The sequence below is a fragment of the Shewanella oncorhynchi genome (assembly GCF_030848765.1).
Lineage (GTDB): Bacteria > Pseudomonadota > Gammaproteobacteria > Enterobacterales > Shewanellaceae > Shewanella > Shewanella oncorhynchi.
This window is the reverse complement of record NZ_CP132914.1, coordinates 115,343-173,013: the sequence shown is the minus strand read 5'-3', so window position 1 is coordinate 173,013 and position 57,671 is coordinate 115,343. Positions and strand designations below refer to the sequence as shown.

Annotated in this window: 50 protein-coding genes, 1 tRNA gene and 1 riboswitch (1 of these 52 cut by a window edge); of the genes, 27 read left to right on the top strand and 24 right to left on the bottom strand. The window is 46.6% G+C overall.

The annotated features are described in order from the left end of the window. Positions 1 to 618 carry the 5' portion of a type II secretion system protein GspC gene (gspC, locus tag RA178_RS00785; RefSeq protein WP_113941579.1) on the bottom strand. It extends 312 nt beyond the left edge of the window, so the window shows 618 of its 930 coding nt (coding positions 1-618); the start codon lies at positions 616 to 618; its stop codon lies beyond the left edge, outside the window. Between the two features lie 253 nt (positions 619 to 871). Between gspC and hslR the strand changes: the two genes are divergently transcribed. The 4 genes from hslR (at position 872) to RA178_RS00765 (ending at position 5,700) form a co-directional block, all read left to right on the top strand. Next, complete coding sequence (gene hslR / locus RA178_RS00780; protein ID WP_011848177.1) at positions 872 to 1,270, top strand: ribosome-associated heat shock protein Hsp15; 399 nt, start codon at positions 872 to 874, stop codon at positions 1,268 to 1,270. 14 nt (positions 1,271 to 1,284) lie between these two features. Further along, a complete protein-coding gene (gene hslO / locus RA178_RS00775; protein WP_306684122.1) occupies positions 1,285 to 2,145 on the top strand; it encodes an Hsp33 family molecular chaperone HslO in 861 nt (286 codons plus the stop codon). A 197-nt stretch (positions 2,146 to 2,342) separates the two neighbouring features. Next, positions 2,343 to 3,884, top strand: a complete 1,542-nt coding sequence (locus tag RA178_RS00770; protein WP_173242580.1) for a phosphoenolpyruvate carboxykinase — start codon at positions 2,343 to 2,345, stop codon at positions 3,882 to 3,884. 256 nt (positions 3,885 to 4,140) lie between these two features. Continuing rightward, positions 4,141 to 5,700 (top strand): AbgT family transporter, encoded by a 1,560-nt coding sequence (locus RA178_RS00765; protein ID WP_306684120.1) that lies wholly within the window; start codon positions 4,141 to 4,143, stop codon positions 5,698 to 5,700. Positions 5,701 to 5,896: 196 nt separating this feature from the next. Here RA178_RS00765 and RA178_RS00760 read toward each other — a convergent pair whose 3' ends face one another. Further along, on the bottom strand, positions 5,897 to 6,253 hold the full coding sequence (locus RA178_RS00760; protein ID WP_219251738.1) for a DUF7716 domain-containing protein: 357 nt from the start codon (positions 6,251 to 6,253) through the stop codon (positions 5,897 to 5,899). A gap of 499 nt (positions 6,254 to 6,752) precedes the next feature. On the opposite strand from RA178_RS00760, the gene RA178_RS00755 reads away from it, so the two are divergent. The 3 genes from RA178_RS00755 to RA178_RS00745 all read left to right on the top strand — a co-directional run bounded on the left by RA178_RS00755 (position 6,753) and on the right by RA178_RS00745 (position 11,584). Beyond that, positions 6,753 to 8,003, top strand: a complete 1,251-nt coding sequence (locus RA178_RS00755) for a dicarboxylate/amino acid:cation symporter (protein WP_105250986.1) — start codon at positions 6,753 to 6,755, stop codon at positions 8,001 to 8,003. A gap of 274 nt (positions 8,004 to 8,277) precedes the next feature. Beyond that, complete coding sequence (locus RA178_RS00750; RefSeq protein WP_306684119.1) at positions 8,278 to 9,414, top strand: FUSC family protein; 1,137 nt, start codon at positions 8,278 to 8,280, stop codon at positions 9,412 to 9,414. Between the two features lie 133 nt (positions 9,415 to 9,547). Beyond that, a complete protein-coding gene (locus RA178_RS00745) occupies positions 9,548 to 11,584 on the top strand; it encodes a M14 family metallopeptidase (protein WP_306684118.1) in 2,037 nt (678 codons plus the stop codon). A gap of 25 nt (positions 11,585 to 11,609) precedes the next feature. Here RA178_RS00745 and RA178_RS00740 read toward each other — a convergent pair whose 3' ends face one another. Beyond that, positions 11,610 to 12,377 carry a class I SAM-dependent methyltransferase gene (locus RA178_RS00740; protein ID WP_306684116.1) on the bottom strand — a complete coding sequence of 256 codons (768 nt, stop codon included), beginning with the start codon at positions 12,375 to 12,377 and terminating at the stop codon, positions 11,610 to 11,612. Positions 12,378 to 12,646: 269 nt separating this feature from the next. Between RA178_RS00740 and RA178_RS00735 the strand changes: the two genes are divergently transcribed. The 4 genes from RA178_RS00735 (at position 12,647) to RA178_RS00720 (ending at position 15,796) form a co-directional block, all read left to right on the top strand. Then, positions 12,647 to 13,432 (top strand): DUF4097 family beta strand repeat-containing protein, encoded by a 786-nt coding sequence (locus RA178_RS00735; protein ID WP_263266588.1) that lies wholly within the window; start codon positions 12,647 to 12,649, stop codon positions 13,430 to 13,432. A 533-nt stretch (positions 13,433 to 13,965) separates the two neighbouring features. Further along, positions 13,966 to 15,234 (top strand): antiviral reverse transcriptase Drt4, encoded by a 1,269-nt coding sequence (drt4, locus tag RA178_RS00730; RefSeq protein ID WP_306684115.1) that lies wholly within the window; start codon positions 13,966 to 13,968, stop codon positions 15,232 to 15,234. A gap of 52 nt (positions 15,235 to 15,286) precedes the next feature. Continuing rightward, the gene (locus tag RA178_RS00725) at positions 15,287 to 15,574 is read left to right on the top strand and encodes a hypothetical protein (RefSeq protein ID WP_306684114.1); all 288 of its coding nucleotides are present in this window, start codon (positions 15,287 to 15,289) and stop codon (positions 15,572 to 15,574) included. Between the two features lie 90 nt (positions 15,575 to 15,664). Continuing rightward, positions 15,665 to 15,796 carry a hypothetical protein gene (locus RA178_RS00720; RefSeq protein ID WP_306684113.1) on the top strand — a complete coding sequence of 44 codons (132 nt, stop codon included), beginning with the start codon at positions 15,665 to 15,667 and terminating at the stop codon, positions 15,794 to 15,796. On the opposite strand, the gene RA178_RS00715 is transcribed toward RA178_RS00720, so the two are convergent. Further along, entirely contained in the window at positions 15,785 to 16,231 is a 447-nt protein-coding gene (locus RA178_RS00715) for a GIY-YIG nuclease family protein (protein ID WP_306684112.1), read from the bottom strand. The genes RA178_RS00720 and RA178_RS00715 overlap by 12 nt on opposite strands. A gap of 11 nt (positions 16,232 to 16,242) precedes the next feature. Further along, complete coding sequence (locus RA178_RS00710; protein ID WP_306684110.1) at positions 16,243 to 18,378, bottom strand: S9 family peptidase; 2,136 nt, start codon at positions 18,376 to 18,378, stop codon at positions 16,243 to 16,245. 180 nt (positions 18,379 to 18,558) lie between these two features. Next, a riboswitch (FMN riboswitch) is annotated at positions 18,559 to 18,790 on the top strand. A gap of 190 nt (positions 18,791 to 18,980) precedes the next feature. Between RA178_RS00710 and ribB the strand changes: the two genes are divergently transcribed. Together ribB and RA178_RS00700 are read left to right on the top strand one after the other, a co-directional pair. Continuing rightward, positions 18,981 to 19,634, top strand: coding sequence for a 3,4-dihydroxy-2-butanone-4-phosphate synthase (gene ribB, locus RA178_RS00705; protein WP_105250977.1), 654 nt, complete (start codon positions 18,981 to 18,983; stop codon positions 19,632 to 19,634). A 434-nt stretch (positions 19,635 to 20,068) separates the two neighbouring features. Continuing rightward, entirely contained in the window at positions 20,069 to 23,293 is a 3,225-nt protein-coding gene (locus RA178_RS00700; RefSeq protein ID WP_306684109.1) for an EAL domain-containing protein, read from the top strand. A gap of 72 nt (positions 23,294 to 23,365) precedes the next feature. On the opposite strand, the gene ftnA is transcribed toward RA178_RS00700, so the two are convergent. Further along, positions 23,366 to 23,902: a non-heme ferritin gene (ftnA, locus tag RA178_RS00695; RefSeq protein ID WP_105250975.1), complete on the bottom strand. Its 537-nt coding sequence runs from the start codon at positions 23,900 to 23,902 to the stop codon at positions 23,366 to 23,368. 349 nt (positions 23,903 to 24,251) lie between these two features. Here ftnA and moeA point away from each other — a divergent pair, with 349 nt between their 5' ends. The 4 genes from moeA to RA178_RS00675 all read left to right on the top strand — a co-directional run bounded on the left by moeA (position 24,252) and on the right by RA178_RS00675 (position 27,341). Beyond that, positions 24,252 to 25,505 (top strand): molybdopterin molybdotransferase MoeA, encoded by a 1,254-nt coding sequence (gene moeA, locus RA178_RS00690; RefSeq protein WP_219251723.1) that lies wholly within the window; start codon positions 24,252 to 24,254, stop codon positions 25,503 to 25,505. Between the two features lie 10 nt (positions 25,506 to 25,515). After that, positions 25,516 to 26,286, top strand: a complete 771-nt coding sequence (gene moeB / locus RA178_RS00685) for a molybdopterin-synthase adenylyltransferase MoeB (protein ID WP_219251722.1) — start codon at positions 25,516 to 25,518, stop codon at positions 26,284 to 26,286. 129 nt (positions 26,287 to 26,415) lie between these two features. Next, complete coding sequence (locus RA178_RS00680; protein ID WP_168826929.1) at positions 26,416 to 27,078, top strand: Bax inhibitor-1 family protein; 663 nt, start codon at positions 26,416 to 26,418, stop codon at positions 27,076 to 27,078. Positions 27,079 to 27,095: 17 nt separating this feature from the next. Next, a complete protein-coding gene (locus RA178_RS00675) occupies positions 27,096 to 27,341 on the top strand; it encodes a putative hemolysin (protein ID WP_219251721.1) in 246 nt (81 codons plus the stop codon). Between the two features lie 86 nt (positions 27,342 to 27,427). Here the strand turns inward: RA178_RS00675 and rlmF are convergent, their stop codons facing one another. Then, a complete protein-coding gene (gene rlmF, locus RA178_RS00670) occupies positions 27,428 to 28,528 on the bottom strand; it encodes a 23S rRNA (adenine(1618)-N(6))-methyltransferase RlmF (protein ID WP_219251720.1) in 1,101 nt (366 codons plus the stop codon). Positions 28,529 to 28,586: 58 nt separating this feature from the next. Further along, positions 28,587 to 29,015, bottom strand: a complete 429-nt coding sequence (locus RA178_RS00665; RefSeq protein WP_105250969.1) for a flagellar basal body-associated protein FliL — start codon at positions 29,013 to 29,015, stop codon at positions 28,587 to 28,589. 170 nt (positions 29,016 to 29,185) lie between these two features. On the opposite strand from RA178_RS00665, the gene RA178_RS00660 reads away from it, so the two are divergent. Then, positions 29,186 to 29,749 (top strand): chorismate--pyruvate lyase family protein, encoded by a 564-nt coding sequence (locus RA178_RS00660; RefSeq protein ID WP_219251719.1) that lies wholly within the window; start codon positions 29,186 to 29,188, stop codon positions 29,747 to 29,749. A 101-nt stretch (positions 29,750 to 29,850) separates the two neighbouring features. Here the strand turns inward: RA178_RS00660 and RA178_RS00655 are convergent, their stop codons facing one another. Beyond that, positions 29,851 to 32,442, bottom strand: a complete 2,592-nt coding sequence (locus RA178_RS00655; RefSeq protein ID WP_306684103.1) for an immune inhibitor A domain-containing protein — start codon at positions 32,440 to 32,442, stop codon at positions 29,851 to 29,853. Positions 32,443 to 32,759: 317 nt separating this feature from the next. Next, the gene (locus RA178_RS00650) at positions 32,760 to 33,353 is read right to left on the bottom strand and encodes a YhgN family NAAT transporter (RefSeq protein ID WP_011848195.1); all 594 of its coding nucleotides are present in this window, start codon (positions 33,351 to 33,353) and stop codon (positions 32,760 to 32,762) included. A gap of 482 nt (positions 33,354 to 33,835) precedes the next feature. Here RA178_RS00650 and RA178_RS00645 point away from each other — a divergent pair, with 482 nt between their 5' ends. Together RA178_RS00645 and RA178_RS00640 are read left to right on the top strand one after the other, a co-directional pair. Continuing rightward, positions 33,836 to 35,500 carry a ZIP family metal transporter gene (locus RA178_RS00645; RefSeq protein ID WP_306684101.1) on the top strand — a complete coding sequence of 555 codons (1,665 nt, stop codon included), beginning with the start codon at positions 33,836 to 33,838 and terminating at the stop codon, positions 35,498 to 35,500. Between the two features lie 61 nt (positions 35,501 to 35,561). Continuing rightward, entirely contained in the window at positions 35,562 to 36,365 is an 804-nt protein-coding gene (locus tag RA178_RS00640) for an NRDE family protein (RefSeq protein WP_113941261.1), read from the top strand. 39 nt (positions 36,366 to 36,404) lie between these two features. On the opposite strand, the gene RA178_RS00635 is transcribed toward RA178_RS00640, so the two are convergent. After that, the gene (locus tag RA178_RS00635; protein WP_105250965.1) at positions 36,405 to 36,857 is read right to left on the bottom strand and encodes a YybH family protein; all 453 of its coding nucleotides are present in this window, start codon (positions 36,855 to 36,857) and stop codon (positions 36,405 to 36,407) included. Between the two features lie 405 nt (positions 36,858 to 37,262). Here RA178_RS00635 and RA178_RS00630 point away from each other — a divergent pair, with 405 nt between their 5' ends. Together RA178_RS00630 and RA178_RS00625 are read left to right on the top strand one after the other, a co-directional pair. Continuing rightward, the gene (locus RA178_RS00630; protein WP_113941259.1) at positions 37,263 to 37,826 is read left to right on the top strand and encodes a lysophospholipid acyltransferase family protein; all 564 of its coding nucleotides are present in this window, start codon (positions 37,263 to 37,265) and stop codon (positions 37,824 to 37,826) included. A 26-nt stretch (positions 37,827 to 37,852) separates the two neighbouring features. Next, the gene (locus RA178_RS00625) at positions 37,853 to 38,476 is read left to right on the top strand and encodes a LysE family translocator (RefSeq protein WP_306684100.1); all 624 of its coding nucleotides are present in this window, start codon (positions 37,853 to 37,855) and stop codon (positions 38,474 to 38,476) included. 26 nt (positions 38,477 to 38,502) lie between these two features. Here RA178_RS00625 and RA178_RS00620 read toward each other — a convergent pair whose 3' ends face one another. Next, a complete protein-coding gene (locus tag RA178_RS00620) occupies positions 38,503 to 39,768 on the bottom strand; it encodes a mechanosensitive ion channel family protein (protein ID WP_113941257.1) in 1,266 nt (421 codons plus the stop codon). Between the two features lie 209 nt (positions 39,769 to 39,977). Here RA178_RS00620 and RA178_RS00615 point away from each other — a divergent pair, with 209 nt between their 5' ends. Beyond that, on the top strand, positions 39,978 to 40,556 hold the full coding sequence (locus RA178_RS00615; RefSeq protein WP_173496984.1) for an outer membrane protein: 579 nt from the start codon (positions 39,978 to 39,980) through the stop codon (positions 40,554 to 40,556). A gap of 32 nt (positions 40,557 to 40,588) precedes the next feature. Here RA178_RS00615 and RA178_RS00610 read toward each other — a convergent pair whose 3' ends face one another. Then, positions 40,589 to 40,981: a DUF1090 domain-containing protein gene (locus RA178_RS00610; protein ID WP_105250960.1), complete on the bottom strand. Its 393-nt coding sequence runs from the start codon at positions 40,979 to 40,981 to the stop codon at positions 40,589 to 40,591. A 215-nt stretch (positions 40,982 to 41,196) separates the two neighbouring features. Here RA178_RS00610 and RA178_RS00605 point away from each other — a divergent pair, with 215 nt between their 5' ends. Together RA178_RS00605 and RA178_RS00600 are read left to right on the top strand one after the other, a co-directional pair. After that, positions 41,197 to 41,826, top strand: coding sequence for a DUF3157 family protein (locus tag RA178_RS00605; RefSeq protein ID WP_306684097.1), 630 nt, complete (start codon positions 41,197 to 41,199; stop codon positions 41,824 to 41,826). Between the two features lie 139 nt (positions 41,827 to 41,965). Next, positions 41,966 to 42,961 (top strand): DUF481 domain-containing protein, encoded by a 996-nt coding sequence (locus tag RA178_RS00600; protein WP_306684096.1) that lies wholly within the window; start codon positions 41,966 to 41,968, stop codon positions 42,959 to 42,961. Here RA178_RS00600 and RA178_RS00595 read toward each other — a convergent pair. Together RA178_RS00595 and RA178_RS00590 are read right to left on the bottom strand one after the other, a co-directional pair. Continuing rightward, positions 42,944 to 43,396, bottom strand: coding sequence for a VOC family protein (locus tag RA178_RS00595; RefSeq protein ID WP_306684094.1), 453 nt, complete (start codon positions 43,394 to 43,396; stop codon positions 42,944 to 42,946). The genes RA178_RS00600 and RA178_RS00595 overlap by 18 nt on opposite strands. An 18-nt stretch (positions 43,397 to 43,414) precedes the next feature. Then, positions 43,415 to 44,053 (bottom strand): MliC family protein, encoded by a 639-nt coding sequence (locus RA178_RS00590; RefSeq protein WP_306684092.1) that lies wholly within the window; start codon positions 44,051 to 44,053, stop codon positions 43,415 to 43,417. A gap of 451 nt (positions 44,054 to 44,504) precedes the next feature. Between RA178_RS00590 and RA178_RS00585 the strand changes: the two genes are divergently transcribed. Then, entirely contained in the window at positions 44,505 to 45,833 is a 1,329-nt protein-coding gene (locus RA178_RS00585; protein WP_168826895.1) for a M48 family metallopeptidase, read from the top strand. Positions 45,834 to 45,961: 128 nt separating this feature from the next. Here RA178_RS00585 and yedF read toward each other — a convergent pair whose 3' ends face one another. The 3 genes from yedF to fdhD all read right to left on the bottom strand — a co-directional run bounded on the left by yedF (position 45,962) and on the right by fdhD (position 48,356). Continuing rightward, a complete protein-coding gene (gene yedF / locus RA178_RS00580) occupies positions 45,962 to 46,195 on the bottom strand; it encodes a sulfurtransferase-like selenium metabolism protein YedF (protein WP_107946196.1) in 234 nt (77 codons plus the stop codon). Beyond that, the gene (gene yedE, locus RA178_RS00575; protein WP_306684091.1) at positions 46,195 to 47,409 is read right to left on the bottom strand and encodes a selenium metabolism membrane protein YedE/FdhT; all 1,215 of its coding nucleotides are present in this window, start codon (positions 47,407 to 47,409) and stop codon (positions 46,195 to 46,197) included. Before yedE ends, yedF begins: the two co-directional genes overlap by 1 nt. Positions 47,410 to 47,519: 110 nt before the next feature. After that, complete coding sequence (fdhD, locus tag RA178_RS00570; RefSeq protein WP_113941247.1) at positions 47,520 to 48,356, bottom strand: formate dehydrogenase accessory sulfurtransferase FdhD; 837 nt, start codon at positions 48,354 to 48,356, stop codon at positions 47,520 to 47,522. Positions 48,357 to 48,497: 141 nt separating this feature from the next. Here fdhD and RA178_RS00565 point away from each other — a divergent pair. Continuing rightward, positions 48,498 to 48,592 (top strand) — tRNA-Sec (locus RA178_RS00565). Here the strand turns inward: RA178_RS00565 and selB are convergent. The 6 genes from selB to fdnG all read right to left on the bottom strand — a co-directional run bounded on the left by selB (position 48,577) and on the right by fdnG (position 57,494). Beyond that, positions 48,577 to 50,508 carry a selenocysteine-specific translation elongation factor gene (selB, locus tag RA178_RS00560; RefSeq protein ID WP_306684089.1) on the bottom strand — a complete coding sequence of 644 codons (1,932 nt, stop codon included), beginning with the start codon at positions 50,506 to 50,508 and terminating at the stop codon, positions 48,577 to 48,579. The two genes, RA178_RS00565 and selB, sit on opposite strands and share 16 nt — an antisense overlap. Continuing rightward, the gene (gene selA, locus RA178_RS00555; RefSeq protein ID WP_306685382.1) at positions 50,505 to 51,926 is read right to left on the bottom strand and encodes an L-seryl-tRNA(Sec) selenium transferase; all 1,422 of its coding nucleotides are present in this window, start codon (positions 51,924 to 51,926) and stop codon (positions 50,505 to 50,507) included. The genes selB and selA overlap by 4 nt, the downstream gene beginning before the upstream one ends. A gap of 96 nt (positions 51,927 to 52,022) precedes the next feature. Continuing rightward, the gene (fdhE, locus tag RA178_RS00550) at positions 52,023 to 52,928 is read right to left on the bottom strand and encodes a formate dehydrogenase accessory protein FdhE (protein ID WP_168826884.1); all 906 of its coding nucleotides are present in this window, start codon (positions 52,926 to 52,928) and stop codon (positions 52,023 to 52,025) included. Beyond that, positions 52,928 to 53,569 carry a formate dehydrogenase subunit gamma gene (locus RA178_RS00545; protein WP_011982054.1) on the bottom strand — a complete coding sequence of 214 codons (642 nt, stop codon included), beginning with the start codon at positions 53,567 to 53,569 and terminating at the stop codon, positions 52,928 to 52,930. The genes fdhE and RA178_RS00545 overlap by 1 nt, the downstream gene beginning before the upstream one ends. Beyond that, positions 53,566 to 54,477: a formate dehydrogenase subunit beta gene (fdxH, locus tag RA178_RS00540; protein ID WP_275956790.1), complete on the bottom strand. Its 912-nt coding sequence runs from the start codon at positions 54,475 to 54,477 to the stop codon at positions 53,566 to 53,568. Before fdxH ends, RA178_RS00545 begins: the two co-directional genes overlap by 4 nt. A gap of 2 nt (positions 54,478 to 54,479) precedes the next feature. Continuing rightward, a complete protein-coding gene (gene fdnG / locus RA178_RS00535; RefSeq protein WP_173496974.1) occupies positions 54,480 to 57,494 on the bottom strand; it encodes a formate dehydrogenase-N subunit alpha in 3,015 nt (1,004 codons plus the stop codon). Positions 57,495 to 57,671: the final 177 nt, after the last annotated feature.

Sequence of the window (57,671 nt, the reverse complement as noted above, 5' to 3'; positions counted from 1 at the left end):
GGAGATTTCGGCATTTTTACGTTGATCGACACGGCTCACTGCCGAGCCAGTCTTATTAGTCTTAGCTTGTTGTAACTGTTGATTGGCTGGGCTTTGGCTAGTGTAAACTAAGCCATCGAGCATTAATGTCTCGTAACGGCCAGCGTTAGTGATGATAATACGGTCGGCATAGACTTCTTTCAGTGATGCCGAAGTGCCCTTGATTTTATCGCCTAAGCTGTAGGTCTCTTGGCTGCCGTTTGACTCAATGATCGCTAAGCCTTTCTGATCAGCAGTCGATGCAACAACGCCAGTGAGCTGAATAGAGAGCGTGGTCTTAGGCGCGTCGGTCACAGTCTCAACAACCTCAGTTTTTGGCTTTTCAGATTTAGCATCTGCCTTACCAAAGAGACCAAGCTGCTGTAAACCCGCAAGATCAACCTGCCCAGCACTTTTACCCGTCAGGTTAACGGGCGTTGGTGACCAAGCACTGGGTGATGAGCTAGTAGGCACTAATTTCCATGTAATTTGCGCGGCTAACAACATGATCACAATAAAACCCAACCAGAAGACTATCCGGCTTAAGGGCTTATGGGGCATGCCAATGGCTTTTGCGATAACTTTATCTAATAAATCCATATTTTATGTGGACCCTCGATACAGGTCTCTGTTCTGATTATAATAATTAGGCGATTACCGTCTCATGCTAACCTAGGCAGCATTTGGCAACAAGCCCATAACAGCATTCAAATTGGCGAAAATAGGCCAATTATGCTAACTTTACCCGCCATAAAAGGGTGTGAAGCACGCCACCCTTTAACATAATAGAAATGCTCTTCACGCATTTTCTTGCTCGGCATGTGAACTCATCGATCTTTTAGCTGGAGACACTATGACTCAAGGTCAAAGCGATAAAACAGACATTCGACTCGATAAGTGGCTTTGGGCTGCACGTTTTTATAAAACCCGTGCCATCGCCAAAGAAATGATTAACGGCGGCAAAGTACATTACAACGGCCAGCGTGCCAAATCTAGTAGGAATGCCGAGATAGGCGCCGTCCTTAAGATACGCCAAGGATATGACGATAAAGAGATCGTCATAAAAAAATTATCGCAATTACGCCAAAGTGGTGCGATTGCACAAGAATTGTACGAAGAAACCGCGACAAGTCTGGCTAAACGGGCCATTAATGCTGAGCAACGACGCCTCCACATGCTCAATAACCCGATACCCGATCAGAAACCAGATAAAAAGCAACGACGCCAGCTCATGCGCTTTAAAGACCTTTAACAGTGAGATACACGATGAACCAAGATACTTTACACCGCTACTTGTTCGATAATGCCGATGTGCGCGGTGAACTGGTGCAGTTACAAGACAGCTATCAACAAGTGATAAGCGCCCAAGAATACCCAGCCGTACTGCAAGTGCTACTGGGTGAATTAATGGCAGCCACCTCACTATTAACCGCTACATTGAAATTTAGCGGTGATATCAGCGTACAGTTACAAGGCAACGGCCCTGTTTCTTTAGCGGTGATCAACGGTAACAATTTACAAGAGTTACGCGGTGTGGCTCGCTGGAATGCTGAACTCGCCGATGATGCTAGCCTCACAGAACTCTTCGGCCAAGGCTATATGGTCATCACCTTAACACCCGACGAAGGTGAACGCTACCAAGGTGTCGTTGCACTAGACAAGCCAACGCTTGCTGCCTGTGTTGAAGAATACTTCAATCAATCTGAGCAGTTACCTACGGGAATTTGGTTATTTGCCGACGGCAAACAAGCGGCGGGCATGTTCCTACAAATTCTGCCAAGCCAACAAGATCACAACGCCGACTTCGAACACTTGAGCCAACTGACGTCGACCATCAAGGCCGAAGAGCTATTTACTCTTGATGCAGAAAGCGTGTTACATCGCCTCTATCATCAGGAAGAAGTACGCTTATTTGATCCTATCGATGTGAGCTTTAAATGCACTTGTTCCCATGAGCGCAGTGCCAGCGCGATCAAAACCTTAGATCAAGCAGAAATCGAAGCCATACTGGCCGAAGATGGCAAGATAGAAATGGGTTGCGAATATTGCCACGCTAAATACACCTTTGATGCCATAGACGTAGCAACCTTATTTGCTAACGGTCAGACATCAACAACCCAGCAGTAAAACTACTACAGCTAAAAAATGGGCGCCCTATTTGGCGCCCATTTTTTATTCATACCTATAATCCCCTCACACATTGCACTCGGCTTAGGCTACAATCGCCTCACTTTGTCACCTAGCACGACTCAGGCGATAAATAAAATTAAATCGGCAGACGATCGATATTAAAATAACCTTACAAATCAAATGGAGACCTCACTATGGCGGATGGATTAAACCGCGTTCACTTTAACCCCTCAACAGCACAACTTGTCGAATTTGCCCTCCTACGCGGCGAAGGTGAATTGACAGCCAATGGCGCATTAGTTGCTAAAACAGGCGCTCGCAGCGGTCGCTCACCTGGCGATCGTTTCATTGTAAGAGAACCCAGTTCAGAAGCTGATATCGAATGGGGCCCAGTCAATCAGGCTTTCGATCCAGGTGCTTTTGAAGGTTTATGGGCACGGGTTGAAGCTTACCTAGCCGATAAAGAACTGTTTGTATCTGATCTCGAAGTCGGTGCCGACACTGAACATTACCAACCAGTACGAGTTACTACGCAATACGCTTGGCACCAACTGTTCGCCCGCAATCTATTTATCATTCCTGAAGAATTTAATCGTAAAGACAAACCAGTGTGGCAGATCATCAATGCCCCTGACTTTGTTTGCGTACCAGAACGTGATGGCACTAACTCAGATGCGACCGTGATTTTAAACTTCGCCGAACGTAAAGTGCTGCTCGCTGGCCTGAAATACGCCGGCGAAATGAAAAAGTCTATGTTCTCAGTGCAGAACTTCCTACTGCCAGCCCAAGGCGTGCTACCTATGCACTGCTCGGCCAACGTGGGTAAAGATGGCGACACTACGCTATTTTTCGGTTTATCTGGCACAGGTAAAACCACACTCTCTGCCGATCCAAAACGCTTCCTGATTGGTGACGATGAACACGGCTGGGCACCCGGCGGCGTATTCAATATTGAAGGCGGTTGCTACGCCAAATGTATCGATTTAAGCCAGAAGAATGAGCCCGTGATTTGGGATGCGATTCGTTTCGGCACTGTGCTTGAAAACGTCGTGATGGACGAACACCGCGTACCTAACTACAAAGACAGCAGCCTAACGGAAAATACTCGCGCAGCCTATCCGCTGGAGCACATCGCCCAACGTAAAGAAGACAACTGCGGCGCTGAGCCACATGCGGTTGTATTCTTAACCTGCGATGTATCTGGCGTATTACCACCGGTTTCTATCCTGACCAAAGAACAAGCGGCATACCACTTCTTGTCTGGCTATACCGCCAAAGTAGGTTCGACTGAAATCGGCTCAACCTCGGCGATACAATCCACCTTCTCAACGTGCTTCGGCGCACCTTTCTTCCCACGCCCTGCTGGCGTATACGCAGAACTGTTGATGAAGCGCATTGAGTCCTTCGGCAGCCAAGTGTACTTAGTCAACACAGGTTGGACTGGCGGCCCACACGGTGTAGGTAAACGTTTTGACATCCCAACCACCCGCGCCATCGTCGATGCGATTGTCAGTGGTGAATTAAAAGATGTGGAAACCGTCCACTTAGACACCTTGAACCTCGCCGTTCCTGTGGCAGTAAGTGGCGTAGACAGCAATTTACTCAACCCAATCAACACTTGGGGCGATAAAGCGCTATACGCCGAATACGCCCAGAAACTAGCAGAAGCTTTCACTAAAAACTTCGCTAAGTATCAAGTGTCAGACGCTATCCGTAACGCTGGTCCAAAGGCATAAGCGCGTAGCGGACCTGTTCGGTAAGATTATTGAGTCAAAATATCGTTTCATAAAAAAGCGCGGGTTCAGTCATGAACCCGCGCTTTTTATTTACGGCTAAATTGATTTAGTGACGATGAAATCGGCCCACACGAAAGTCACTGCGATAGATTTTTATGTGTTTTATTTCTTATCGATTAGTTAAACCAAGCTTAAATTAATGCTGCGTTTTTATAATCGCCGATAACAATCATCATTTTTAGGAAGCGGCACCCAAATGGAAAATCATAAACCTGTCACTGGATTCCAGCGATTTCTCAATGGCGTCGAAGTCATCGGCAATAAACTGCCCGACCCCGCAGTATTATTTGCGATGTTTCTAGGCTTAGTCTGGTTGATCTCTTGGGGATTATCGGGTGTCAGTTTTGATGAAATCGACCCTCGTACTGGCAACCCCATTCAAGTCGTCAATATGCTCGAAGGCGGCGCACTGACTGCATTTACCTCGAACATAGTCTCCACCTTTGTGACTTTCCCGCCGCTCGGTGTGGTGCTGGTTGCCATGCTGGGTCTAGGCGTTGCTGAACATACCGGCTTTATTAATGCGGGGCTGCGCTCCATTTTATCTGTCACTCCCAAAATGTTACTCACCCCGGTATTGATAGCCGTAGGTATTCTAAGCCATGTCGCGGTGGATGCGGGTTATGTACTCGTTATCCCGCTCGGCGCGGTGATCTTTTATGCCGCTGGTCGCCATCCCTTAGCCGGTATTGCCGCCGCTTTCGCTGGTGTATCCGGTGGTTTTTCTGCAACCGTTGGCGTGCCATCGAGTCTTGATCCTATGTTAGCGGGCTTAACTCAGGCAGCGGCAAGATTATCAGCCGACCCCGCGGCCGCCACATTAACGATTAACCCACTGAATAACATCTTTTTTACTTCGGCTTCTGCCATTTTAATTATCTTAGTTGGCTGGTTCTTAACGGATAAAGTTATCGAGCCGCGCCTAAAAAACACTGCGGTGAATGGCGATCCCAGCACGCTCCCAACCCTAGATGAACTGCAACCCCATGAGCGCCGCGGACTCAAATTCGCCATGGCCGCCATGTTGTTATGTGCTTTAGGGCTGGTGTTTACCGCCTATGGTGACAACTCTGCCTGGCGTGGTACCGATGGCGCCCTAACCAGTGCCTCGGCCCCCTTAATGCGATCCATTGTGGCGATTATTTTTGTGTTCTTCCTAGTGCCCAGCATAGTCTATGGTTACGTCGCTGGCACGGCAAACAATCACAGAGCCATTATTCAAGGCATGAGCAAATCCATGAGCGGCATGGGTTATTACATCGTCATGGCCTTCTTCTGCGCCCAGTTTATTTATGCCTTTGGTCAATCTAATTTAGGCGCATTAATGGCCATTAAAGGCGCGTTGGCGTTAAAGGAATTAGCCCTTCCTATGGGCGTGACTTTGGTGGGAATTGTGTTTCTCACCGCGTTCGTCAATCTATTAGTGGGTTCCGCTTCAGCCAAATGGGCATTGATTGGTGCCATTATGGTGCCCATGTTAATGGAACTAGGTGTATCACCGGATTTAACTCAAGCCGCTTACCGAGTGGGCGACTCATCCACTAATATCATCACCCCGTTGATGCCTTACTTTCCGTTAATTGTGGTGTTTTGCCAAAAATACGTTAAGGAATCGGGCATCGGCACCTTAGTGGCGCTGATGTTGCCGTTTTCAATCAGTTTTCTTTTACTTTGGAGCGGTTTCTTACTGGCATATTGGGCCTTAGGCTTGCCTCTAGGGATTGGCAGCTCGCTCTCCTTCCCCGCAATGCCTTAGGGCGTTCAAGAGGTATTCAGAGTGCTTGCGAAATTGAATTCATAATAAACAGGCGCTCAATACCTCAATAACCACTAAATGGTGCACAACTTATTACCTCGCCTTAAACGCAAATGCCGACGTTAACCGTCGGTATTTTACCGCTAACAACACGTAATTTTATTTTATATAGAAACAACAAAATAAAAATAAACACTTAAATATCTATAAACGCATCTCGCTCATAGTAAAAGATAATAGCTTCAAGCAGTTCCTGTTCACTTGGCAGGGCTTTTTGCTGCATCAGGTTATCGATCACATCCTCAATCTGATCCGTGTTTAGCAGATAACCATAGTCACTCCGGCCTAAGCTATCCTCAAAGGCATCGATTTCGTCATCCGATAGGTCTCTCATATCATTCACTATCGGGAATAATGGAGTGGCCAGTTGCAGGGATTCACTTTCATCAAGATCTTGATAAACCAGCCAATAACTTAATCCAGGTTGTTCGACGCACTTTCTTATCCAGCACTGTAACGATTCGGGCGGGCCGAAAAATGAGGTGATGTTCATAATGTCCTCGAAATGAAGTTGTCATAGGGAAAACTGAGTGAGTCACAGAGTTGAATGGTCATGGAGGTTTTTTAGCTATTAACCACTCTCATGATTCATACAAGTAAAAGATGGGTGACCAACGACTCAAGCCGCCCAAAGAATACGAGAGGATATCTGCGCCCATCAAAGTAAAAATCACAATTCATTAATTCGGCAGTTAAAATCCCACAATTAAATAAGCTTTATTCATTTTTAAGCACATAAATTTAAGCATTCCTCATTTAACGTTAACGTGATTTAGACTTTGGTTATTTTGAAACCAAGGTTAGTGATGTTTCACAATCCCCTGCTATGCAATTGTGGTACTTTACTCGGTCAAAAATGTCGGGCATTTGCCTTTAACATAGAGTGAACCTTTAGCCTAGAGTAAGCCTTAATCACTAAAGCTTGAGTCATCTAGGTTCAAATCGTCTGTGCATGACACAAAATGCTGCGGCAACTGGGGAGTTTCGCAAGAATGAAGAGCAAGAGTTTATTAGGTAACATTGGTGTGCAAGTGGTTATTGCCATGATTATCGGCGCACTGGTGGGTTTTATCATGGGCGAGAGTGCAAGTGTGTTTGCACCACTCGGAACCATTTTCATCCATTTAATCAAAATGCTAGTGATACCACTGGTATTGGTTTCTATCATCAGCGGCGCGGCGAGCTTAGGTGACAGCCCATCGGCGGGTAAGATTGGCATTGGCACTTTCGGCTTTTTTATTGTCACGTCGGGCTTTGCCGTTGTGCTTGCACTCTTGATGGGTAATCTGTTCCAACCGGGTGCAGGCGTTGATTTTACCGCCCACAGCAGCACAGACTTGATGGAAGTAACCAAGGAACATGGCGCATTACCCGGGGTAATGGATACCTTTATCGGCATGATCCCAACCAATGTATTCGAGTCGCTGAACGGCGGTAACATATTACAAATCTTAGTCTTTAGTATCTTCTTCGGCATCGCACTGACTAAAGTTAAAGGCGATGGCGCTAAGCCTATTTTGGCCGCACTCAACACAGTCGTCGATGCCTTTGTGTGGATGATCAACTGCGTGATGATCATTGCCCCTATCGGTGTATTTGGTTTGATGGCCGATTCTGTCGGCACCTTCGGTTTTGATGCACTAGAAGTCGTGTTTAAGTTATTCGCCGTGTTTGTTGCTGCGATTCTGATCTACGGCTTTATCTTCTTTCCATTAGTGGTACAACTCTTCTCAAGAGTGTCGGCGCGCCAGTTTATTTCGGCAATGAAGAAGCCGCAGGTGATGGCATTATCGACCGCCTCTTCAATGGCGACTCTGCCAGTGAATATGGAAACCTGCGAGGAAGATCTTAAAGTCTCTAAGGCTACCACGGCTTTTGTACTGCCGTTAGGCGCCACCATTAATATGAGCGGCAACGCGATTTATTATGGTTTAGTGGCCATGTTCTTCGCCCAAATGTATAACGTTGATCTGTCGATGACAGCCTATGCGGCCATCATTTTCACCTCAACCTTAGGTGCAATTGGTCAAGCAGGTGTGCCGGGCCCATCCTTCTTAGTAGTGGCAGTGCTGTTAGCTGCGGGAATTCCTATCGATGGTTTACCTTTGCTGTTTGCGTTAGACAGGGTTTTTGACATGATCCGTACCGCACTCAATATCACTGGCGATGCGGCTTGTGCCTTGATTATGGATAAATACACAGAAGTTGACGTTAAAGCGGATAGTGAGCGCAGCTTAAGCTAACTCAAACACTTTGAATATCGGCTTGAATAGGCAACGCTTATTCAAGCCTTTTTTATCTCTGCAGCACGGTATAATGGCCTGCCTCTACACGCATCAGTTAAGCCTATTTAATCTGAGTGTTAATGTGATCTCTCCCGCGCCATCCACTAAGCTCAATTTGCTAGATTTCGCAATTTACATTTCTTTATGGCGCTATGGCCGCAAGTGACACGGTTTTTCTGCGATACTACCACTAGATTAACAGCGCTAAGTTAGCTCAAAGGAATTTTGCCCTATGTCTGTATTTGCCCCAGCCACACCCTTTGCCGACTTTATCTATCGCCATTTCCGCTCAATTCAAGCCCTAAAGCTCGGGCTAGCCTTACTCGTTGCTGTCACTATTAATGCCATTTGGGCGCCACCGCATTTTATTTGGAGCATGGTCACGATAGTGATCATTATGATGAGCTTACCTCAAGTAGGCGGCGCGATTGAAAAGTCGCTACAAAGGGCGATAGGCACTTGTTTAGGCTCAGCTTATGGGGTGATGTTAGTTGCCACTGTGGACAGTTATTGGCTAATCATGAGCCTGCTGATCTTAGCCGTTAGCTTGATTTGTTTTATCTCTGCCGGACGTTATAGCTATGCCTATTTAGTGGCCGGATTTACCATCATAATCGTGGTCGGCGACGCCAACCATGACACCTCTGAGGCACTATGGCGCACGGCCAACATCCTCTCCGGCTGCGTGATTGCTATTTTGGTCTCACTGTTCATTTTCCCGATTAAAGCTAAACAAGATTGGCGCTCCCAACTCACCCATGCCATCGACAATATGGCCGAAGTATTAGCCGAGCATCTTAAGGCACCCGCCAATCATGAGCTCGATTTTCGCGCTAGACTGGAGGCTGCGATGAAGGCCGTACTCACTCAAAAGAAACTGTTTTTCTCCTTGGAATGGGAAAGTCAAACCCTCAAAAAACACAAAGTGCTACTGTCGCAGTTAGCCAATAAACAAGTGCGCTTAATCACCTTACTCGAACTCTTACCCTTAACCCGCTGGCAGGAAGAAGACAAAGACGCCTATCTGCAGATTAATGCGGTTGCCTCTGAGCTTGCCTTCTATTTGCAACAACTTGCAGAATTTGTGGCGGGTAAAGCTCAACAATTGCCGACACTGCCAGAATGCTTAGAACAAGAGTTACAACACAGACTCCAGCTTGCCCTAGTCGCAGCCACTCAAGCATCAACCGCAGACCCAGTGACAACCGTAAACGACCAAGTGCCGCAGGGATTTGCGCTCACAGGTTATAGCTGGCTGATTTATCAGCTCGCGATTGCCGTCGAAGCACTTTATAAAGACATTGCCATTATCGACATTGCCTATAACAAGCGGCCAGCTTCTCAGATAACGCCCAACAAAACGGCTTAGTCGATTTTACCATTCCGCTTAGTGCTTAAATCCATGTCAGAAATGCCGGATAACCCTTAGCCGCCCTTGCGTTAACGGGGCGTTTAATGAAAAGATACCGTCCTAATAAAAATTCGATATATGGACTCTTTTCATGCGCTTGTTTTCTTTCTCCGTTATCGCCATTGCCTGTCTCTCTACGGGCAATCTCTACCCTGAGAATGCTTTTGCCAATGATGCGAAAACCACAACCCAAACAACTCCGGCAGCCACTATGGCGCAAGCCTCTACTACCGAAACATTGGCAGTTGGCTCCCCAGTAATCACAACGTCACAGGATACAAGTCCAGCAGCGAATAGCCAGGCAACTGAAACTGCGACTAATGTACTGACCGATACCACAGTTGCAGCGCCAGAAGCACAACCCGCGCCCATTCCTGAACGAGCCAACACCTTTGTCAACGATGCGATTTTACCGCCGAACATCACTTGGTCTGGCGCCAGCGAATCGCTCATGTTAAGTGTTGATAGCGAGTGGGCGACTCCCTTTGAGCAAAGTGGCGGTATTGAAAGTCCAAACTACGATGCCACTATCACTTGGCTCGACAAACTCGCGGGCGAAACAGATAAATTACAAAAGGTGAGCTTAGGTAAGAGCCCACAAGGGCGCGATATTTGGATGTATATCGCCAGCAGTGAAGGCATTAATGAATCGGCACGCCTCAAACAAAACACTAAGCCAACAGTGCTAGTGCAGGCGGGAATTCATGCGGGAGAAATCGACGGTAAAGATGCCGGCATGATGCTGCTACGTGACATTATCCAAGGCGATAAAAGTGCCCTGCTCGATAAAGCTAACCTCTTGTTTGTGCCTATTTTTAGTGTTGATGCCCATGAGCGCAGCGGCGAATTTAATCGTGTAAATCAACGTGGCCCTGTGAATATGGGCTGGCGCACCACGGCTAATAATCTCAACCTTAACCGCGATTATGCTAAGGCCGACAGCTTAGAAATGCAGCACATGCTGCGCGCAATCAACGTATGGCAACCGGATCTGTATATCGATGTCCATGTTACCGACGGCATCGACTATCAATACGATGTTACCTTTGGTTATAACCTTGCCCAAGGCTTAAGCCCTGCGAGCTACCGCTGGCTCGAAAACAGCTACAGACCTGCGGTTGAAGCCGCATTAACGGAACAAGGCCATATTCCCGGCGCACTGATTTTTGCCGTGGATAACGCCGATATTAACAAAGGTATGTCGCTGTGGAATCCAAGTCCGCGCTTCTCTAACGGTTATGGCGATGCTCGCCATTTGCCCACCATTCTGGTTGAAAACCACAGCCTAAAGCCCTTTAAGCAAAGGGTGCTCGGCACTTATGTGATGTTAGCGCAAACCCTCAAAACCGTGGGTGAACAGGCGACAAAACTTAAGAGTGCGATTCAAGAAGATAAATACCGCGCCTCACCGCTAATCACCCTTACTTGGAAATTAGCACCATTAGAAAAAGGCTGGGATTTTAAAGGCATAAATTATCAACTTGAAAAGAGCCCCATCAGTGGCGCTGAAGTTGTGCGCTGGACAGGTGAACCTAAGCTTTACCCTAACTTGCCTGTGATGGCTGAAACAGTGCCCGACATTAAGGTCACTCGTCCGAGTGCTTACTATATTCCAGCGCAATGGACTCAAGTGATTGATCGTCTTAACGTGCATGGCATTCGCATGACCACGCTCAAAAAGCCAACCGAGTTAAAATTGCAGCAATATACCCTCAGCAATCCCGTGTTTAACACTAAGGATTTTGAGGGCCGCCAAACGGTCAAAGCCGAGTCAGAGTTAACCAAAGTCAGCACCACTCTGCCCGCTGGCACCATTAAAATCAGTACAGATCAACCGCTAGGTGATCTGGCGATTTTACTGCTTGAGCCGCAATCACCAGATTCTTTACTGCAATGGGGTTTCTTCAATCCTATCTTCACTCGCACTGAATACATTGAAGATTATGCGGTAGAGCCACTGGCGGCCAAGATGCTAAAAGATGATCCTAAGCTACAAGCTGAGTTCGACAAAGCACTGACCAATGCCGAGTTTGCCGCCGATCCTGAGGCACGCCTACGCTGGTTCTATGAACGCAGCCCTTACTACGATAACCAATACCTTAAGTATCCGGTTTACCGTAGTCGTTGATCATCGCGATTACAAAAGGTTGTGATTACGCAGGCTTACGCGCACTGATGCTATACACCAAGGGCACCTTCTGCCCTTGGTGTGTTAACACATAACGACCATCTTCTTGCGCTTCGAGCCCTTCAAAGCAGTTATAGGGGCTGAAATCAAACTCGTGGAAGAACTCCAACACTAAGCCCGCCTGCAATAACGCATTGATCACTTCAGATAAACTGTGCGACCAGCACATTAAGGTTTGCTGATCATCACCGGTATTTTCGGTATATGTGCCTTCCTGCTCTATGTCTGGCTCACCCAGATTAAAATAGCTATAGCCATCGAATAGCTGCTGCGCAGGATGGAACTCGGCCATGTAAAACTGTCCGCCGGGTGTTAAACAGGCAGCCACTGTCTGCGCCCACAGAGTTAAATCCGGCAGCCAAACAATGGCACCATAGGACGTAAACACAATATCGTGAGGCTCAACCTTGCTCGCCACACTGTAAACATCGCTACAGATAAACTCAGCGGACAACTGTGTCCGTTCTGCCAGCTTTTGCGCTTCAACAATCGCGACTTCTGACAAATCGACGCCTGTGACTCTCGCCCCTATTCGCGCCCACGACAAGGTGTCTAAGCCGAAATGACATTGCAGATGCAGCAAACTTTTACCTGCAACCTCGAGTTCACCTAGCTCAATTTCCCGCAGCGAAGTCTTACCACTAAGAAAGCCCGCCACATCATAAAAATCAGAAGTTAAATGTACCCGAGTGCGCGCATCCCAAGCCGTTTTGTTTGTTGTTAAATAATCCATCAGCATCCCTTCTTGTCTTTTTTGTATTTTTGATTCCGCGTGACTTACGGAGCTTAAACTAACTTAATAAATGAGCAATTTCACTAATCTATGAGTAAATCACCCATGTAGCGGACATGTCCGCACAGTGAACCTCGGACACTTTCAGCTTAACCAATTGATTATAAATGAAACTTAAAATTGGCATGGGCTGTGCAATGTCTTATTCATCGCAAGACGACTCAGCACTCACCCAAAAAATCGAGTGCCAGATAAACAAGGAAGCTAACATGTCACTACGCCCATTTATATTCACCCTCGCTTTTATAGTGTTTTTTACTGCTGGAGTATCGCTCACTGGCTGCATTCTTAATGTGAACGCTGCAGGCATGCCAGACTTAGACCACCAGCAACGCGAACTCACACTCGATAGCCAAGACTTACAAGGCCTGATTGCAGAAACTGGCGCAGGCAGTCTCGAAATTATCGGTGTCGAAGGCCTAGCCCAAATTAAACTCATCGCCGACATCTATAGCAATAAGGACGGCAACGATGACAGCAAAGTCATTCTCACCCTTGAGAAAAAAGCCAATAAAGCCAAGCTCAAGGCCAACTTTGAGCAAACAGATTCTAATAATGACTCGCCCTATATAGACCTAAAACTGCAAGTCCCTGCGAACTTTACACTGGATATTGATGACAGCTCAGGGGCTATTTTGATCAGCAAGATGACGTCAGACATGAACGTCAAAGACGGTTCGGGTGAACTCACTATCAACGGTGGTAACAATATCAACATAGAGGATGGCTCAGGTGATATTGAAATCAGCCAAATCAACGGCAGCCTAACCATTGAAGATGGCGCTGGTGCCATCAAGCTGACCGATATTCGCGGCAATACCGCAATTGATGACGGCTCGGGCAACATAGAGGTCGCCAATGTGCAAAGTGCTGTGACCATCACAGACGGCTCAGGCAATATTAATGTCTTTAACACCAAGGGATTAACGATTCTTGCGGCAGGTTCTGGCGATGTGACATTTAACAAAATCGACGGCCCAGTGAGCATGCAATAACGCGCCGTTTTACCCCTCAACTCCCAAAGGTTTTACCCACTTCCCGGCGTAGAGGCTGATGTTGCAACGGTTCCCAGCCAAGATGTCAGTCTTCTACCCACCCTTTTAAGCTGTGCCCGACTTATGCATTTATGCCACTAACCCCTTGTAGTGGCATTTTTTTTAGCGCCCTATTCATACTTCTCCCCCAATGCAGACCAGTATTTGGTGACGACCAAAGCTTAACTAATTGATTTATTATAAAAGTTAATCGTTAAACTATTAAGCACTATCATTCCAGTGACTCGCCGTGAATATGTCCCTATAGGCTCGACCGTGGCATCCATGCCACGAACGGTCACTTCCATGACAGTGCTTAATTCCGCGAGCTAAATCGTATTCTGTTAGTAATTCCTAAACCGAACTAACCATCTCAGTAAGTAATACTCTTCAAAGTAAAATGCAGAGATGCACCATCCATGTTTTTCATTTAAAAATAGATAATTAGAGTAATAATATGAGAAAGTAGAATTTTTATAAGCTGTGGTCTGTTTATGTTAATAAGCACTGGTTTGTCACAATTAAATGAAGAATCTAAAAAGTACTATCTTTATCGAGCACTTACTTGTCATAACTACTTTCCAGATCAGAAATCGACTATAGGGGAACTTCCACCACTCCTTAGTACTAGACAGTTTACGCCAGAGGTATGTGAGGCTCTGGCTGCTTTGGGTGAGTCAGACACTCGTGAGGGTAGTGGTTATGATGTGGTTATATATAATGCGACTAGGTATAACAACGCATTTCGTGAACTGTCACTCATTCACCCGAAAGCGTATTCACTGTTAGCTAAGCATCTGCATGATAACTGGGATAAAATCGAGCCATTTACTGTTAGCGAAACAAGTATTATCAAACCGGAACTGCATGATGATGGTAGAATCATGGTAATGAACTATGAAGATCCCATCGAAAAGACTACCCGAGTGTTGACTGAAAGCTTTGGTAAACGATTTCATGTAACTGCCGATATTTCTAATTGCTTTAATAGTGTCTACTCACATGCCATTGCATGGGGACTTGTTGGAATTGATTTTGCAAAAAATAATCGCAAAAAAGGGGAATGGTTCAATCTTGTAGATTCATTTCAAAGGAAATGCAAAAGAAATGAAACACAAGGTATACCTATTGGTTCTGCAACTTCGAATATTAGCCTCGAAATTATTCTCGGTAAGGTTGATAAAGAACTAAGACATGCAGGTTACAACGTTCATCGGTATGTTGACGATTATAGTTGCTACTGTGAGACGAATGAACAAGCTCACGAATTTTTATTATTGCTTGGTAGGGAGCTAGCTAAATATAAATTTTCACTAAACATTCAAAAAACTAAAATTATAGAACAACCTGCCCCTGACCAAGATTCTTGGATAATAGAATTGTTGGGACATTTACCTAGCCGATTGAATAAATCTCATAATGATGAGCCTAAACTTACTGCATCAGAAGCAATTACGTTCATAAATTATGCAATTATTATTAACAGACAAACGCCTGATGGTAGTGTGCTCAAATACGCAATTCAGCTAGTAGTTAATTTTTTGAATGAACAAGCTCCTGAGACAGTATATAAATCTGTTCTAAACCTGTCATGGCATTATCCAATACTTATCCCTTATCTTGATGCTTTAATTAATAAGTCAAGTATGGATAGAGAGAATATTGATAGCCACTTAAATGCTTTAATAATCGAGAACTGTAAGCATCGTCGTTCGGATGGTATTTGCTGGCCTCTCCATATAATGAAAAAAAATAGGCATTAAACCAACTGAAAATACGATTGCGGCGATTGTTAAGAGTAAGGACTGTGTTGGTTTGACTATTCTTAACTCAATGATTAGCGATAAGAGCCTTATAATTAATTTTGCGAATGAAATTATTAAATCACGAGATAACTACTTGATTGATAATTACTGGTTATTGCTCTATCAGCTGTTTAGAGATGGGGCTGTAAGTAATGCCTATTGTAACATCAGAGTTTTCGATGTTCTCTTGGCTTTTGATGTTGATTTTATTCCAGGAGAGACGATAACAGCCTCTGAAAAAGAAAGTGTAAGGAGTGAGGCTCACTTTTATTTTGGAGCAGTAGATGACATAAATTAATGCTGATATCTATGCATTATTTTAATGATTAATTAATACTTGAATTATGATTAACAGAATACTCTGTGGTTAACTGGATTAAGCACTGTCATGGAAGTGACCGTCCGTGACATGGATGTCACGATCGAGCATACAGGGATGTACTTGCTGCGAGTCACTGGAATGACAGTGCTTAATCATTCCTCGTCACAGAACAAGTATGATGCAGCGTTAACGCTCTAGTACTCCACATCCAGACTCAATCAATACCAGCTTTTGACTGCGGCTTAGCTTTTTAACTGCAATCTCACGCTTTAGGGCATCGCTGCGGGTGCCGACTTGTTCTTGATACATCAGCGTTAACGGACCTTTACCGCGCAGATACTTAGCGGATTTAATGCCACCCGACTGATGCTCGCTAAAACGTCGCGCTACGTCGGTGGTGACGCCTGTATATAAATGCCCGTTGGCGCAGCGGACTAGATACAAATACCAGAGGGGTGCTGATTTTATGGGTGTAGGCTTCAGAGGTACAGGATTTAATGGTACGGGATTCAGCGCATCTTCTGTCGTAGCGACAGCGCTAGCCACTGGGGCAAGTGTATCTGCCACCAGTGACTCATGTTGCTGTAAAGCGCCTCTGTCAGTATTGCCTAGGTTGACGGCTGATCCAGTCACTTGCGAATGACCTACTTCGCCATACCTAACAGACTCAAGAAGAAGGCATATTCTTGGGCTGTGTCTTGGTATTGGCGATAGCGACCACTCTTACCGCCGTGGCCAGCTTCCATATCCACATTGAATAACAACACCTTATCATCCATCTTGTACCACTTATTCTGTACATCGCGCAGTTTAGCGACCCACTTGGCGGGTTCAAAATACTGCACTTGGGAATCATGCAAACCAGTCGTCACTAACATGTGTGGGTATTCTTGCTCGGTGACATTGTCGTAGGGCGAGTAACTCAACATGTAATCAAAGTAAGTTTTCTCGTTCGGATTGCCCCACTCGTCGTACTCATTGGTCGTCAACGGAATCGACTCGTCCAGCATAGTGGTCACCACATCAACAAAAGGTACATGGGCTGCAAGGGCGAAATACTTGTCCGGCGCTTGGTTAGCAATCGCGCCCATCAGTAAACCACCCGCGCTGCCGCCAGAGGCAACAACCTTGTTTTTGTCGCCATAACCTTGCGCCGTTAATGCCGTTGTTACGTCAATAAAATCATTGAAGGTATTCTTCTTATTCAACAACTTACCATTATCATACCAAGGGCGACCGAGCATTTCTGAGCCGCGTACATGGGCAATGGCATACACAAAACCGCGGTCAAGTAGACTAATAACGGATGAAGAAAAATCGGGTTCAACTGTGTAACCGTAAGATCCATAACCGTATTGATACAGAGGGTTAGTGCCATCTTTCTTGAATTTATCTTTGCGATACACCAAAGAGACAGGCACTTTCGCACCGTCGCGGGCCGTCACAAATATCCGTTCGGCACGATACTGGCTGGCATCGAAGCCGCCTAAGACTTGATCTTGTTTCAATAAATCACGTCTATCGGGATTCACCAGTGAATATTCGTATACGGCTTCTGGCGTCGTTAGGCTGGAGTAAAATATGCGTAACTTATTACTGTCTTGCTGGGAATTAATCTCTAAACCCATCACATAAGCAGGCTCATCAAAGCTCAACTCGAAGGGCTTTTGACCATTGAGCGGCATCACTTTAATCCGCGTTAGGCCATTTTCACGGGTCTGAATAATCAAATAATCCTTGAGCACTAACTCGTCTTCGATACGGGCATTGGGATTATGCGCAACCACTTCTTGCCACTTAGATTTATCCGCCGCATCTTTGATGGCAACTTTCATCAAACGGAAGTTAGTCGCCTGCCAGTTGGTGAGAATGTAATAAGTATCACCCAGCTTAGACACACTGTATTCGTGACCTTCTTCCCGCGCTAATACTGGCTTGAATAAACCTAAAGGCTCGCTGGCGTCGAGAATAGACACTTCACTCGTCGTGGTGCTTTCTTGGAACAACACAATTTGCGACTCATCTAAGGTTTTACCAAGTGAAATATAAAATGAATCGTCTTGTTCTTCATACACTAAGACATCGCTCGATTGCTTAGTGCCCAGCTCGTGGCGATACACTTGATAGCCCAGCAAGGTTTTTAGATCTTTGGCGATATAGAACACATGCTTGTTGTCGTTCGCCCACACTACGCGACCTTCGGTATTTTCAAGCACGTCGGTGATCATGTCGCCCGAAGCCAAGTCTTTAAAATAGATGTGATATACACGGCGGCTGAGGACGTCTTCGCCAAAGGCCAACATGGTTTCATCTGGGCTGACACTGGCGCCGCCTAAACCATAAAACTCATGGCCCTTAGCTCGCTCGTTAACATCGAGCATCACTTGCTCAACACCATCGGCGCCCTTACGGCTGATCAGCGGATATTCGCTACCCTCTTGGTATCTGTGATAGTAGCTGTGCTGATGCCATTGGTACGGCACGCTCGACTCATCGGCGACTAAACGCTCGGTTAACTCTTTATAAAGACCATCTTGCAATGGCTTTAATGGTTTGAAATAAGCAGCGGTATAACGATTCTCAGCGTTGAGATAGGCCAACACTTTAGGATCTTTGCGCTCATCATCACGCAGCCAATAGTAATCATCGGTACGCGTTACGCCATGTAAAGTCATCACATGGGGAATTTTTTCAGCAACCGGGGCGGGTACTTGCCCTTTGGAGGTCGAACAAGCGGATAACAACATAGCAATACCTAAAGTGAGTAGCAGAGAGCGCATTTATACGTCCTTGTGACGTCCATAACGACCGTCGAAGAATGCGACGGCAAGTCAATTAGCTTATGTGTTCAGTATGATAGTGGTCAGGTGTGCACTAGCGCAAACATTGAACGCGAGAAGTTGCCATTCGCGGTAAATAAGAGCAACATAACCGCGTTTTTGAGCGCAAATGGCTCAAAAGCAAATTCTCAGGGCGGGGTGAAACTCCCCACCGGCGGTAAATGGGTAACGACTAAGTGATTATTTTGCTGAGCGACACCCAAAGCCCGCGAGCGCCCGAAATCACTTTCGGGGTCAGCAGATCTGGTGCCTTAGATTTTGCTTAGTGCAAAACTGACTATTCCAGAGCCGACGGTAATGGACTGTTTGCTTCAATGGCGACAGTGCTGAGTCCGGATGGAAGAGAATGTAAGACAACACCTTGCGGTATTTAAGTGCAACGCGCTTATGTATTACAGTGTTAGCCTCATGTTTTGCAATAACTTCACCCCAAGTGAAGTGATATTGCTACAGCAAAATCGAGCCTTTTGGTTTGATTACGTTGTATTTCTGCACGCCCTGATTCTGGATATTCCAATGTCGTTTATTTAAGGATATTAACCATGAATCAGTCTTTACTTGCTCCTTTTGGTACTGCTATCGAACGCGTTGAAGCGGGTCTTAATGCCCTGCGTCAAGGCCAAGGTGTATTAGTTGTCGATGACGAAGATAGAGAAAACGAAGGCGATTTAATTTTCGCTGCCGAGACGCTGACTAACGCGCAAATGGCCATGCTCATCCGTGAATGTAGCGGTATTGTTTGCCTGTGTTTACCCGATGCAAAAGTCAAAGCCCTCGAATTACCCCCTATGGTGGAAAACAACTCTAGCCAATACGGCACTGCGTTTACTGTGAGTATTGAAGCTAAAGTCGGTGTGACTACAGGGGTTTCTGCCGCCGATCGCGTGACCACCATTAAAGCGGCGATTGCCGATGGCGCTAAGCCAAGTGATCTCGCTCGTCCTGGCCATGTGTATCCACTTCGCGCCCAACCGGGTGGGGTATTGACCCGCCGTGGTCACACTGAAGGCACGATTGATTTAATGCAACTCGCGGGTTTAAAAGCCGCTGGCGTATTGTGTGAAGTCACTAACACCGATGGCACTATGGCGCGTTTGCCCGAAATTATTGCCTTCGGTGCTCAGCACAATATACCCGTGTTAACGATTGAAGATATTGTCGTTTATCGCAAATCATTGCTGGCCAATGTCGGCTAGATGACATGCCAATCGCCTGAATCTAGGGCATTGATTTAAATAGAAGGACGTTTAGCTGCCGCAAACGTCCTTTTTATTTAAGTAGATTTACCGTTAACAATCGCGTTCCACCTAATGCACTAAAAAACCGATAAAAGGTAAAGTTAAACAAGTCATTCTTTCGAATGATGAAATACTGCTTCACATCACAGACAAAGCAAATGCTTGTTTGATAGGTGCAAAATAGGTTAATAAAAATAGTCTCTTAGCATGATATATAACAATTTGCTTAATTTCGTGACCTAGATTAGATATCCATAAACTAAAGGTCGCAGTGGCTGGCCGCCTATGTTAAATATCCTCACCCTGTGCCTAGTCCTATTTGTAACTCGGATTCAACGTTATTACGTTGAATTTTCTTTTTCTGCCTAGGCGAACGAGTGGAGTGATCTTTAATGCCGTCAGCGCTACACCATCTCAGTTTGAAGCAAAAGCTCATTCTGTTTTCGTTAGTCCCATTATTAATGATGAGCTTTTTCATTCTGACGCGCATGCATGACTTGATAAAGGAATCACACTCGGCCAAGCACAATCATCTTGCGGTACAAACGACGGTACAAATCACTGAACTACTCTATCAGTTGCAAAACGAATATGGTCTAAGTACAAATCAGCGACCAACCGATGAAGTGCTATTACAGCAACAAGCGACTAGATCAAAAGCACTCGATGCATTACTGAACAGTGAGCCTTTAGAGCATCTTCTGGAGGCGCTCGACCCTAAAAGTATTGAAGCAAACAAAATGAACGCATTGTTGGATGCGCTCAAACTCACAGGCAACAAACTCGCTAACGTTCACCAAAACCACACAGACGAAACACTGAGTCAGTTTACGGAACTCTATAATCAATTCCACACTCAGCTGTTGCAGCTCATTCAGTTATTACAGTTACAAACCAACGAAATCAGTCAGTCCCGTGCCTATACCGATCTATTGAACCTACTTATGGTGCAGGAGTTGGCCGTAAAAGAACGAAGTGCCATCAATCAATTACTGCTCAGCAAATCACTCAATATTAATGATTACCGCACCATAATCTCCTTCATGTATGAATATGAGCGAGCCGTGATGCACGCAAGTAATGCATCAATTTCCGATAGAAGGTCCTTACTACAAAACCTACAAGATTCGCCAGAAAATCAACGCATTCTGCAAATCAGCAAGCAAATTGAACAACAAACTCGCATTAGCGCTCTGGCACAAAATATTAATGCCTACTTAGGTTACGGTGGCTTAATGGGCAGTTTTCAGGACTATTTGCTTAAGGGCGATGAGATTTCACTGCAAAAATTTAATGCAGCACTTGCGACGATTCAGCTTAATTTGGATGAACTCAGTCACGAGACTCGTTCTCTACCCGAATTTAAGGCAGCGCTGAAAACCATTGAGGACAGCATAAATCAATACCAGTTCAGCATGGTCAAGTTGCAGCAACTGAAGCAGCAAGGTTTGCCGATGACGGAGATCAAAGCCATCGCGCAAGTCCCTGCCAGCGAGGACAAATTAAGCCAAGCGATGAGCCAACTATTAATGCCGCCACATCCAATTGATAGCCAGGAGTGGTGGGATCTCACCACTCAGCGTATCAATCAACTACATTTGCTGGCGCAAAATATCACCAAGAACATGGCGCAGCAGAGCGAATATCAACAAAACCACACCTTAATCTTACTCGGCTTATACTTGTTCTCGGCTTTGTTCACCGCGACCATCACACTTTGGCTTGGACAAAAGATCATCCGCAATTTTATGGATAAGATCACTAAGATTGCCAATGACATGCAGCAAATGGCAGCAGATCCACAGCTCAATATTAATATCCAAGTCTCAGGCACAGATGAACTCGCCCGCATGGCCAGCGCCATGAACCGTATGATTAGCGAACGGCAAAAAGCGAACCACGCCCTAAGCCGCGCTGCAGCTGTGTTTGACTATTCTGCCGAAGGCATAGTGGTGACAGATGCCGACAACCATATTGAACTCGTCAACCCCGCGTTTTGCCACATTACGGGCTATTCATTGGAAGAAGTGAAAGGCCGCAGTCCCTCCCTACTCAGCTCTAGCCGTCATCCTAAGCACTTTTATACCGCCATGTGGGAGTCACTACAAAAAGAAGGGAAATGGGAGGGTGAAGTTTGGAATAAACGCAAAGATGGCCAAGTGTATCCCGAGTATCTAGCGATTACAGTGGTGCGAAATGAGCAAGGTAAAATAATCCAACATATTGGTTTATTTATGGATATCAGTAAGCGAAAGCAATATGAGCAGGATCTTTGGTATCAGGCCAACTTCGATGGATTAACTGGACTGCCTAATCGTAAGTTGTTCAATGAACGACTGCAGCACGAAATCCATGTGGCGCAGCATGACTCTCGCAAGCTGGCTATCTTGCTGATTGATTTGGATCAATTCAAATATATCAATGATGTACAAGGCCATGCCACTGGCGACTTATTACTTAAAGATGTCGCAAAGCGCTTAGAAGGCATTACGGGGAAAACCGATTTTATCGCACGTATCGGTGGCGATGAGTTTGTACTTATTTTGCCGCGACTGACTAACGAACTCGCCATCGAACACATGGCAACCCGAATCATTGAAACCTTAGGTATGCCATTTAACTTAAATGACCGCGAGATCCAGATTTCGGCCAGCTTTGGTATTGGCGTCTATCCCGAAGATGGGTTAGATACCGGCTCACTCACCCGCAATACCGAAACCGCCATGTATCAAGCCAAAGATGCGGGACGGAACAATTTTAAATACTTCACCGCGGGTATGAATCAAGCCATGTTCGCCCGGATGGAGTTAGAACAACGTCTACGCCGTGCCGTGGCACAAAATGAATTTGCCCTGCATTATCAACCTATCGTGGATATGCAAACCGGAAGTGTCTGCAGCGTCGAAGCCCTTATCCGCTGGCAAGACCCCGAGCTTGGGTTGATCCCGCCGGATCAATTTATCCCGTTAGCCGAAGAGACCGGATTGATAGAGCCTATGGGCGAATGGGTGCTCAACCAAGCCATGCATGATCTGAGGCAATGGCAGAAAAGTGGCTTAAATATTAATGTCGCGATTAATGTTTCCAGCCGCCAATGTATCAATACACGCGGCATGGGGTTCGACCAAGTGTTGCAAGAGTGCTTCAACCGCCACCACGTTAACCCACGAAATGTGCATATTGAGATCACTGAAAGCATGCTGATGGGCGATGCCAGCCATTGCTTGAGCACGCTCGAGTCTATTCGCCATTTAGGCTCGCAAATCTATATCGATGACTTTGGTACGGGTTATTCTTCCCTGAGTTATCTGAAAAAATTCCCGATTTCAGTGATTAAAATCGACCGCAGCTTTGTGGAAAATGCCCTCGAAAATAACTCGAACGCCAACTTAGTCAAAGCGATTGTCATGATGGGGCAAAGCCTAGAAATGGAGTTAGTTGCTGAAGGCATAGAAACCGAAGCACAGTGGCACTTCCTACGAGATTTAGGTTGTCACTTCGCTCAAGGGTATTTGATCTCCAAGCCGCTCCCCTTCAATGAAATCACTCCCTTGCTACGCATCAAGCACACAGCACTGTTGAATGATGGCTATCAAGATAAATGCGTGAATATCTAAGCTTATAAAAAATAAAACGATAAAGAGCAAAAAAGCAGCCTAGGCTGCTTTTTTGTGGCAAATAAAACGGGTTTAAGCCTGTGGTTGGCCTTGACCGTTCATTATGCTTTCGCCCCCCTTAGAGGCTAGCTTAGCTAAATCTTTATCTATAAAGAACAGTGCCTTACCATCTTCGCCCACTAAACGTATCTTATCGACAATCGACTTAAACAGCTTTTCTTCTTCATGCTGCTCAGCGACATACCATTGTAAGAAGTTAAAGGTTGAGTAATCTTGATTCGAAAATGCGGCATGGGCCAAGGCATTGATCTGACGGGTAATCAGCTGCTCATGCTCATAGGTTAATTCAAACAACGCCAGTAAAGAATCGAACTGTGACTGCGGCGCCGCAATCGCACCTAACAAAGGTAAGCCACCAGTTTCACTCACATACGTGAACAGACGACGCATATGGCCCATTTCTTCATCCGCGTGCTCACGCATAAACTTAGCTGCGCCTTCAAATCCCTGATCTTCACACCACGCACTCATTTGCAGGTATAAATTTGAGGAGAAGAACTCCATATTAATTTGTTCATTCAACTTTTCGATCATAGTTGCAGACAGCATAGTAAATCCTCTTTTGCATTCGAACTGAATCATGGGGGACATTGTCATCAAGGGGGTCGACAAAAGCAACAAAATTTACCTTTGGATTTCTTGCTAAGTTAATGATTCATTGATAAAAATGATTTTCATTTGTTCATCGACTCGCGTTCAACCCTCGAATTAGCGCAGTAAATTGTGTAACTTCTAGCGAGGTTATCACCCAAAGTGGCAGAAAAAACTGACTGGCCTATCACAGAAACTCACATGCAAATCATAGCCATCCCAGATCACCGTGGCATAATAGCCAGTCATAATCAGGTGGAAATTCATTCAGCGTCATTACGACCCATTGCATATAAGGCAGACCCTAATGTCCGTAACAGCCGATCCTTGTTCGCAACCTAGCTTAATGCATCCAGATCAAGCTATTCCCCTTTTGCTCGAGCAAGTTAGCCCAGTGTCAGACACCGAAGTCGTATTGCTTCCCCATGCCCTTGGCCGCGTCCTAGCAGAAGATTTAGCTTCCTGCATCGACCTGCCGCCCTTTAACAACTCCTCTATGGACGGCTACGCCTTCCGTTTTGTCGACTTAAATACGCAAACCAATCAGACCGCATTGCGCCTTATCGGCAGTTCCTTCGCTGGCCATGGTTTTAAAGGTGAAGCCAAACCTAATACCTGCGTGCGGATCATGACGGGCGCGCCCGTGCCTACAGGTTATGACACAGTGCAAATGCAGGAAGAAACCGAGGTTGAAGGAGAGATTATTCATATCCGCCATCCTAGGGCGCAAGGCGCCAATGTGCGTTGCCGCGGTGAAGAACTCACCCAAGGCACTAAAGTACTCAGTGCTGGCATTCAAATTGGTGCTGCCGAACTCGGGGTGTTGGCCACTATTGGTGTTAGCCAAGTGCGAGTTTATCGTCAGCTTAAAGTGGCATTTTTCTCCACAGGCGATGAACTGCGTCCCGTTGGCAGCGAATTAGCCCTAGGACAAATTTACGATTCAAACCGTTACTCGATCCAAGGATTACTCAGCCGCGCTAACGTGGAATGGCTCGATTTAGGCGTGATTGCCGATGATCCTGAAGCCATACGTCAGGCATTTCGCTATGCTGCCAGCCAAGCCGACATGGTATTGACCTCGGGTGGCGTGTCGGTCGGTGAAGCGGATTTCACTAAACAAATTCTTGATGAGGAAGGCAAAATTACCTTCTGGAAACTCGCCATCAAACCAGGCAAGCCCTTTGCCATGGGCCGAATAGGCAAAGCGATATTCTGTGGTTTACCGGGGAATCCCGTGTCTTCTATGGTGACGTTTTACAAACTCGTTTGGCCAATACTGAACAAGATGCAGGGGTTAACCCCAGTTGCACCTTTGATGTTAGACGCTACGCTCACCACGCCTGTGCGTAAACAACCGGGCCGCGTCGAATATCAACGGGGCATTTTAAGCCGTAATGCACAAGGTAAACTTGAAGTTGCCATTACTGGTAGCCAAGGTTCTGGCATGTTGACTTCGATGAGCTTAGCAAACTGTTTCGTTTTATTGGAGCAATTCCAAGGTGATACTCCCGCTGGCACCCAAGTGACGGTCGAGCCATTTAACAGCGTGCTTTGCTAGGAAAATCCCAATGAATGTGCCAGAAGATATTCTCAGCAACAGCGAACTCTTAAGATACAGCCGCCAAATATCCATCAAGGCTATGGATATCGACGGTCAAGAACGCTTAAAACAAGCCAAAGTGCTGATGATAGGCGCTGGCGGTTTGGGCTGTGCCGCCAGCCAGTACCTCACGGTTGCGGGTATTGGTGAACTGACACTGGTCGATTTTGATACAGTTGAATTATCCAACTTGCAGCGCCAAGTGCTTCATCAAGATGCCAATGTCGGCCAGCCTAAAGTCGAATCGGCTAAACAGAGCCTCATGCAGCTCAATCCCTTTATTAAGTTCAACATTATCAATGCAGTATTAGATGATCATGAGATTGACGCCCTAGTCGCCGATCATGGCCTAGTGCTCGACTGTACCGATAATGTCAGTGTGCGCGAGCAACTTAATCTCAGCTGTTTTAAGCATAAAGTGCCCTTAGTGTCCGCCGCGGCAATTCGGATGGAAGGCATGGTCACTGTGTTCGATTATCACAGCGAAACGCCTTGTTATCATTGCTTTAGCGCCCTATTTGGCGAGCAACAACTGAGCTGTGTTGAATCGGGCATCCTAGCACCAGTGGTTGGTATGATAGGTTGTTTGCAGGCGGTTGAAGCCATCAAAGTGATTACTGGCATGGGTAAAACCTTAGCAGGACGCATTTTGATGATCGATGCAATGACGATGGAGTTTCGCGAGATGAAGTTACCGAAACAAGCCAACTGCAGTGTGTGTGGCACTAAAGGGGCTTAAGGTTGTTCTCGCTTGAAAAACGGCTTTATTTACACTAGCTTAATTGCCACCGCTTAATTTGCCGTCATATAGCTCAACACTGATGACGCTTAATGGCCCGTTAACATAAGGAAATCACAAGGAAAACATATGGATTCGGAAAACAGTGTATTTGACCGCATGACCACAGACGACCCCATAGTTGGCGCAGGTATTTACAACCTCGTTATCGGCCTCACGCTAATTTGGGGTTTTGCCGTTAACTATTGGATGGTCACCAATATAGACCCAGAGGCGATTGCCAGTGTTAATCCTTGGATTTTCTTTATCGGCTATTTCGCCTCCTGTTTCTTTGGGATTTATCTGTTCCAAAAATCGACTAATCCCGTTGTCAGTTTTATTGGCTACAACTTTGTAGTCGTGCCCTTCGGCTTAATTATCAATATGGTGGTCAGTCAATACGATCCCGAATTGGTGACCGAAGCCATTCGTATCACAGGGCTAGTGACCATAGCCATGATGTGTTTAGGCACACTCTTCCCCGCCTTTTTCCAAAAAATTTCCGGCGCACTCACGATTGCTTTATTGCTCGTTATCGTCGTCGAACTGATTGAAGTGTTTATCTTTAATACTCACCACGGCATTTTAGATTGGATCGTCGTGCTGATTTTCTGCGGTTATATTGGTTATGACTGGGGACGAGCGAATCAAATTCCTAAAACCATAGATAATGCTATCGATAGCGCCGCCGCTTTGTATATGGATATCATCAACTTGTTCCTACGGATCCTGCGGATTTTAGGGCGAAAATAACTCACCAAGGAGTGTCTATGAAAATCAAATTCCTACTTGTTACTGCTCCACTTCTGGCGAGTGTGGTATTAGTCGGATGCAGTGATACTGAACAAGTAAAAATAGCCAATCCCGCCTCTGAGTATTGTGTCTCCATTGGTGGCAAATTAACAATTGAGAAAACAGCCGAAGGTGAACATGGGATCTGCACCTTACCCAGCGGTGAAGCCATTGAAGAGTGGGCGTTATTCCGTCGCGAGCATAAGGAAGAAAAGCCGCAGTAACAGTGGCTATTTTTACCTTTAATAAAAACAGGCGCTATTGGCGCCTGTTTTGTTAACAGTACTTAATTGGGTCATACCCAAAAGCCTTAACGGGCTAAGTGTTCACCGCGCCAGATTGTGCGCTTAGCTGCTGACTGGAAGCTCCACGCTAAAACCCGCGTAATTTTATTACCCTGCTGCATCTCAATCGTTTTCACAGTATCGACTTTCAACTGCGCTAAGGCTTGATAACAAGGTTTCAGGTTTTCCTTCTTCGACACTAGACTGGTAAACCATAAGCATTGATCTGCAACCATTTGGCTCTCACGGATCATAGTCGCTAGAAACTGTCGTTCACCACCTTGGCACCAAAGCTCAGCCGCTTGACCGCCGAAATTCAGCTTAGGGGAAGACTTGACCAAGCCACCTCGATTGAGCTGCAGATTATTCACCTTACGCTTTGTACCTTCGCTCGCCTCAGCCATAGAGGCATGAAATGGCGGATTGCACAGGGTTAACTCAAAACGTTCTCCGGCTTGAATGATTCCCTTGAAGACCGCCTTGTCATCTGGCTGTAATCGTAAACTTATCTGCCCTTGCAGCAATGGGTTTTGCTCAATAATACTCTGCACATTACTGAGTGAACCGGCATTAATATCCGAGGCGACAAATTGCCAACCGTATACTTGGCAACCCAATATGGGATAAATACCGTTCGCGCCAGTGCCGATATCTAATACCCTAGTTTTATCCAAAGCAAATACATCATCGCCTTCGGCTAGAAGGTCTGCTAAATAATGTAAATAATCGACTCGACCGGGAATAGGAGGACATAACGCTCCATCAGGAATATCCCAAGACTCAATCCCATAATGATATTTCAGTAGCGCCGCATTAAGGATTTTAACTGCTAACGGATCGGCAAAATCGACCGATAAAGCCCCATAAGGCGTGGGTCGAACAAAGGCTTTTAGCTTAGGGAATGAACTCATCAGCGCCGGAAAATCATAGCCGTTCAAGTGTACATTTCGAGGATGTAAAGCTTTTTTAATCTCAGCACTAGGCCTGTTTTTGACCGACTTGGCTTTGCCTTTCACCTCAGTTCTAGCCTGCTTTGGTGCTTTAGTTTTTGCATGACCAATGTTGGCTGTACTCGTTAGGCGTTTCGCAGTCACTAATTGGACGGGTTTCACGGCAGGTTTTGACATAATAGCTCTTGTAACGCAATGGGCCGACCTGAGTCAGCCCATGGAATGGGGCAGTAAATTAATCGTACAGATAAGAGGTAAACAATAAGTTTACGATCAAGGGTTTGCCAGCTTCTTTGGTGATCAAGTTGTTGACCATTTCAAAGCACTCACGACGAATCTCTTCACGACCCGTGAGCGACTTAATCTTCTCTTCCGATTGATTGCCTAACACTTCAACAATTGCGGCTCGCAATAATGGATTATGGAGCTCAATTGTCACTAGATCATCTGGACTCTTTACCATTAACTCAACGCTAATCTTCACAAAACCCAATTTCTTGCGATTAGAAATATAGTTAGTGACAATTTCGGGTTCGAAACCATAGTAGGCATACTCACCCGTAGGTGGGGTTGCTGCAGCAGGTGCTGCTTCTTTTTCATCGGCCGCATAAACACTGAAAACACTGGTAAACAGGATCAGACAGACTGAGAGTAATTTTTTCATAGCGGCTTACGGCTCCCTAAAACAATAATGGTAATGGAAGAAACTTCCCAATCTATATAGCCAAACAACCTGAAGATGCAGTATCCGTATCTGGAAGTAGCTTGGGTATATATGCTCGCGTCGCGACATGCTAGACTGCCGACGTTTGTTTATATTGTAACGAGTATTTAATGAATGTGACTAGCTTAAGCTTTCCCTATGGTGAATCTATTCAGTGGTTTTCAGCCGATCTAGCCGACAAACTCCCCAAATCGCCCTTGAAAGAATGGTTGCTTGCCACTGGCAGCCTAACGCAAAAACTCAAAACTTGCTGTGCTCAATTTGAAGTAAAGATACTAGGCGAAGGACTGCATGCTCCCTTAGAGGGCGAATATCCCCAGCAAGGTGCTGTATGGATCCGTGAAGTCTTGCTTTGCCTCGACTCGATACCTTGGGTATTTGCCAGAACCTTGATCCCTGAAAAATTAATGGCCGAGCGCAAAATGGATTTCCTTAGTTTGGGTACTCGCCCCTTAGGTGAATTACTGTTTAGCCAAGATAACTTCATCCCCGGTAGAATCGAAGTGGCCAGTTTCGAAACCTGTAGTCGCCTTGGCCACTTAGCTGAAAGTTTAGATCAAAGTGTCGAACATGCACTCTGGGGACGCCGCCGCTATTTCCATCACGGTGAGCATGAAATGATCGTCAGCGAAATCTTTCTGCCAGCGGCCGAGCAAGCTATCCGTCAGTTGTAAACTTTAGATTTCACCCAAAGCTTAGTCAGAATTTAGCCTCAAGACAGATAAAAAATGCCTCTAGATCAGAGGCATTTTTGTTCGGGTTTCAAACAATCAACTTAGTGCACATTTAACTGGCGGCGCCAAGTCAATAAGCTAAGGAAGGTAAGGCTTAACCAACCTAAGCTGCCGCCACCTGAACTCTCACTGGCCGGCGGAGTTACTGGAGGCGTAACAGGTGCAACAACCGTTACCGTCGAACTGCTAATCGCCTTAGTATTTTGCGCATCTGTCACTGTAAGCTTCACAGTATAAGTGCCCGCCTTCGCATAGGTATGGGTTGGCGCCGTGACAGTGCTTGTCGTGCCATCACCAAAATCCCAAGCGTAGGTTAATACTCCCATACCGCCACCAATGTTGCTGGTGAAGCTTACTGCTAATTGGTTGACAGTATTAGTAAAACTGACAGTTAACGGCGCTATAGCATCAGAGTTCGCATTCGCAAGACGAATGACCGCAGTACCATTATTGCTGGCTTGAGATAGTACCTGCATTGTCAACCCCAGCTGCTGCAACACCATACCTGACTGTGGCTGTAGTGGCGCGCTGTAATCTAAGCTGTCATCGAACAGGCTGACAGCATCGCGATGATTGTCCTCCAAATAGAAGGTTTGATTTACTGTACTAAAGGCCGCATCACGAATTTGCACGTCGGTAGAGCGAGTGCCAATCATATTTTGGTCAGCATCAATCACGCCAATCAAGCCATGGCCAGCATGGTCTGAAACGTTATTGTCACTGTAGCTAAAATTTTCTAACCAGAGTAAAACTCCGGGATCAAAGCTTTTTGCTTTCAAACCCGCATCGACACCATTATGGCTACGCAGCTGGATAATATAACGAGACTGAGATTTGGGATCCGGACGAGAATCCTTAATCCGGCTATAGCCGTAAAACGTCATTTTATCCGCGACTTCAGCGTTATCACTATATAACTCAGTGGTATTTTGTTTAACGCTGATGTTATCAATAGCGATCCCTGACTTAGAGGTTAAATCATCGGTGACATAGTTGAACTCAACAGCAACAGATTTTCCAGAATATGCTGATAAATCATATTCTAATGTTACCCAAGCATCACGACCTTCCGCCTGAGCAAGCGCAGACGATTCACCAGTGATGATATGACGAGCGCTATTTATCCCATTGTTCGACTTAGTGTAATTACCCGCAATGGCCGCACCATCCACTTTCACCTGCATGTAGTCAAAGTCAAGTTCAATACTCCAACTGGCCTTCATACTCAGAATCAGTTTATCTGTGGTTACGGCAGGTAATTTAACATTAAAAATCATGCTGTTATTCAGCATATTTCCTTGGCCAGAATAGTACTGATAACTGCCCTGATAAGGTGTTTTAAAAGGAATTAGCGTTGGAGGAAGTGGAATAGAGATCTGATTAACCGCCTGATGATTAACCGCCTCATTCAACGTCACTTCCATGCCTGATTTGGGAATGCTATCTAAGGAAATTTCACGTTCATTTAACCACTTACCTTTGTATCTTTTCTGTAGATAAGATCGAGCATAAGGACTAAAACCACTCGGCTGAGCGCCAGGAATAGCACCAGCCCAACTACCACCAGACATTAAAGACCATAGCCCCACAGGCGAACCGTCTTTCTTATCATTTTCAGAGGTATCGTACTCATCAGGCAGACCTAGATCATGGCCAAACTCGTGGGTACACACGCCCGTTGCCGCATCGATAGGCTGGATTGTATAACCGAACACTTTTTTGTTCGTACCAGGAAGCGCATAACCATTGGTTGCTTGGTCGACATAATATCGATGCGACCATATCGCACTCGATCCTAGTTTTCCGCCGCCGACCTCTTCGCCTACGCTAGAGTGGAAAATCATCACATGGTCGATAATGCCATCGGGCTCATCGTAATTACCGTTATTGTTCAAATCATTTTGGTCTTCAACATCATAACTCGCCAACTCAGCTGCAGACATATTTGCAACAGCTTGAGATACGGCTTCTTTTACCAATTGTTCGACCTGTGAATCACTACGGGTATCTGGATCATTAACACCATAGTATTCAGCATTTTGCGAGGCGGTATACCAGCCCTTCACATCCCCAGTAAAGGAGAAGGTTTGCCCAGAAACCGCTTGATAATATTGATACCCCGAATCTAACGTCTGCCCCTGTGGACCTTTGAAGCCCGTAGGCGAAAAGAGTAATTCCTTGTAGTGGGACGCAGGATAACTCGGGTAATACATGTCTGTATCCCCCGCTTTTAAGCCATTGTTATCATGTTTTAGATCAGCAAAATCCACTAATACTGTGAGCACTTTAACGGTTTTCTTTACATCCGCATCGGCCTGTAAACGCTGTGCGGGTGAGCGCATCATTTGCGATGATTTAGCTCTTTGTAGACGCGCATGTTCAGCTTCAACTTCGATGCGCGGCGCTTTAGGTTGTGCCAAAGTGGCGCGATGAATATAAGCTTCTATCGCCTCCTGCTTTACACTATCACTGGCATCGGCGGCCACTTCGCCACGCTTAATCAACCAATATAAAATTCGATCTTTATTAATCACACCCGCATCTGCAGGCGTATGATTCGGAGCTGCAATACTCGCGCCGCTAATCAATGCCAACATCAGTCCAAACGCTGTTACGCCTTTTGTACTTCGCATTTTTAACATCCTTCTGTAACAGCCAACGCCATTCTATTTATTAAGACTAGTGTCTCTTTGTATTAAGACAAATTACCTTTAATGAGTAACCTACCCAGGGTTTATCCGTCTTCAAGTGATAGAGACAGAGTTTTCGACATTAGCAGCACTGCACCTCAGTAACAACTTGATACACCTGTTCGCAGGTAAGATTTGCACTTTTGTCAGCAAATATTCAGCAAACCTCTGTGCTGACTCAATTCCAAGCCAAATCTCAGCCATAAAAAAACCGCATTAACAACGTTAATACGGTTTCGTTTTGATCAAACTAGATAAAGTTAGCCAGCGGTTTTCAGATAGTTTGAAATACCGTCGAGGAACATTTGCACTGAGATCATGACCAGCACCATACCCATCAAACGCTCGACCGCTGTGAGCCCCTTTTCCCCCAGCACACGGGTGAAAAGTTTATAAAACATTAAGATCACCGCACTCGCCCCCCAAGCTGACACTAACGCTATGGTCCAATCGCCCATACGTGAGCTATCGGTATGCGCCAGTAAAATCAAGGCTGCAAGAATCGATGGGCCAGCCATCAAGGGAATAGCCATAGGCACGATAAAAGGCTCTTCTCCCGCGGCTAATCCAACGACACCGCCGGGTTGAGGGAAAATCATTTTAATCGCGATCAAAAACAGAATAATCCCGCCTGCAATACTCACAGATTCGGAACGAAGATTTAAGAAACTTAAGATAGCCTCACCCGCATAAAGGAAAGACAACATGATCACTAAGGCGAAAAGTAATTCGCGGATCAGTACCTTACGACGTTTCTTGGGATCGATATGCCGCAGAATCGACGCGAAAATCGGCAAATTCCCCAAAGGGTCCATGATCAGAAACAACATTACCGCAGCAGAAAATATATCCATTTAACGTATCAACACCCAAGCCAAATAAGCCCATATTATATACCCAAACAACCTGAAGATGCAGGATTCAGCGGGAATGTAACGCACTTTAGGCAAGGCGGTTATTTGCGGACCTAGTGGGCTAAGTTAAAAATAACCAACACGGCATAAAGTACGTTACAACCCGCCGGAACGGAGCGCCGAGGGAGCTCCACTTCCGTGTTGCAACAATTCAAAAGGTGGCCGACATTCTGTCATTGATGCGCCTTGAATTGAAGCACCCTAGGCGCTCTGAAACTCGTATCTTCAGGTAGCTTGGGTATAGTACCTTTTCTCGAGTTAGATCTGAAAATTTCTCCGCAGAATGGTCAAAGTGAATAAAATTCTCCCCTTCAAAACACAGTATAAAATGTCAGTTGAGTAAATTGCCTGCAAGTCACTGCTCACTTTGCTTTACAGCTGGTATACTATGGCGTTTTTTCAGCAAATTTTCCGTGGAATCCATGCTCTATCTTCTTGCTAGCTGTATCGCACTCTTAATTGGCCCTCTGTTTTATCGCTACTTCTCATCGAGTAGTGGCTTACAAAAGGGGCTCGATGGTTTTATATTCGTCTCATTAGGCGGATTAGTGCTGATCCACATCTTGCCAGAATTACTCGAGCATGGTGGCATGCTTGCGATCGTCTTTGTACTCCTCGGCATCTGGGGGCCTACCGCCAGCGAACGCCTATTTCACCGTTATTCAGAAGTCACCCATAATTTTACGCTTTTCTTGGGTATTGGTGGCTTATTACTGCATACCATCACCGATGGCACCGCTATGGTTTTGGCGCAGCAAGACGATAACTCCATTCTGCTAGCTCTTGGTGTCATACTCCACCAATTACCCGTCGGTTTTGCAGTATGGTGGATACTTAAACCCCATCTCGGAACACGTTGGACACTTATGATCTTTGCAGCCCAGATGCTATTTACAGGCATAGGCTATTTCGCCGGTGAGCAACTACTTCCTTATTTAAATATCGATGACACTGTCTACTTACAAGCCTTTATTACTGGCACAATTCTGCATGTGGTACTACATCAACCCCATGGTCAGCATGAAAGTGATACGCAAGGCAAATATGAATACCAAGCTGGCATAGGTAGTTTGCTCGGCATCGGTTTACTCGTGATATTGCTATTAATGGATTCAGGCGGCCACGAACATGCCCACCATGATCACAGTACAGAGCAATTAATGACTTGGCTATTAAAGCTCGCACCCGTGTTGCTGCTAAGCTATGGTGCGGCTGCGCTACGCTTTAAATTAGGTTTGACGCCGCAGGATAGCAGTTTAGCCCGTCGCTGGTTCCAACGCTTAGCTGGGCCTGAAGCCTTAGTGATCACAGCTCTACTTCTCGGTCCTTGGTTAGCGTTATTCCAATTGCTTGTAGTGTTTATTCTGAGTGCATATTTAAGCCATGCTAACGTCACCATTACCGATCCACACACTAAATTACCCAGCAATTCACTGCGTTTCGGCTTTGCTCATTTAGTCGATCGCAGCGCACCTTGGATTTTACTCAGCCTAGTATTAGTGAATTTAATTGGCCACCCTTCAATGCCCTTAAGCAATCCATTGCTACAGGTTGTTGTGCTATTGCTTGTATTTTTACCTATGCGTTTCTGCAACTTAGGCGCCGCCGTACTCGCTCTTGCACTGGCTTATAGTGGCTGGAATCCTATCGCGATTATGATGCCGCTGATTGCAGCACCTGTGCTCAACATAGCTCAGCTTAAGTTAATGACATGGACGCAAAGGGCGATATTACTGAGTATTATTGCGCTGAGTTTAGCCGCAGCATTACGCTTGCCACTATGGTTCTCCTTATTTACCTTGCCTGAAGTCGTGAACTTAATTGCACTACTGATCCTCTCAGGGTTGTTTGCTGCCAGCTTACTGCGCTTAGGTCCACGTAAATTTTTACGCCGCTTAATGCTCAGCAAACCGGTAGCTCATGCGCATAGTCATTCGCACAGTCACGCCCATAGCCATTCCCACGAGAATACACATACTCATGAATCTAGCGCTTCGCACACAGACGAGCAGAAACCTGTTGTGACACCTAGTGCCGATAAACATGTACATGAACACGCAAAAACAGATAAGCACTCGCACCACTAACGCTGTTCATTTGTGAGCAGACAGGCTAAGTTAATCTACCTTTGGATTAATTTAGCCTGCTATGTGCATACTATTTGTCGCCATTAATGCCCATCCTAAGTATCCCTTAATCATCTGTGCCAACCGCGATGAGTTTCATCATAGACCAACTGCGCCAGCGCATTTTTGGCCACCGGAAGAAAACATACTCGCGGGTAAAGATCTGCAGGCCGGTGGCACTTGGTTTGGCATCAATAAACAAGGACAAATCGCAGGCGTAACCAATCTGCGCGTTCCGCAAAAGAACCCTGAAGCCATGCGTAGTCGTGGCGAGCTGATTACTATGACGCTCAACTCAGGGTCGCTCGTGTGCCCTAATTGGCTCGTTGAACATAGCGACAATTATCAGCCGTTCAATCTCATTTTCGGCCAAGGTACAGACTTATATTGTTTTAACAGTATCAATAAAGACACAGTAAAACTTGCCGATGGATTTCATGCCATTAGCAATGGTGCACTCGATGATATTTGGCCGAAAATGGCGAAGGGACAGCAAGCGTTAGAAGCTGCAATCAGCCAGTCCAGCAGTATAGAAGTGCAAGTACTGTTACAACTAATGAAAGACGATTCCCAGCCGCAAGATAATGAGCTGCCTAATACGGGAGTAGGGATCGAGTGGGAACGGCGTTTAGCTGCGATTTATATTCGTCACCCCGACTATGGCACCCGCTCCACCAGCATTCTGCTTGAAGATGCTGAGGGCGGTATGCATTTCACCGAAGTGAGATACGATGGCAAAGGTAGACAGCTTGGACAGCAGGATTTCCATTTAACTCTGCCCGCCGAGCCGCCCGCCAAACCAGACTGTTTATTATCGCAAATCTAATTTGAACTGCTGCGCAGCACTGAGTGTAAAGGACACGGTTTAATCTGAACTGTGGTCCATAGTGATCACCCAACGATCGTCGATTTTTTCAATCAACAGAGTAAACACGCCCGTTGGGGCATCTTTTATCCGCCGTAAATCCCAGCGCCCAACAACCATAGCGGCGTAATTACTGAGCATTTTGATTTCTTTGATAGTGAACTTCAGTTCACCAAGCGCTTCTTTATTTGGATAATTTTTCTTATAGGCAGCGAGAGTTTCTTCCCAGCCAAAACGAAACTTACCATTAGAGACAAAACGCAGTTGATCACTCTTCCAATAGCCTTGCATATAAGCATCGAGATCGCCGCGATTCCAGGCGTCTTCTTGGCCTTTGAGCATCTGCGTAATTTCATCCGTCGGCACCGCATTAACATGACAAGTCAGCAAGAGTAACAGTGCCGCAAAAACACGCTGCCAGATAACCTTGTTTAATAGTCCATTTTTCAACATAGTATCGTTCCCCCACAATCAATCAGGTTAAACTGTATTATACCCAAGCTACCTCAAGATACGAGTTTCAGAGCGTCTAGGGTACACCAATTCAAGGCGCTTCAATGAAAGAATGTCGACCACCTTTTGAATTGATGCAACACGGAAGTGGGGTGCCCTAGGCGCTCCGTCCCGGCGGCTGATGTTGATCATGTGGCAACGCATTTTAGGCCGTGCTGGCTATTAAGGTCCGTAAATAGCCTTGTCTAAAATGCGTTACCTTACCATGAACATCAACCGCTGAATCCTGCATCTTGAGGTTGTTTGGGTATATCGCGAATTAAGTACAGACTATCTTGTTTAAGCCAGTTTAAAATCTAAAAAAACTGATGATATTATTAATTTTTCGACTCTGGGCACCGAACTATGTTTACACCACTTTGCCGTTGGCTACTTAAAACTTCAGGCTGGCAGATAGAAGGCCAACTGCCCGACTGTGCTAAATACATCATCATAGTTGCGCCGCACACTAGTAACTGGGACTTCATTGTCGGCATTTTAGCCCGTGGCGCCCTAGGTATCCGCATTCACTTTCTCGGCAAACACCAACTCTTTATCCCGCCTTGGGGCTGGTTTTTCCGCGCCATTGGCGGCAGTCCGGTGGATCGGCGCAAGAACAACAACTTAGTCGATGCCGCCGTGCAGCTGTTTGAATCAAAATCCGATTACAAGTTAGCGCTAGCGCCAGAAGGCACCCGCGGCCCAGTGACGCGTTGGAAGTGCGGCTTTTATCATATCGCCAGCAAGGCCCAAGTACCCATCACTCCCGTTGGCTTAGACTTTAGCCGCCGCACTGTCGTTATCCGCACACCACTGCAACCCAGTGACGATATCGTGACCGACATGCAAGAGATTTTGAGCTTCTATCGCACCATTAAAGGCCGTCATCCCAAGGTGATCCCTGATTTTATAGCGAGTGCTAAACATTAACATTTATTCCATTTAGAGCAGCAAATATGCAACCCGAAACTTGGTTACTCTATCTCTTCGCCATTGTATTGATTGGGATTTCACCAGGTCCTATCGCTATGTTGTCTATGTCCCATGGGATCCACTTCGGCAAGATGCGCAGCATAGCCACAGGCCTTGGCAGTGTTAGCGCCGCTTTAATCTTAATGATGGCGTCAGCGGCAGGACTGGGGGCGATTATTAGCGCCTCAGAATACGGTTTTACTCTGCTCAAATGGTGCGGCGCGGCCTATTTAGTATTTTTAGGTATTAAGCTGTTATTGACGAAAAACCAAGGTCAAGCCCTTGAAGTTAGCCCGTCAGAGGGCAAAGGTACGCCTTGGCAGCTTTATAAACAGGCGTTTCTAGTGGGGATCAGTAATCCGAAGGATTTACTGTTTTTTGCCGCCTTGTTTCCGCAATTTATCAATCTTGCCGCGCCGCAATTACCGCAACTGACCATTCTTGCAGTCACTTGGGCCGTGGTGGATTTTAGCTTTGTGATGATTTATGCCTGCATGGCCAATGTACTTGCGCCCAGCCTAAAGGCGAGCAACAAGCTGCATTGGTTTGACAGAACCAGCGGCGGTATTTTTCTTACCTTAGCCGCGATTCTTGTCTCTCGAAACTAAATCGATAATCATCGACAGTCATCAAACTAGTCGACCTTAACCGACTTTAAACTGCGAATATCATTGCCGGTGGGCGCTTGGAACGCCTGCAGACCAAACTCAGGCAATATTGCAAAAACATGGTCGAAGATATCCGCTTGTATCGCTTCATAAAATGCCCAGCGAGTGTCGTTAGTGAAGATATAAATCTCGATCGGTAGACCCTCTGTGGTTGGCGCGAGCTGCCGCACCATTAGGGTCATGTCCTTGTGCACCTTATCGTGACGCTGTAGGTATTCCTGCAGGTAAGCGCGGAAGGTGCCAACGTTAGTCAAATGGCGACCATTCACTTTCATATCAAGGTCAGAGACTCTGGCATTCGCCTCACGAATTTCATTTATTTTTGCGGGGAAATATTCTTTTAAGCAATTGATCTTACTGAGACGTTCGCGCTCTTCCTCGGTCAAAAACTTTATGCTGTTGATATCGATATTGATCGCGCGTTTGATCCTGCGACCGCCCGACTCAGACATACCCCGCCAGTTGCGAAACGCATCCGACACTAAGGCATAAGCAGGGATCATAGTGATGGTTTTGTCCCAGTTACGCACTTTCACTGTGGTCAACGAGACTTCTTCTACCGCACCGTCGGCGCCGTATTTGTCCATCTGGATCCAGTCGCCTTTACTCACCATACGGTTAGCTGCTAACTGAATGCCCGCCACAAAACCTAAGATAGTGTCGCGGAACACTAACATCACAAAACCCGTTGCCACACCTAAGCCGCTGAGGAAGTACACAGGTGATTGATCGGCCAAGATTGAGATAGAAACGATAATCCCAACAAAGAATAAAAATAGCTTAGTTAACTGTACGAAACTCTTAACAGGCAAGCGCCGACTCACCAGATTCACATCTGAAATTTCATCAACCGCATCCATACCTGCATACATAGCGCGGATAATCAGCACCACTAACCAAATACTCAGTAATCGGTCGACTAGCCCGCTTAACAGTGGATGCTCAGTCAGCGCGATTGGCACCAATAGATTAAGTACGATAGCGGGCACAAGCATGGCCAGCTTTTCAAGTACCTTATAACGCATGAATACATCATCCCACGTCGCCTTAGAGCGCAGGATTACCATATTCACCGCACGAATCACCACGCGTCGGACAATAAAATAAGCGATGCTCGCTAACAGTAAGCAAGCAATGACCATAACTGTGGTCGATATTCCATCAGAGGGTTGGCTATCAATCCCAAAGCCCGCTAACCATGCCGAAATTTCGAGCCTTATTTCCTGATCCACAATTTCACTCCAACGTAGGCGCTAGCGCAACAAACCCATACAAAGGTAACTGCCGAGTTGAACTCGGTTAAATATCACCCTAGAAAACACTCAAATCAAAACACAAAATATTTACAAACACTTATTTTAAAAGAGATTTTAGCATTTTGAATTGACCCAGCACACAGGAAAATGAACAATATTTCCCCTATCCCTAAGGAAACCATCCCATGAGTCGTCATTCATATACGCTAGCCTGTCTTAGCTTTGGACTCCTGAGCCTATGCCAACCGCTTCAAGCGGCCGAATATAGCACTTCTAAGCAATTAGTTAGGCCAGATAAATCAGACGAAACTGCCAATGCACCTTATATCGCTCTCATGCTCGATTATATTCCCGCCACAGATAATCTCTATGGCATTACAATCGCCCCCTATCATTTCGATAATAATTACCAACAATGGGGTTATTACCTAGGCTATGCCCGCAGTCGTGAAACCGATATTATCGTGCCAGAACCCGCGCAGTCCTATCGCCAAGAAAGCCTCTTCCGCTTAGGCTTAAGCTACAGCTTAACGGCAGATTTAAGCTTTTATGCCGGAGGCAGCGGCTATATCAGCACAGTGTCTTACACGAATAACATTTCACCCAAAATTGTCGATGGCAAACCCACATGGGAAGAAGATAAAACGACCCGTTGGGGCGCAGAAGCTGGGCTAAGATATCGAATCACTGAGCACTTCATACTGAGTGCCGGTTATAACTCCAGCACAGAATCCACTATTTTAAGCATAGGTTACGCGGGCTAAGCTCCTAGCGATTGGGCTTGAGCTTGAACTATTTATTGCGTTAGCTCGGCTCGCGCCTTAGCAAGATCAGCCTCGACTTCGGCGACTTTATTGCGTTTCTTGTTGATTTTATCCATAGAACGACCTTCTTCTATGGCTTTGGCCAATTCGTTTTGGCGCTCGGTGAGTTTTTCCTCTAAGGCCTCAACTTTAGCGACTCGCTCGGCGTATAAGCTATCATCGTCGCAATGGGTTGAAACTTCGTCATAGGCCTTTTCAAGTCCCGCGACTTTATGCTTATTACCTGCCGCTTTTGCTTGGGCAAGTTCGGCACTAATAGCATCTAATTTCGCCGCGCAGCCCACTTTCGGTGCTTCAGCAGCCAAAGTGACAGTGCTAAATGCCAATCCAATCACTAAGCCATAAATCCCATGTTTCATCTGCATCTTAATCTCCTGTTACTTTATTCATTGAGCATACCGCTCATGTACACCTATCTAATAGTGCCACAGTCAGCTAGCTCAATCTGTACTAGCGTTAAAATCTCGCCATTAATCCACTTTATTCATCAAAACACGACTTAGACAGTGACTAACATGCGGCAAATTGTTTATGTTAGGGCAGAATATTGACTCAGACGGATATCGGAGCCAGAAAATTAATGCACACTTCATTACGCCTTAGCGCACTTAGCTCATTGTTATTGCTAACATCATCGGTTATGGCGGCCGACGTAGCCAATATCACCCTAGAAAATGGCGCCCAAGTCAGACTCAAAGACGACTTTACCTGGGAATACGTGATCACTGAAACCAAAGCCGCGCCCAATGCCCTAGCCGCTGCAGCCGTAGCAAGTGCATCGAGCAATGTTGCCAGTGTCCCAAGTGCCGCAGTTACCACTCAAACTGTTGCTGCGCCAGTCACCACATTGACCGCCACTGCGATTACCCAACCTGAGCAATTAGGCTCAACGGCAAAAGATGGGATCAAAGTCAGCTTTGTCGAAGGTCAATGGAAAGGCGACAAACTCGGACTCAGCTTCGATCTCGCCAGCACCAGCAATGAACACGTTACCTTAGTTGAAGTTGAAGCTAGCTTCTTCGCCGATAATGGTACTTTGCTCAAAACCGAAAAACTCGAAGTGTGGGAAGCCATTTTCCGCATGCCTGAGACCTATCTACGCAAAGGCGAACAGCGTAAAAGCAGCGTCATTTGGGTCGAAGGCATAGATAAAGCCCAATGGCAGAAGCAGCTCATTAACCTCAAAATCACCGAAATTAACTCACGCTAACATGGCAAAGAAGTAAGGGATTGCGAACCCGTTTTCAATCCCTTATCAACACTTTTATCAAATGTTATTGCTTTGTAGAGCCTGTGTTCGAGTAGAATGACAACACTAACTCTCCCCTTATTTTGAGCCCACGAGCAAGATGCATAATCTGATATCCAATCCAGCATTGTACCTTGTTGCTACGCTCTGTAGTGTCAGCCCCTTGTGTTATGCCGACACAGTTTTTTTGCTCAATGGCGATAAAATTAGCGGTGAAATTAAAGAGTTTAACGATCAAAATCTCATCATCAACACCAGTTATACCCCTAAAATTACCATTCAACGCAGTGCCATTCTCAGCCTCGAAGTCACAGATCCTAGACCTTGGAGTGTCAGTCGTTCCATACAGGACATAAGTATTCAAGCCTCTAATGAACATGGCATGGTATTAATTAATAACCAACACACTCCCGTGAGTGAGTTGAGATTTTCGCAGCACTATGCAAACTCAGATTGGAATTTTAACGGTAGTGTAGAAACCACACTCGATGTCACCAAAAACAAGAAAAATAGTCAGAAGCTACATATCAAAGGCGATATCACAGCGGAAACCTTGCAATGGCGACATAATATCAAGACCGAAGTGCGCTACGAAACCGAAGATGACGTGACTAAGCGCAACACCCTCGAAGGACATTATTCATTAGACTATCTGCTCAATGAGCATTGGCTGTTACGTCAGGAAGATTTTTATGAAGAAGATAAACTCGGCATCGATAGCCATAGCTATTATGCAGCGCTCGGTCCTGGTTATCGTTTTTGGGGTGCTGGGCGCGATAAATTAGACTTCGTCGTAACCTACAACCATTTTTGGCTTGAACAACAGTCCTTTAAACTAGAACTAAATGCTTGGGCGGCCTCACTTAACTATAAGCAATATTGGTTTGGTGGCATTTTAGAGTCCTATGCCGATCTGCAAATTGCCTTCCCAGATATGCCTTCGATTGATTACATCTCAAACTCGACAGTAGGACTTAAATATCTGCTAACTCAGCGGATTTATTTGTCATTTAAATATGACTTCAACGACACTAAAACAGTGATAGGCAATACGAGAGATACCAGCTACACCTTAGGATTAGGGGTTAACTTCTAATCCTGATTCCCGATAAGCTAACCTGTGAGCCGTAGGATGTTCATCATTCAATTGCAGTAAATCCCATAAGTTACCGTAGAGATCTTTAAACACAGCGACTGTGCCATAGTCTTGTTCTTGCGGCTCGCGCGCAAACTCCACGCCATCGGCGACCATACGGCGATAATCACGCCAAAAGTCATCGGTATTCAAGAATAAAAACACCCGCCCACCCGCCTGATTACCGATAAAATCGAACTGCTCAGGTTTAGACGCCCGCGCTAACAAGATAGACGCGCCCTTAGAACCCGGTGGGGCAACAACGACCCAGCGCTTATCTTGCTCGGCTTGATAAGTGTCTTCGACTAATTCGAATTTTAATTTATTCACATAAAAATCAATCGCCTCGTCGTAATCTCTTACGACTAAGGCGATATGCACGAGAGCTTGTTTCATGGCGACCTTAAATCAATCCTATTTAGTCACCAGTTTACAGGTCATTTCTGGTGCTTCGTAGCCCCAAACCACTTTAGCTTCGCCTTGATGTTCCCATAGGCTTTCATTGCGGCCTTGATACTTAGCGCCGCTGCCGCTGGGTTGCACAAACATTAATGAAGTACTATCACCATGTTCAGCAATCAGGGTGGCAGGTTCGGTTTTAAAATAAGTCACGACCACTTCGTTAGCTGGATTGCCGTCACAGGCATAAAACACTGGGCCGGTCATATCGACTAAACGATATTGTGCCTGCAGTTCGGCAATGCGGGTTTGATAGCTAGATTCAATACACGCGTGCTTATCGTCGCTCTTCCAGCATTCATTACGGCCTTTCACCCAACCACGTTGCATCGCCTTTAAAGTAGGAGGTTGTTCATTCTTCGCTTTTTCAAGCGCTTGGCTATAAACCTTAGCTAACTGATTATCAAGTTGGTTCAGCCCCGCATCCTTACAGACCATGTCTTCAATACTGCCAGAATTCACTTTCGTGCAGTCAAAAGAAGGTGCGTTAGCCGCCATTACTCCCGCACTTAACGCGCTAACCATCACGCCTGCGGCACAGTACCATTTGAAACCCAATCGATTACTTATCATCTTATTTGTTAACTTAGCCATCTCAATTCCTTTGTATTTCTGTGGTTTGTTTCAACGCTTGCCATAGCTAACCCTATATAGGCTTAACCGAGCCTGACTCAAAGCACTATGCCTTGAAGAACCATGCCTTAAAGTGCACTCATAGTGATGTGATTTACTTTTATCTCGGTTCTAACTTAAGACTTAACCCTCAGCCGATATGCTGCGAAAACACCTAATTCTAGTGCGCTGCGAGGAAAATGCCCAGAGACTAAGAGCCACTTACCAACCTGTGTCCGCCTGCATAATCGGACTCTTTAGCGCTAAAAAGCCACAAAATCTTGACGAAATCGACCTACTACAATTTGTGCATAGCTGATTAAACTAATGACAAAACGGTTAATTTTTTGCTTTGCACGCGATAGTGGTTGAATTTTCGAGTAAAATTGACTACTTTCACGCCGTTTGTCTCTTCACAAGGAAAAGGATCAACATGGAACAAGTTATTACCGCAGGGAACGAGAATCCCATTCAAATGACAGATATTGTCTATTCGAAGGAAAAATCGCTGTTCACTCTGTTAGCTATTATTTCTGGGATCGTCTGGGCGGCATTGATCATAGGCACTTTTGGCATGGCGCTGCTCTATGTGTTGATGTTTTTCATTATTTATCTCTTTAGCCACTCCGCCTTTATCAGCTACTTAAAAGGCACGGCTGTCGAAATCAATGCAGAGCAGTTTCCTGAATTACATAAACAATATTTAGCGTGTTGCGAACGTTTAGAAATGCGCGAGCCACCACGCGCTTACTTATTGGCAGCTGATGGCATGTTAAACGCACTGGCGACACGCTTCCTCGGTCGCAACTATATAGTGCTATTTTCATCGATTGTGGATGCGCTTGAGTCAGATAAAGATGCGCTCAACTTCTATATCGGCCACGAGTTAGGCCATATTCGCCGCAATCATATAGGTAAAGCGCCCTTCTTAGTCTTCGCCACTTGGTTACCTTTAGTCGGTGCGGCTTATTCTCGCGCCTGTGAATATACCTGCGATCTCCACGGATTACGTTGCTGCAACAGCTTACGTTCAGCCACAAATGCCGTTGCTGTGTTAGCCGCTGGTGTCGAGCAATGGAAACGTATGAATGTGGATCAATATATCCGCCAAGCCAGTGAGTCGAGTGGTTTTTGGATGTCGCTGCACGAGCTTAATGGCAGCTATCCTTGGTTGACCAAGCGCATGGCAAGAGTCCAAGCCAAAGCACAAGGAGTGGAATATGCACCGCCATCACGCAGTGCATGGGCCTATGTACTCAGCTTCTTTATGCCACGTTTAGGCACAGCGGGCGGTGGATTGATAATCTTCGCTGCGATTATTGGTATTGCTGCAGCAGTTGCGTTGCCAGCGTATAAGGACTATCAAGAGAAAATGGGTGCCACCACGAGTTATGAGGCACCAACCACGACCGAAGCCACACCAGCAGCATTGAATGTACCCGATGCGGCACTGGCCATTGCCAGTATCGATCAGCAACATCAAGCACTGGCACCGATCACTGACATCTTAGTCGGTTACTATCAAACCAACAAAGCTTGGCCAACCGAATTGGATGTACTTGGACTCACGGACGAGCAGATTGCAACATTTAATCTGTACACAGATGGCATAGTCGGTTTTATAGGAAGCGAAGCACTCGGGGATTATCAAGGCTATGAAGTCTATCTATCGCCTCAAGTTGATGAGCAAAATAATATCACTTGGGTTTGCAGCAGCAACGGTATTCCGGATGAATATCTGCCAGTAGATTGCCAAGGTTAATCCTGAATTTGCCCAATTAGCTGAAAGAAACTTTTACTGAGGAAGCTAATTGTATTTCCTGAGGAAATAGTAAAAAGCACAAACATAAGTTTGTGCTTTTTTGTTTTCATAATCGCGAAAGTCAGTGATTAACGCTGGATCAGATAACGAATAGTCGGACCATTCTGCTCAATTTCCAGCACTTTATAACCATGATTTTTAGCGTCGAGGGGAATGTTGTTAATAGACTGCGGGCAGTCACTAATCACCTCGAGAATTTCACCGGGCTTTAACTTTGGCATAGCCTCAAGGGTAGCCACTGCGGGATAAGGGCAAGGTTCACCCACCATATCGAGTTGATAATCGGGAATATATTGAGCCATTACGCCGCCTCCGCTAGCAATTGTTCATCACGCTTCGCCTTACGGGCAAAGAAACGTTTTTCCCACAGCAACATAGCGCCAAAGGAGAGCCCCAGCAGCACATAGGTCAGCAATAATCCGCCTTTATCGCCAAAGCTGGTCAGTAAATTAACTTTGTCCCAGTTCGTTGCTAATGGCTGAGCGATATCATCCCAGTAATACGCCAGTAAGGTTGAACCCAACACGTTACCTAAGCCCACCCACCAGAAATGTACTTGGCCTTCGACTGCACGATACATCCAACCCGTTTCACAACCACCAGCCAGTACAATACCAAAACCAAACAGTAAGCCGCCGATCACCGCATTAGGGCCAGCCCACATGATCTTAGGTGGCACACCCAGTTGCACATAGCTGTAAATACCTATCGCACTGACCGCCATACCTAAGATAATCGCCTTCGCCATGTGAGTACGACCAGTGATCCACATATCGCGAAACGCTGAGGTAAAACAGATTTGGGCCCGTTCGATTAATAAACCAAAACCAACACCACAGAGCATAGCAATGCCGAGTTTTGGCGCATTGAACATAGTTAACAACCCCCAACCGACGATGCCAATAAACACCAGCATACCGATACGGAAACGACGTCTAGCTTGGTTTTCGTCCTGCTTGATTGAAGTCGCTTTATTTACCTTTTTCAGTTTTATCGGAATACGGAACATAGGTAGTAAGGTAAATCTTGCACCAAAGTAAGAACCTGCCGCAGTCGCCAAAGCAAAGAACCAAGCATGTAAAGAGAACTGCGGAATACCCGTGAAGAAGGCGGCAAGGTTACAACCCATAGCTAAACGGGCACCAAAGCCAGCAATAATGCCGCCGATCAGTGCCTGAGCAATACGGATACGGCTCTGTGGCATACGCAGTTTGACGTTATTGGCCCAAAGCGCAGCAGCAATACAACCACCAAACATACCGATAATCATCATGCCGTCGATACGATCTAGAGGAGAGCCCTGCAGACCTATCACTTTGAAATAGCCCCAAGTTTCTGGTTCTGCACCTAAAAACTGCAGTAAATGACCACCCCAACGAGTGAATTCCCCAGTAACGGCCCAGAAGGTTCCGGTCAAACCAAAATAGTAAGTAGAAAGGATACCCGCAGCGATAACCGCTGGCATAGGTGCCCAAAAACGGACTAAATATTCTTGTTTAAATTGTTGCCATGTCATGTCATTACCCTAATGAACGAGACTATAAAAAATAAGCGCAATGCGCTTATAACCTGTGTGCCAGAGTGATTGAAGTCGTTCGACAACTTCAATCACAAGTGGCCTCACGCTTAAATGGCTTTAGCTAAGCTGACACACTGCTGCCCCAACAGGCGATAACCGTGGGTGTAAAGCGTTGCCCTGCCATTACGGCAAAAACCGATAAGCGTGATATTGCTTTTCTCTGCTAATTCCAACGCCAGTGAAGTCACGGCGGACATAGCAAACAGAATTTGGATATTGGCACTAGCGGCCTTTTGCACCATCTCAAAACTCGCGCGACTGGTGAGCAATACGGCCACTGGACGTTCCACATTGTGAGCGGAAAAGGCGCCAATTAGCTTGTCTAGTGCGATATGCCTGCCTATATCCTCATAGGCGGCGATGATCTGTCCTTGATGGTTAAGCCCCATGGCTGCATGAGTGGCGCCCGTCAGCTTAAAATGTTGTTGATTATCTTGAATTTGCCCAAGTGCAACCTGTAAGTGTTCGATATCGAATCTGGCATCTGAGTCCACCCGCATCACAGGCTTGACGGCCTCTTCGAGCTGGGCGACGCCGCACAATCCACAACCTGTGCGTCCTGCCATATTGCGCCTTTGCTGCTTGAGTTCCATAAAGCATCGTTGGTTGATTTCCACTTGGATCAACACACCTTCACTGGTGAACTCGAGCTCCACCCCTTTGATATCATTGATATGGGAAACGATACGTTCAGATAACGTAAAACCAATAGCGAAGGCTTCTAAATCTTGAGGGCTCGCCAACATCACGGTATGCGCTATGCCGTTATAGACCAGTGCGACCCGCACTTCATTAGCTAAGTAGTCTGTCAGCTCAGATGCGTGCCCATGTTCTAACAAGATCACGTTTCTTTCGGTAACCACTTCATGTGAATGATATTCCATAGCGCCCCTTTAAAACTATAAAACCAAATAAAAACAATTAGTTTGATGACAATTTAAGACTTGTATCACAAACCCATAAACTAAATAAGAATCGCCTTGAATCATCTTTACGCATTTTCTACTATCCCTAGGTCTTCTATTGGAAGAACGTCGTCTCCGGTGAGGCGTCCGGATTTCAAATCCGGGTAGGGCTGCCAGCAGTCCTGGGTAGGTTCGACTCCTATGTTCTTCCGCCAATTCTCATGGGAAAAAACAACTCGGCATCCCGAACTTCTCGGCTATTACTGCGATACTTCCTACGGGTAAAACCACTTCTGTCAAAGAACTCAAGCAGTTGAATACTCACCTTACGCCCAAGCCCAACCATATCTTTAAATTCTGCCGTTTCGAGCTTGCCGTGTTCTGCAATATGAGTACGCACTAAGCTGGCGTAGTAACAGATTTGTTCGCTAAGCAAATATCTGTCCTTCACCACAGCAGTAATAAATCCCTGCTGCACCAGCTGGAAACACAGCAGCCTTAATTTGGCAGGTTCTAGCGCAAGGTATTCGCCCATTTCGGTGACCCATACAGGGGCTGTTTGCTGTGCCAGCCAAGGCGCAAGCGCCTGCCAACAATGCTGCGCCTCAGCATCTAGCACTATTTTGTGCTCGGCCAATTGCAACAAGGCACCACGCAGCACCATGCGACCTTCTTGGCAAAGCGTGTCGAGCACTTTATTGGCTAATTCGGGCGGCAAAGCGCTATGGCTCATGCGTTGCAGGCGATTACGTCCAAGCCCAAGTTGGTCAGGATGCTGTTGATGGAACTCGTGAAGTAAAGTAATAAACTGTTGTTTTTCTTGCTCAAGTAAACTTGTCGCTATAGCAAATGCCCCAAAACGGACTAAACCCGCTTGGGCTAACAGCATAGCCAGCCCTTCGTCGGTTAATTGCCAACGCCACGCGATTTCATCAAGCTCTAGCGCCTGAGCTTGGCCAAGTAAAACCACCACATGGGCAGGATTATCCAAGCGTGCTAATTGCAGTAATCTCGCGACTCGTTCAGGCGTACGTTTCTTACGATTAGGGACTTTCAACGCCAACACTCGCCCCGCACCTAAAGTCTGTTTACCCCCAATGTGTCGCAGGACAATTCGATCGTCCTGACATAGGAGTAGCGGCTTTTCGAGTACTAACTCCGCCAGACAGAAGCCTTCTTCATCAGCTTCATTTAACAGGGAAACTCGACCTAAAGTATGATCGGCGCCATGGTGACAGTGGACATTTTGCCAATGCACCAATGACTCACAGCCTAAAAAATCGAAGGCTCGAATGTGCACAACAGGGCGGCTACAGAGCTCGGCTTGAGGCAAACTGCTCAGCCAATCGCCACGCTCTGGCTCCCTATGATTATCGACACCCGTTAAATTGAGTGCTACGCGTGTACCCGTGACAGCCCTTTGGGCTTCTTGTCCCTGACAATGTATGCCTCGCACTCTGAGTTTGGCCTTTTGCCCTGAGCTAAAAAGACTATCCCCCACACATACGCTGCCACTGATCACTGTGCCAGTCACGACACAACCCGCACCTTTCACACTAAAGGCGCGATCGAGCGTCATCCTAAAGCTGCTGGCATCCTCCGCCCGCTTTGACTCTTGCTCACCTAAATCAAGAATATGCGCCTTCAGCGCCGCCACGCCATGAGATGTTAAGTCGGCGGTGCCATTCGCCGACACTTCAAAAACACCACTGGCCTCAATGCCATACTCGGCGAGCAAAGTGAGCCCATCGGCGACAAGCTGTGCCGCCTTGTCACTATCAACTAAATCCCGCTTAGTTAGCACTAAGGTCAAACTGTGCAAAGGTAAGAGCGCAAGAATTTGCAGATGCTCACGGGTTTGCGGCATTACGCCATCGTCACAGGCCATCACTAACAGGGCATGCCGAGCATGACTCACGCCCACCAGCATGTTGTTGATAAATTTTTCGTGGCCGGGCACATCAATAAAAGCAAGGCGCGAACCATCTCGAAGTGGCATAAATGCATAGCCAAGATCGATCGTCATACCACGGCGTTTTTCCTCCGGCAGACGATCGGTATTCATCCCCGTCAAAGCGCGAATAAGCGTACTCTTGCCATGATCGACATGACCCGCAGTAACAATGATCACAACTGCACACCTAAAGTGCTCAACTCGGCGAGGAGTTCGGCTTCACTATCAAGACCGCGCAGATCTAATCTGAGTTGGTCCTGACTCATGCGACCTATGATAGGCCGTGCCGCCTGCTTAAAATGTTGCTCTAGTAGGCTTAAACTGCCGCCATTGAGTGCGGTAAAACACAGCGCCACTGAGGGTAAAAAAGTATCTGGCTGCGAGCCACTGCCGACCTGTGTTTGGCACTCGACTAACTCAATGCGATAACAAGGTTCAAAATGTGGAACCAAAGCTTGCTGTAAGCGACGACCAATCTGCCATAACGCCTCTTGGCTACGGGCAAATTTCGCCATAATAGGCAGCTCAATGTCTAAGGTTTCAGGGTTAAGATAGTGGATCAATGTCGCTTCTAACGCCGCCAAAATCAGCTTATCGCAACGCAGGGCGCGCTTTAGTGGATGACTCTGTAACTGCTTAATCAGCGACTGTTTGCCAACGATCAAACCAGACTGAGGGCCACCCAATAGTTTGTCGCCGGAAAAACTGACTAAATCGACACCATCGGCTAGCATGGCTTGGGGTGTAGGTTCTTGCTTTAGACCAAAGCGGCGCAGATCAGTCAGTGAACCGCTGCCAAGATCTGAAATGAGTGATATGCCACGCTCACGACATAACTGACCCAGCCTTGCCTCCTCCACTGCGGCAGTAAAACCACTAATATGATAATTACTGGTGTGGACCTTCATTATCGCAGCGGTATTTTCAGTAATGGCCTGCTCATAATCCTTAAGGTGAGTCCGATTGGTGCTGCCGACCTCGACTAAGGTGCAGCCCGCTTGGCGCATAATGTCAGGGATGCGAAACGCGCCGCCAATTTCCACCAACTCACCACGGGAGACTATGACTTCTTTCCCCGCTGCCACCGCTGACAGCATCAACAACACAGCTGCGGCATTGTTATTCACGACACAACAAGCCTCGGCACCCGTTAAGCGCTGGATTAAAGCACTGATCGCATTATCCCTGTGACCACGTTCACCTGCCGCAAGCTCAAACTCCAGCGGTGTGGGGTAGCGCATAACAGAAGTCACGGCTCGAATTGCCGCTTCTGACTGTTGCGCTCGGCCAAGGTTGGTATGCAATATGGTGCCAGTGAGATTCCACACGGGTTTTAAGCTGTGGCTGTAATCGTTAGACAGTTGATCAACCAAACATCTGTGCAATTGCGCAAGATCGCCACACCATGTCGGCAAACGGTGCTCGCGGCCGATTAAGCTGCGCGCCGCCTTTAACTGGGTATCCAGTGCGGCCTTTACTGCCGCTTTGCCGTAGGACTGCTGCAATACCACAAAACTAGGCTCTGCAAGTAGGCTATCCATTGAAGGCAAAGCTCGGTACAGAACTTGTGGTGTTTCAGGTGCTTGGGTCATCATCTGTGTCATTTTGTTTATATTATTGCCATTGGTTTATAAAAAGCAGGAAGGGATCAGCAACCCGACTCCCTCCCGCATTTGTTTAAGCTATGTGGCTTACGTGGTTTCGTGGGCCAGTAGCAGTGGGTTCAGTGTTGTTGCCCCAAAGCCCTTAGCATTTAGCTCACTGTCTAACATCAAGGTTGCGAGATCGTCTGCCGCCACATCCATAGACGGCGAGTTTTCGACGAACATCATCTTGGTATAGCCATGACATTCATCGCAGCTTTCGATCCGCACTTGAGCCTTGGCATCATCTAGCGACCAAATCGTCATCTCTTTGTCCTGACCGCAACTGGTGCAATGGGCACGAATGTAATGCCATTCGCTCTCGCACAGACTGCAATGCAGGTAGCGCAAACCAGCTCGGGGCTGATCGACAATCACACTCGCCACTGGATGACATCCACACACGGGACACATACTCTGCTGCGCCACCTTGCGCTGATCCATCCGCTTGATGACCATAGGTGCCCAATGCGACCAATAAACGCCCATCGCCGCCCAGATGAATAAGCTAAAACGGGCAGGCACTTCACTGACATGCCCTTGGCGTAGTGAACGCCCCCACGAACTCAGTTGCTCGGGTGATTGCTGCATCAACAAACGCACTACCCGAGCTATGGATTCATCCACCTGCGGCAACAAATCACTTAACAGTTGCTGTAGCAGTCCTTGCCAATAGCTATCTGCCTCTGAGCCCAACAGGGAAAGCGGAGTCGCCTCATCTTTCCCCCAAGCGAGAAGCTTACCGAAGTCAGCCTCCTGCGCTAACCTGGCCTGTATAGAGACCAAACGGCGACATAGCTCAAAGTAGTCAGCCAGCGGCGAGTCCTTGGCCAATGACAGCAAACGCTGCGCCCTTCTGTGATACACAGCTTGGGGATCTGCCGCTTTTAACGGTTTAAGTTCCAGCGGCGATTCGCTGCCTTGGGCCAGAGGTATCTCGGCTGTATGACTCATTAATGTTTCTCCACGTCCGAATGTTCATCCAACATCACAGGGTGATGTTTGCGGCACCAAGCCTTAGAGACTTTGCCGTAAAGCATGCCTGTAACCGACCCTTCCACCCATGTCGCCATCCAGAAATGCACCATCACAAAAATCAACATGATGAGCGCACAAATGGCGTGCAACAGAATGGCCCAACCCACCACAGTGGCGGAGAAATAGGGCGCAAAGTAAGGCTGCCACATGATGATTCCCGTCACCGTTAAAGTGATAGATGTCAGCACGAAGGCGCGAAACAATACCTTTTGCCCAGGGTTGTAATGGCCGATAGGCGGGATTTTCTCCTCGTTCTCGAACATCACATCCTTAATGGCGAGCATCCAAGCGAGGTCGTGCTTTTCCCATTTGTTGTGTTTGTAGTAACGCACCAACATCAACATCAAAGGTAAGCACATCATCAAGCCCGCAATGGGATGAATAAACTTCGCCAATTGCGGTGTGCCCGCTATCGCCCCAAGCCATTGAAACGACGGATAGAAGAAGGAAAAGCCAGTGAGAAATGTCACTAGGCCAACCGCCACAATGAACCAATGACAGATGCGATCGAACAGCTTGTGACGCACTATCATTTCTTGCTTATCATGCTTGCTCATTTGTCGGCCCCCTCTTCCTGCTTAGCCTCTTCCTCTGGCGGTTGATAACCCGGTTGGTCTTCTTCGACTATGTTGCGACCGACGGTGATCTTATGCAGACAAGCGACGGCGGCAGTGGCAAGAATGCCCATAGTGCCTAAAGGTTTGACCCAGTCCTGCCACAGAGTGAGTGACAGTGGGATCTGCGGGTTATCAGGCATGTTGTAGCTTTCGGGCTGATCGATATCGTGCAATATCATCATCATACCCGTACCACCTACGCCCTCAGGGTTATAAAGTCCTGCCTTAGCAAAGCCCTTTTCCTTCAGTTCTTCGACCCGTTTTTGCGAGTAGAACAACATGTCCTCACGGGTGCCAAAACGCAGCGCCCCTGTGGTACAGGACTTAACGCAGGAAGGTTCCAATCCCACAGCCAAACGGTCAGAGCACATAGTGCACTTGTAGGCCTTGTTATCCTTAGGATCGATTTTGGGCACATCAAAGGGACAAGCACTGGCGCAATAACCGCAGCCGATACATTTGTCCGAATCGAAGTCCACCACACCATTGGCGTGCTGGATAATCGCGCCAGAGGTCGAACAGGCCGTTAAGCAGGCAGGGTCAGCACAGTGCATACAGGCCGAGTGGGTAAATTGCCAACGCAGCTTGTTGCTTTCCATCACCTCATGGAACTCCATCAGGGTCCAACATTGGCCCGATAGCGACATAGGGTTTTGGTAACTGCCTTGGAAAGTACCCACCTCTTCCCGTAAATCATTCCACTCAGAACACGCCACTTGGCAGGCTTTACAGCCATTACACTTAGTGGCGTCGAACAGCTTAGCGACCTTTTCTGACGAATTACGCCCCTTTGCCGCAGGCGTCACCGCTGAAGTACCGGAGCGGCGGATAATGTCTTGTGATGCCATAATCAGATCCCCTCCGCTTTAGTGATGTTAACCAAAAATGCTTTGAACTCAGGCACCTGTGTATTTGCATCCCCCACTTCCGTGGTGAGTACGTTACAGGAGTAACTCTTACGAGTGAGTGCATTATGGCTGCCGTGACGGGGTAACCCGACGGTATGGACTAACTGGCCATTTACCTTTAACGGCTGTAGCCGTTTAGTCACTAAAGCTTTGGTTTCAATGCTGCCGCGTTTAGAGCTGACAGTGACCCAATCCCCATTGGCGATACCTTTTTCTGCCGCTAACATCTCATCGATTTCGACGAAGGTTTCAGGCATAGAAATCGCAGCTAAACGAGCATGCGTAGACCAGAAGTTAAAGTGTTCAGTTACACAGTAAGTAGTTGCCACATAAGGGAAGTCCTTATGGGAACCTAAGGTTTCCTTCACACCCGGTAACATACGTACCGCAGGGTTACTGGTGACCTTGTGTAACGGGTTCAACCCAATAGGCGACTCCATCGGCTCGTAGTGCTCAGGGAACGGACCTTCGGCCAATAATTTAAGGGCAAAGAAACGACCCACACCTTCGGGTTGCATGATGAAGGGGCCAGCGGATTCCTGTGGTGTTAACTTCATATTGAAGTCGCCCACATCGATACCGTGCCACTTACCGTCAACCCACTCGACGATAGTGCGTTTTGGATCCCAAGGTTTGCCGTTGATATCGCAAGAAGCGCGGTTATACAGCACACGACGGTTTGCTGGCCAAGCAAATGCCCAACCCGGAGTAACACCTTTACCGGAAGGATCATGGTTGTCACGGCGAGCCATCAAGTTGCCTTCTTCGGTCCAAGAACCCGCATAAATCCAACAGGCGCTGGCGGTACTACCATCAGCTTTCAGTTCAGCAAAACTACTGAGCTGACGTTGAGTCACGAGATCCTTACCGTTAAGCTCGCGAGCGATTTCTTCAGCGTGCGGTGAGTGAGGATTGTGGTAATTCCAGCTCATCGCGTGCACTGGCTCAGGCAGCTTACCGCCCTCTTGTTTATACAGTTCACGCATTGCCATTAAGACGCCAGAGAGAATCTCAGCATCTGGCTTGGCTTCACCCGGCGGGTTAGCTCCCTTCCAATGCCACTGCATCCAACGGCCAGAGTTGACGATGGAACCTTCTTCCTCGGCAAAACATGTCGTAGGTAAACGGAACACTTCCGTCATGATTTCAGCGGGATTGACTTCATTGAAGCCATCGGCATTTTGCCAGAAGGTTGCGGTTTCCGTTGCCAAGGCATCCAACACCACCATGTATTTAAGATTACTCAAGGCTTTGAGTACCTTATTACGGTTTGGCATAGAGTTAATGGCGTTAACACCTTGGATAATGTAGCCATTCACTTCGCCGTGGAAAGCCATATCTAAGTGTTTAGTAAAGTCGTACTGCTTGTCCCATTTCGGCAACCAGTCATAACCAAAGTCATTTTCAACCGTGGCGTTATCGCCCCAAAAGCTCTTCATTTGCGAAACAAAGAATTTAGGGTAATTTTGCCAATAGTTGGTTTGACCCGGACGCAGAGCAACAGGGGTATAGTTGTGGAGATAGGTTTTAAGATTAATGTCTTTTTCGTTCGGCAACTTGAGGTAACCGGGCAAGCTTTGACACAATAAACCCATATCGGTCGCGCCTTGCACGTTCGAGTGTCCGCGCAGAGCGTTAACACCACCGCCCAACACCCCAATGTTACCCAGCAGCAACTGCACCATAGCCATAGAGCGAATGTTCTGCGCCCCTTTACTGTGGTGAGTCCAACCTAAGGCATACATAAAGGTCGCGGCTCTATCGTGGGTATGAGTGCTACCAATTTGTTGGCAAACGATCTCATAGTCCGCAATCGGCGTACCGGTAATATTGCTTACTGTTTCAAAGTCATAGCGTTCTACATGTTGCTTCATTAAGTTCCACACACAGCGTGGATGTTCGAAGCTAGGATCGATTTTCGCGTAACCCTGTTCGTCTAACTCGTAGTACCAAGACTCTTTATTGTAGCTATCTGTTTCTTCATCGAAACCGCTGAACAGACCTTCACTAAAAGAGAAGTCTTCGCGCACTATGTAACTGGCATTGGTATAAGCCTTCACATAGTCGTAGTTCACTTGTTTAGTTTCAATAAGATAGCGGATCACCCCGAGCAGGAAGGCGATATCTGTGCCCGAGCGGATCGGCGCATAGTAATCGGCCACAGCGGCGCTACGGGTGAAGCGAGGATCGACCACCAAAAGTTTAGCGTTGTTATGTTGCATAGCTTCTGTAACCCAGCCGAATCCGACAGGGTGAGCCTCTGCAGCATTACCGCCCATAATAATGATCAAATTAGAGTTTTTAATATCGATCCAGTGGTTGGTCATGGCACCACGTCCAAATGTCGGAGCAAGACTTGCTACCGTTGGAGAGTGTCAGTTACGCGCAATAGTATCGATTGCAACTAGGCCCAGTGCCCGTGCAAATTTCTGGGTGATATAGCCGCCTTCATTCGGCATCGCCGACGAGGTCATCATTCCAGTGCTAAGCCAACGGTTAACCGTCATCCCAGCAGAATTCTTTTCAATCAAGTTAGCATCACGGTCATTCTTCATCAGACGGGCGATGCGTTGGTAAGCTTCAGTCCAGCTGATACGAGTCCATTCATTACTGCCTGGCGCACGGTACTCAGGATATTTAAGACGATTAGGGCTATTCACATAATCCACTAGACCAGCACCCTTAGGACACAAGGCCCCGCGGTTGACTGGATGGTCTGCATCCCCTTCGATATGGAAAATACTTTGTTCGGCGTTTTTGCCGTTACTTCCTTTGCTGTACATCAGCAATCCGCAACCCACTGAGCAATAGCAGCAGTTATTGCGGGTTTCTTTCGCGCTAATGAGTTTGAATTCTCGAACGGCCGCATAGGCCTTTTCGGACATCAATCCCAACGCTGAAATTGCTGAGGTGGCAGCTCCGGCAGCACACAGTCTAAAAAACTGGCGTCTGTTCATTGCGTCCTCTCACACTCTTGTCGTTATGAGTCTAGTGGTTGCTGTGGTAAAAATGGCAACCGATTGAGTGAGTCCTACTAAAGACCACACTTAATTTAAGATTATCCCCAAAGAAGAAATAGATAACAAATAATGACATGAGATCAAGATCTCAAATAAACAACCACAGAACTTAAC

What these genes read in the sequence shown, in the direction of transcription:
- RA178_RS00600 (WP_306684096.1), top strand. Translation starts at nt 41,966, where the DNA reads ATGCATAATCTGATATCCAATCCAGCATTGTACCTTGTTGCTACGCTC.
- RA178_RS00630 (WP_113941259.1), top strand. Translation starts at nt 37,263, where the DNA reads ATGTTTACACCACTTTGCCGTTGGCTACTTAAAACTTCAGGCTGGCAG.
- RA178_RS00770 (WP_173242580.1), top strand. Translation starts at nt 2,343, where the DNA reads ATGGCGGATGGATTAAACCGCGTTCACTTTAACCCCTCAACAGCACAA.
- RA178_RS00700 (WP_306684109.1), top strand. Translation starts at nt 20,069, where the DNA reads ATGCCGTCAGCGCTACACCATCTCAGTTTGAAGCAAAAGCTCATTCTG.
- RA178_RS00635 (WP_105250965.1), bottom strand. Translation starts at nt 36,857, where the DNA reads ATGTTGAAAAATGGACTATTAAACAAGGTTATCTGGCAGCGTGTTTTT.
- fdxH (WP_275956790.1), bottom strand. Translation starts at nt 54,477, where the DNA reads ATGGCATCACAAGACATTATCCGCCGCTCCGGTACTTCAGCGGTGACG.
- yedE (WP_306684091.1), bottom strand. Translation starts at nt 47,409, where the DNA reads ATGACATGGCAACAATTTAAACAAGAATATTTAGTCCGTTTTTGGGCA.
- fdhE (WP_168826884.1), bottom strand. Translation starts at nt 52,928, where the DNA reads ATGAGTCATACAGCCGAGATACCTCTGGCCCAAGGCAGCGAATCGCCG.
- RA178_RS00660 (WP_219251719.1), top strand. Translation starts at nt 29,186, where the DNA reads ATGAATGTGACTAGCTTAAGCTTTCCCTATGGTGAATCTATTCAGTGG.
- RA178_RS00765 (WP_306684120.1), top strand. Translation starts at nt 4,141, where the DNA reads ATGGAAAATCATAAACCTGTCACTGGATTCCAGCGATTTCTCAATGGC.
- RA178_RS00710 (WP_306684110.1), bottom strand. Translation starts at nt 18,378, where the DNA reads ATGCGCTCTCTGCTACTCACTTTAGGTATTGCTATGTTGTTATCCGCT.
- RA178_RS00735 (WP_263266588.1), top strand. Translation starts at nt 12,647, where the DNA reads ATGTCACTACGCCCATTTATATTCACCCTCGCTTTTATAGTGTTTTTT.
- ftnA (WP_105250975.1), bottom strand. Translation starts at nt 23,902, where the DNA reads ATGCTGTCTGCAACTATGATCGAAAAGTTGAATGAACAAATTAATATG.
- hslO (WP_306684122.1), top strand. Translation starts at nt 1,285, where the DNA reads ATGAACCAAGATACTTTACACCGCTACTTGTTCGATAATGCCGATGTG.
- RA178_RS00645 (WP_306684101.1), top strand. Translation starts at nt 33,836, where the DNA reads ATGCTCTATCTTCTTGCTAGCTGTATCGCACTCTTAATTGGCCCTCTG.
- RA178_RS00655 (WP_306684103.1), bottom strand. Translation starts at nt 32,442, where the DNA reads ATGCGAAGTACAAAAGGCGTAACAGCGTTTGGACTGATGTTGGCATTG.
- selA (WP_306685382.1), bottom strand. Translation starts at nt 51,926, where the DNA reads ATGATGACCCAAGCACCTGAAACACCACAAGTTCTGTACCGAGCTTTG.
- RA178_RS00640 (WP_113941261.1), top strand. Translation starts at nt 35,562, where the DNA reads ATGTGCATACTATTTGTCGCCATTAATGCCCATCCTAAGTATCCCTTA.
- RA178_RS00625 (WP_306684100.1), top strand. Translation starts at nt 37,853, where the DNA reads ATGCAACCCGAAACTTGGTTACTCTATCTCTTCGCCATTGTATTGATT.
- RA178_RS00545 (WP_011982054.1), bottom strand. Translation starts at nt 53,569, where the DNA reads ATGAGCAAGCATGATAAGCAAGAAATGATAGTGCGTCACAAGCTGTTC.
- RA178_RS00590 (WP_306684092.1), bottom strand. Translation starts at nt 44,053, where the DNA reads ATGGCTAAGTTAACAAATAAGATGATAAGTAATCGATTGGGTTTCAAA.
- RA178_RS00605 (WP_306684097.1), top strand. Translation starts at nt 41,197, where the DNA reads ATGCACACTTCATTACGCCTTAGCGCACTTAGCTCATTGTTATTGCTA.
- RA178_RS00720 (WP_306684113.1), top strand. Translation starts at nt 15,665, where the DNA reads ATGGAAGTGACCGTCCGTGACATGGATGTCACGATCGAGCATACAGGG.
- RA178_RS00740 (WP_306684116.1), bottom strand. Translation starts at nt 12,377, where the DNA reads ATGGATTATTTAACAACAAACAAAACGGCTTGGGATGCGCGCACTCGG.
- RA178_RS00615 (WP_173496984.1), top strand. Translation starts at nt 39,978, where the DNA reads ATGAGTCGTCATTCATATACGCTAGCCTGTCTTAGCTTTGGACTCCTG.
- yedF (WP_107946196.1), bottom strand. Translation starts at nt 46,195, where the DNA reads ATGGCTCAATATATTCCCGATTATCAACTCGATATGGTGGGTGAACCT.
- RA178_RS00665 (WP_105250969.1), bottom strand. Translation starts at nt 29,015, where the DNA reads ATGAAAAAATTACTCTCAGTCTGTCTGATCCTGTTTACCAGTGTTTTC.
- rlmF (WP_219251720.1), bottom strand. Translation starts at nt 28,528, where the DNA reads ATGTCAAAACCTGCCGTGAAACCCGTCCAATTAGTGACTGCGAAACGC.
- hslR (WP_011848177.1), top strand. Translation starts at nt 872, where the DNA reads ATGACTCAAGGTCAAAGCGATAAAACAGACATTCGACTCGATAAGTGG.
- RA178_RS00585 (WP_168826895.1), top strand. Translation starts at nt 44,505, where the DNA reads ATGGAACAAGTTATTACCGCAGGGAACGAGAATCCCATTCAAATGACA.
- moeB (WP_219251722.1), top strand. Translation starts at nt 25,516, where the DNA reads ATGAATGTGCCAGAAGATATTCTCAGCAACAGCGAACTCTTAAGATAC.
- fdhD (WP_113941247.1), bottom strand. Translation starts at nt 48,356, where the DNA reads ATGGAATATCATTCACATGAAGTGGTTACCGAAAGAAACGTGATCTTG.
- RA178_RS00650 (WP_011848195.1), bottom strand. Translation starts at nt 33,353, where the DNA reads ATGGATATATTTTCTGCTGCGGTAATGTTGTTTCTGATCATGGACCCT.
- RA178_RS00595 (WP_306684094.1), bottom strand. Translation starts at nt 43,396, where the DNA reads ATGAAACAAGCTCTCGTGCATATCGCCTTAGTCGTAAGAGATTACGAC.
- RA178_RS00675 (WP_219251721.1), top strand. Translation starts at nt 27,096, where the DNA reads ATGAAAATCAAATTCCTACTTGTTACTGCTCCACTTCTGGCGAGTGTG.
- RA178_RS00760 (WP_219251738.1), bottom strand. Translation starts at nt 6,253, where the DNA reads ATGAACATCACCTCATTTTTCGGCCCGCCCGAATCGTTACAGTGCTGG.
- drt4 (WP_306684115.1), top strand. Translation starts at nt 13,966, where the DNA reads ATGTTAATAAGCACTGGTTTGTCACAATTAAATGAAGAATCTAAAAAG.
- RA178_RS00610 (WP_105250960.1), bottom strand. Translation starts at nt 40,981, where the DNA reads ATGCAGATGAAACATGGGATTTATGGCTTAGTGATTGGATTGGCATTT.
- ribB (WP_105250977.1), top strand. Translation starts at nt 18,981, where the DNA reads ATGAATCAGTCTTTACTTGCTCCTTTTGGTACTGCTATCGAACGCGTT.
- RA178_RS00680 (WP_168826929.1), top strand. Translation starts at nt 26,416, where the DNA reads ATGGATTCGGAAAACAGTGTATTTGACCGCATGACCACAGACGACCCC.
- RA178_RS00750 (WP_306684119.1), top strand. Translation starts at nt 8,278, where the DNA reads ATGTCTGTATTTGCCCCAGCCACACCCTTTGCCGACTTTATCTATCGC.
- RA178_RS00745 (WP_306684118.1), top strand. Translation starts at nt 9,548, where the DNA reads ATGCGCTTGTTTTCTTTCTCCGTTATCGCCATTGCCTGTCTCTCTACG.
- RA178_RS00755 (WP_105250986.1), top strand. Translation starts at nt 6,753, where the DNA reads ATGAAGAGCAAGAGTTTATTAGGTAACATTGGTGTGCAAGTGGTTATT.
- moeA (WP_219251723.1), top strand. Translation starts at nt 24,252, where the DNA reads ATGTCCGTAACAGCCGATCCTTGTTCGCAACCTAGCTTAATGCATCCA.